Here is a 54430-nt window from a genome sequence, read left to right as displayed (position 1 = left end):
AGCCTCGTCGCCGATTTCCGCCAGCACGATCCCGAGCGGCGTTTCGCACTGGAGGCGGGGCACCTCGCCGATCACTACGAGCCGTCGTTCGATGCCACGGTCTATCGTTGCGCGCAGGAGGGCGTCACCAACGCGCTCAAGCACGGCAACGCCCGTTCGGTGCGTATCGCCGTGGGAGAGGAGGGGCGGGGTGGCGCGGGGGCGCTGCTGCGCATCGTCATCACTGACGACGGTCAGGGGCCGCCCGCCATTCCGGTGATGGGGCACGGCCTGTCCGGGATGAAGGAGCGGGTGCAGGCGCTCGGTGGCACCTGCCGGCTGGAGCGCGCGCCACAGGGGGGGGCGCGGCTTTTTGTGGAGCTTCCCATCCCGTTGGGGCATTCTGCCCCTGCGTCTTCGGTCTCCGCCGAGGGCAGGCGCATGCGTTCAGGTCCAGGGCATCCGGTATGACCAGCGTTCTCCTCATCGACGACCATCCCATCGTGCTGCAGGGCTGCCGGCACCTGCTGGAGGACGCGGGCGTCTCCGACCTGATGGAGGCCCAGACGGCGCTGGCCGGCTATCGCCTGTTCCGGCGCAAGCGGCCCGACGTGGTGATCGTGGACCTTGCGCTCAACGGCAGCGGCCTTGCCGGCCTTGCCCTGGTTCGCCGCCTGAGGGCGCAGGCGGCGCGCATGCCCATCCTCGTCTTCTCCATGCACGCGGACCCGGTGATCGCCAGCCGCGCGCTGGAGGCGGGCGCCACGGGCTATCTCCTCAAGGACACGTCGCCCAACGACCTGATCGAGGCCTTCGAGAAGGTGCGGCGCGGCCAGCCCTACATCAGCCATGACCTCGCCCTGGAGGTGGCCCTGCTGGGCACCCGCGGACGCAGCGGCGTCATGGCCGATCTCACCCCGCGCGAGCTGCAGGTGCTGGCCCTGCTCGCCGAGGGCAAGGCCTATGGCCAGATCGCCGACGAACTGGGCGTCAGCTACAAGACGGTGGCCAACACCTGCTCCCAGCTTAAGGCCAAGCTCGGCGCGACGAATCTCGCCGAACTGATCCACCGGGCCATCCAGTACGTGGCCGGCGCCCCGGCCGGACGGAAGAACTAGGTTCCGTTTCCGCCAAGCGCGCGGACGAGGGCAAGCAGCATCTCGTCCTTGCCGCGCGGCGCCATGGCGGAGAGGCCGAGCGGGCAGCCGTCCAGCGTCGCCAGCGGCAGCGAGATCTGGGGCGTCCCCGCGTGGCCGGACAGGCACAGAAGCTCGATGGCGCGGGCGCGGAAGGCTTCAAGATCGGCGAGCGGCGTGCCGCGCAGGGGTGCGATGCCGGGCGCGGTGGGCAGGAGGAGAATGCCGTCCTCACCCAGCAGCGCGTCGATGCGCGCCCGCACCTCGACCCGCAAGGCGCGCGCCTCTGCGACTTCCGCCGGATCGAGGGTGGCGGCGGCGGCGAAGCGCTCCTTCACCCCGGGGCCGAAGTCCGGCTGCGCCGCGCGCACCCAGTCGGCGTGCGCCGCCCAGGCGTCGGCCGATTGCAGGATGCGGAAGGCATTGCGCCAGTGCGGCAGGGCGCCATGGGCGACGTCCACCTCCTCCGCCGCCCCATAAAGCGCCGTGATCCGCGCCAGGGCCGGCGCCAGTGCGGCCGTTACCTTCGGCCCGGCCGCCTCGAACAGGTCCCGAGCCAACAGCAGCCGCGGCGCTGGCGTCGCCGCAGGTGCGCCCAGCAGCACGGCGCCGACCTTTGCGAACGTCTCCGCGTCGCGGGCGAACCAGCCCGCCGTGTCGTAGGAGGGCGCCAGCGGCACCGAGCCATCTAGGGGCACGCGCCCGTGGGTCGGCCGCAGGCCGATGAGGCCGCAATAGCTCGCCGGCAGCCGCACCGAGCCGCCGGTGTCGGAACCGATGGCGAAATCCACCAGCCCGCCGGCCGTCGCCGCCGCGGAGCCGGAGGAGGAGCCGCCGGGAATGCGCCCCGGCGCAGCGGGGTTGATGGGCGTGCCGTAATGGTGGTTCTCGCCGTTGAGGCTCCAGGCCATCTCGTCCGTATGGGTCTTGCCGACGAGGTGCGCGCCGGCGCCGCGCAGCAGGTCTACCACCGGCGCAGTCTCGTCCGGCACCCCGTGGCTCGCCAGCCACGCCGGACTTCCCGCCGCCGTGGGCACGCCGGCCACGTGGAACAGGTCCTTCAGCGCGAAGGTGAGGCCGTCGAGCGGCCCCGTTCCCGTGGGGGCAAGCTCGAAGTGGCCATGGGAGACGAAGGCGTCGAGCGTGTCATTCACCGGCATGAGCGATCCGTGGGCGGCGGGTGGCGAAAGAAGGTGGGGCGCAAGGCTTATCCGATCCGCGCGCCCGTGTCTTCGCGTGCTCCAGCGTCTTCGCGTGCCGAGCCCTGCAACCGGGACGGGGTTGGGCGTGTCGCCTGCTGCTGCTATCACCGGGCGGGCGCTCGAGGATCTTCAGCCATGTTCAACTGGAACGACCTGATCTTCTTCCTCGAACTGGCCCGGCAGGGCCGGCTGATGCCGGCGGCGCGACGGCTGAAGGTGGACCACACGACGGTCTCCCGCCGCATCAGCGAGCTGGAGAAGGATCTTTCCCTCAAGCTGTTCGACCGCAAGCCCGACGGCTTCGTGCTGACCGAGCCGGGCCATCGCCTGTTTGCCGTCGCCGAGCGCATCGAGCAGGAGGCGGTGGGGGTCGAGGAGACGCTGCAGGCGGCCCCCAGCGCGCCGCGCGGGCATGTGCGCGTTGCCTCCATGGAGGGCATCGGCGCCTTCTACCTCGCCGAGCGCTTCGCCGAACTGGCGGAGAAGGAGCCGGGGCTGGTGGTGGAGCTCGTCACCGAGCGCCATCTCATCAATCTCACCAAGCGCGAGGCGGATATCTCCATCTCCTTCGTGCCGCCGCAGGGCCAGCGCCTCGCCGTGCGCAAGATCGGCGCCTTCCGCCTCGCGCTCTATGCGGCGCCGGACTATGTGCGGCGCTTCGGCATGCCGAGGACGCGGGCGGAACTGCCCTCCCACACCTTCGTGGACTATGTGGAGGATCTCGTCGCCATCCAGCCGGTGCATTGGCTTTTGGATGTGCTGGAGCCGCTGAAGGTGTCGTTCCGCTCCACCTCCATGCACGCCCAGCAGAATGCGGTGGCGCGCGGCGCCGGCATCGGGCTGCTGCCCCTGTTCTCGGCCAAGAGCAATCCGCGCCTCATCCCCATCCTCACCGACGAGGTGGTGGTGATGCGCGACATCTATGTGAGCGTCCACGAGGACCTGGAATTCATGGGCCGCTTCCGCGCCGTGCTCCAGCACCTCGCTGAGGTGGTGCAGCGGGACGCGGCCTATCTGACGGAGTTCTGAGGGGGCGGGCGGCCGTCCGAACAGCCGTCGCCCTCCGGCTTGACCGGAGGGCCCATCCCTCCGCTTGAGCCATCACGCGAACACCGGGCCAATCACCACCATGGGTCCTCCGGTCAAGCCGGAGGACGACGGGCAGGAAGGACCGGCGTCGCAGTCGAGGTGGATCGCGGTGAGGGGATTTCCGCCCACGCGCCCCTACACCCGCTCCCCCGGCAAAAAGCCCAGCAGCCCCGTCCCCGGCGCGCAGTTCACGTACTCGAACTGGTGCGTGTCGCCCTCGGGCAGCACGAACACCTCGTGCCAGGTGCGCAGCTGGTTGGCCTTGCCGTATTTGCGATAGCGGGCGATGGCGGCGGAGAAGATTGCTTCGTGGGTGGGGTGGTGCTCGGCCCAGTTTTCCAGATGGCCGAGGGAGAGGAAGTAGCCGAGCGCATGGGTTTCCAGCACAGGCTCGCCGGCGGCATCGCAGGTTTGCTGGAAGCGCAGGGAGGCGCAGCCGGAGGCTTCGCCGTTTTCTTTCAGGAAGTCCATGCCCTTGAGCAGCGGCTCGCGCAGCTCGCGCATATAGTTGTCCGCCTGCTCGGGATCGCAGCGGCCCCAGAAGGCGGCGGAGCGGATGACCGCGAAGTTGTGCGGAATGTCGAGGCGCCAGCGCGAGCCCTTCGTCTCCCGCTCCACCGGCACGAGCGCGGCAACGGGGCTCTCAAGCGTGTCGGCGGCGGCGAGCGGGATGCGGTCGCGCATGGCGCCGTAATAGCCGCACCACGGGGTGGGATAGAGCGCCACGTCCGGCGCGGCGGAGAGGCCGCCGGCATAATCCTGCCAGTAGATGCTCTCCTGCCGCTCCACCGGCACGGTCATGCTCTCGCGGAAATAGCCGGTGGGCTCGGTGAGGCGGGCGGCGTCGTCCCACCAGCCGGCGACCGTGGGGTGGGCGAGGAAACGGTCGCGCTTTTCTTCGTCCAGCCAGTAGGCGGCGACGATGTGGGTATAAAGCCCGTTCTGGTCCACGAAGGCGGCATGGTCGCTGACGGTGGGGCCATCCGGCAGCGCCAGCGCCTTTTCGATCCAGCCGAAGAAGGGGGAGGCCTGCACCTCCTCCGCGCTCCGCCCCTGCACGCCATGGAAGGCGACGCAGAGCGCGCGGCAATTGTTGGCGAAGGCGGTGGACCAGCGCTGCACCACCGGCTCGAAGCCCTTCGGCTTGCGCAGGGGGTGGACGCGGTCATAGACGGGCATGGCCATGGGGTATCGTCCCGAAATTGTTGTTGGTTGTTCAGTGAACGCCGAAATACGCCTTGTGCAGCTCGCCATCCGCCGCGAGCGCGGCGCTGGTGCCGGAGGCGACGACGCGGCCCTGCGCCAGCACATAGCCGTCGTCCGCCACGTCCAGCGTCTGGCGCACGTTCTGCTCCACGAGGAGGATGGTGTAGCCCTCCTCCTTCAGCTGCCGCACGATGCGGAACACCTCCGAGACGAACAGCGGCGACAGGCCGAGGGAGGGCTCGTCGAACACGATCAGCTCGGGGTCCGTCATCAGCCCGCGGGCGATGGAGAGCATGGAGCGCTCGCCGCCGGAGAGGGTGCCGGCGAGCTGGTTGCGCCGTTCCCTCAGGCGCGGGAAGGTCTCGAACATCCGCTCCATGCGCGCGGCGAGGCGGTGGCGGTCCTTCTCCAGAAGGCCGCCGACCTTGAGGTTTTCCAGCACGCTCATGCGCGGCAGCACGCGGTTGCCTTCCGGCACGGTGGCGATGCCGAGGGCGGCGATGCGGTGGGTGGCGAGGTTGGTGATGGTGTCGCCGCCGAACGCCACCGATCCCCGCCGCACCGGCGTCAGCCCGAGGATGGAGCGGATGAGTGTGGATTTGCCCGCCCCGTTGGCACCGAGGATGCAGGTGATGCGGCCGGGCTTCGCCTCGATGGAAACGTCGTGGAGCACGTCCGCCCGGTCATAGCCGGTGGTGACGCCGGAGACGGAAAGGCGGCGGGAGGCTTCAGGACGGGAGGCTGCGGGCCGGCTCATTGGGCGCCTCCCAGATAAGCGGTCTGCACCTCGCGGTCGGCGATGAGGGCGTCGAACGGCCCCTCGAAGATCTTCTTGCCGAAGTTCAGCACCACGCAGCGGTCCGAGATGCGGCGGATCACGTCCATCTCATGCTCCACGAGGACGATGGCGAGGTCCGGCATCTCCTCCCGGAAGGCGAGGAGGTCGTCCATCAGAGCCCGCGTCTCCTCATGGGTCATGCCGGCGGAGGGCTCGTCCAGCAGCAGCAGGCGCGGCGCGCCGACGAGGGCGCGGCAGATCTCGATGCGCCGCCGGTCGATCATGGTGAAGCTGCCAGCCGGCTTGAACAGGTTCGCCGCGATCTGCGGATTGAAGCGGCGGGTGAGGGCGGTCGCCCGCTCGACCAGCTCGGACAGCTGGCGACGGAAGCGGCTGCGCAGCACGAGGGCGGAGAGGAGGCTGAGGTCGAGCCGCCCGAGTGCGCCCAGCGCGATGTTGTCGAACACCGTCTGGTCCAGCATCAGGCGCGAGCGCTGGAAGGTGCGGGCGACGCCGGCCCGCCCGATCTCCTGGGCCGAGCGGGCGAAGAGGTCCTGCGCCTCCAACTGCACGGCGCCGGCGGAGGGCTTGTAGAGGCCGGTGAGCACGTTGAAGAAGGTGGTCTTCCCCGAACCGTTGGGGCCGACGAGGCCGATGGTCTCGCCCTTCCCCACGCTGATGTCGAGGGCGTCGAGCGCGGTGAGGCCACCGAAGCGCATGGTGAGGCCGGAGCAGGCGAGCAGGGCACTCATCGCGCGCCTCCCTTCAGCAGTGCGGAGAAATCGCGCGCCGCGCGCGGCATGAGGCCAGAGGGGCGGAAGCGCAGGATGGCGATGACCAGCAGGGCGAAGATGACGAGGCGGAATTCCTGGATCGCCTGCAATTTCTCCGGAATGACGAGGATGACCACCGCGGCCACCACCGCGCCCCACAGATTGCCGAGCCCACCCAGCACGAGGATGGACAGCATGATGAGGCTGTCGCCGAAATTGGCGCTGTTGGGGTTCACGAAGCCGTTCATCATGCCGTAGAGCGCGCCGGCGACGCCGATCATCGCATTGCCGAGCAGGAAGGCGGTGGCCTTCCAGCGGGCGATGGAGAGGCCGAATACGCTGGCCGCCACTTCGTCCGAGCGCACCGCGTCGAGCGCCACGCCCACGAAGGAATTTTCCAGCCGCCGCACCAGGAAGAAGGCGAGGGCGAACAGGGCGCAGGAGGCGAGCGCATAGGGCAGATAGAAGGAGACGTCGTAAGGCCCGATCTCGGTGACGCGGCTGAAATCCAGGCCGAACACCGAGAAGGATTTCACCTTCATGCCCTGCGGGCCGCCCAGCACGTCGTTCACCTCCAGAAAGGCACGCAGCAACAGGCCGAAGGCGATGGTGACGAGGGCGGCATAATGGCCGCGCGTGCGCAGCACCGGCAGCAGCAGGACGAGCCCGAGCACCGCCGCCGCGAGCCCCGCGATGACGAGGACGAGGAGATGGGGGATTCCCGTGCTCCCCAGCAGCGCCGCCACATAGGCGCCCACGGCGAAAAAGGCCGCACCGGCGAAATTGGGCACGCCGGCGAATGCCATCTGCAGGGTGAGGCCCGCCGCGGCGGTGGCGAAGAGGGCGACCGTCGCCATCATCAGCAGGGTGTAGTGCTCCTCGCGCAGCACGGCGGCGATGGCGAGGATGCTGAGGGCGGCGGTGAGGTTCACGGTGCCGGGATGGGCGCGGCACAGGCCGGTGATGCGGCGCCCGGCGGGTACCTTCTCCGCGAGCGCGAAGACCGCGACGAAGGCGGCGAGCAGCGCGATCACCTGGCCCTGCTGTTCGGCATGGAGCAGGAAGCCGCCACCGGCGAACAGGAGGGCCACGGTGGCGGCCACGGCAAGGCGCGCAAGACCGCCGGTGCGGGCCGTCTCGGCTGGAACAGAGGGGGCAATTTCCGCCATGCTCATCTCACACCCGCTCGCTGGATTTCTCGGCGATGAGGCCGGTGGGGAAGAGGCCGATGAGGGCGATGATGACGGCGAAGGCCACCACGTCCTTGTAGGCGCTGGTGAAGGGCAGGACGACGGTGACGAGGGTCTGCACGCCCGCGAACAGGAAGCCGCCGATGATCGGCCCGATGAGGCTGCCGAGCCCGCCCACCACGGCGCAGGCGAAGCCGATGATGCCGAGCATCACGCCCATGTTGAAGTTGATCTCCCGGTAGTAGAGCCCGAGCATCAGCCCCGCGAGGCCGGCGAGCATGGATCCCAGCGCAAAGGTGCCGAGCACGGTGCGGTTGAAGCTGACGCCCGCGAGCTGCGCCACCTCCTCGTCCTGCGCCACCGCGCGGATGGAGAGGCCGAGGCGGGTGCGGGTGATGATGAGGTGGGTGCCGAGCACCACGGCGAGGCCAGCGAGGAGGATGATGACGCTGTCCACGCCCACGCTGAACGATCCCGCCTTCAGCACCCCGTCCGGCAGCAGGGCCGGGAAGGGCTTGGGATTGCCGCCGTTGGGCACGCCGAGGCGGATGGCCTCGCGCAGCACGGTGCCGGCCATCAGCGTCGCAAGCAGCACGTTGACGCCGGGCGCGTTCTTGAGCGGCAGCACCAGCAGCCGGCCGATGATGACGCCCGAGAGCGCGCCCGCCCCCAGCGCCGCGATGAGCCCCACCGCCAGCGCCAGCGGGCCGGAGAGGCTGACGAGCCCGGCCATCAGCCCCGCCGCCCCGAAGGCGGAGAAGGCGCCGACGCTCACCACGTCGCCGTGGGAGAATTTGATCACGTCCAGCACGCCGAAGAACAGCGAGAAGCCGACCGCGACGATGGCGTAGATGGTGCCGAGCATCAGCCCGTTGAACAGGTACTGGGCGAGAAGTCCGGGGTCCATGGCGGGTCTCTCAAGGGGGAGCATGGCCGGCGCGCTGCAAGAAGGGCGCCGGGACGTGTTCAGATTTTTCCCGGCCGTCATGCCCCGGCTTGTCCGGGGCATCCACCGGGCCGATATCACCGCATCCGCAGAGCAGACGCCGGCCCATGCGGTGAAGTGGATCCCCCGGACAAGCCGGGGGATGACGGTGCGGGACGACGGGGAGCGGCCGTTATCCCTGGGCGGAGGTCGCCGCGAGGCCCATCAGTTGCTCGCTGCCTTGCCCGGCAGCTTCTTGCTGCCCGTCGCATAGGCACTGTCGGGCCAGTAGACCCACTTGCCGTCCTGCGAGACATAGACGTTGGCTGAGACGATGTTCTGCCGGTGGTCGTCGAAATTGATCTCGCCCACCAGCGCCTTGTAGCCCTTGGTGGTGTTGAGGATGTCGCGCACCTTCTTGCGGTCCGGGCCGACCTTCTCGATGGCGTCCATGATGAGGTTGGCGGCGGAGAAGGCGAACGGGCCGTAGGCGTCCGGGTCCTCGCGGTAGCCGGCCTTGGCATAGGCGTCCATGAAGGCCTTGCCGTCGGCATACTTGGTCAGCGGCGCGCCGTTGTGGAAGGAGACGGTGCCCTCGGCGGCAGGGCCGGCGCCCTCGATGAAGCCGGCGCTCATGATGCCGGAGACGCCCGCAAGCTGCGCCGGAATGCCGAGCCGGTCCATCTGCGAACGCACGCGCACGCCGAGCGGGGTGAGGCCGCCGATGAACACCACGTCCGGCTTCAGCTCCTTCGCCTTGGTCAGCTCGGCGGTGAAGTCCTGCTGGTCCGGCGGCACCGGGAAGGTGGCGAGAATCTCGCCGCCCTGGGGCTTGAGGTTTTCGGCGAAATACTTGTTCTGGCCCTTGCCGTAGTCGGTGGTGTCGTGGATCACGACGAAGGTCTTGAAGCCCTGCTTGGTGAGGAACTCCGCGGCCATCTTGCCTTCATTGATCATCGTGCCATTGACGCGGTGGATTTCCTTGTAGTCGTTGCCGTAGGTGATCTCCGGCAGCACCGCGCCCCACACCACCACCGGCAGGCCGAAGCGGTTGTAGGTGTCCACCGTGGCGATGGCCACCGCCGAGCAGTAATGGGTGATGCCGGCGATGATCGACTTGTCGGAGGCCGCCTTGGTGGCTACCTGCACGCCCACGTTGGGCTTGCACTCGTCGTCGAAGGGCACCAGCTCGTAGGTGTATTTGGCGTCCGGCTTGGCATTGTGCAGGTCCACGGCGAGCGCCGCGGAATTGCGGCCGCCGAGGCCGGTGGCGGAATTGCCGCCGGTGAGCGGGCCGATGAAGGCGATCTTCACCGTGTCGCGCGCCAGCGCGGGCGCCGTAGCCAGCGACAGCGCCGCGAGGGCCATACCCGCAAGATTGAACAGCTTTCGAGCCGGGAGCTTTCGATCCGTTGCCATGTGATGATCCTCTGGAAGGGTTTGTTCTGTTGAGGTCGTGCGGCGCCGGTCGTTGCCGGCTCCGGTGGAAGGGAAAATTCAGGCCGCGCCGTCGGCGAAGAGCACGTCCGCCGCGGGGTCGAGCGCCCCGTCCTCGGCCGCGCGGGCGATGGCCGCGCCCTCGGAGAAATAGGCCGGCTCGCGGGCGGAGCGATCCACCTCCAGGTGGAACACGTCGAAGCGGTTGTAATAGCCCACCACGTCGTGGAACTGCTTGGGCTCCACGCAGCGGGCGGTGTCGATCTCGGCGTAGAGGATGCCCTCGTGCTCGCCCAGCACCTCGCCCACCACCTGCGAGGTGGGATCGAGCACCATGGAGATGCCGCGCGGGGAATTGTCCATCACGTCGAGGCTCGCCTTGCCCATGCTGCCCATGGCCTCGCGCATGGCGGCGTCGACGAAGCCGGAGGCGACGATGTTGAACACCTTGGCCTCGAAGGCATGGGCGCCGGCGCGGATCTCGATGGCGCGCTTCAGATCATAGGCGCCATCCTCCTCGGGGGGACGGGTCGGCCAGATCGGCGGATAGGAGGAGATGTGCACCTGCTCTCCTTGCGCCATCAGGGCATAGCGCGCGAGGGGATTGGTGTTCTCTCCGCAGATCAGCATGCCGACCCGGCCGATCTCTGTGGACGTGACGCGCAGGCCGCGCGCGTCGCCGTTCGCCCACACCAGCTTCTCGTAGAAGGTGGGGACGAGCTTCCGGTGGTGGTTGAGGATCGCGCCGTCCGGCCCGATCAGCACGTTGGAATTCCAGATGCAGCCGACGCTGGCGTCCGTGCCCTCGGTGAAGCCGAGGGAGACGTGGACGCCGTGCCGGCGCGCCGCCATGCGGATGGTGCGGATGGCGCCGTCCGAGAGCTTCTGCGCCTGCGCCACCAGCGCGCGGAAGAAGCCGTGATTGTAGATGGGCGCCTGCAGCGCCGCCCACACCGGAAAGCCGGGCAGGAAGGATTCCGGGAACACCACCAGCGACGCGCCGTTGCCGGCGGCCTCGGCGATGAGGTCGCAGGCCTTCTCGGCGGTCTTGTCCGCATCCAGGAAGACGGACGAGGCGTGGCAGGCGGCGGCCTTGAAGCGGGGATATTGGACGGTCATCGGGCTCTTCTGCCAACGGGACGGTGGGGTTCGCCGGCTCATGATGGCGAGGGCGAGCGTGCGCGGAAGGGCGCAAATGTGCAGGGGGGCTTGCGCATATTCCTATGGGGCAGGTGCAAGTGGGCTAACCGGGCCAGCGACGGGGCCGCTCTGCCTCGACAGGGCGCAATTGCCCGGCTTCGCGCCGCCTGTAGATGAGGCGCAGTGCGCAAATGGTGGCCTTCGGGCCGATCGCCGCCCGCTTTGCGCACCGCGCCTTGCACGATTTCCGATGGCGCGGCGACGTTCGGGAGCGGCCAAATTCCCCGGCGCGGCCAAGCGCCCCGCCTTCGCCCATTGCCTTGCGGGACGCGGCGAAGAATGATCCTCGCGAAAAATGCGTGCGTCGCCGGTCCGGGCTGTAACGTTCGGGCGGGCGCGTGCGAACTGACCTTCGGGAACGTGTAGATGGACGACCGCGAGCTGCGGTGGGCGCAATTGATGCGGAGCGCGCTTGCCGGCGAGGGCGCGGCCTATGAGCAATTGCTGCGCGAGCTGGCGCCGGCGCTGCGCACTGTGGTCCAGCGCCGCCTCGTCCGCCTCGGCGCGCCCACGGCGGAGACGGAGGACGTGGTGCAGGAGACGCTGCTGGCTGTGCATCTGAAGCGCCACACCTGGCGCACGGAGGATCCGCTCGGGCCCTGGCTATGGACCATCGCCCGCAACAAGATGGTGGACCATCTGCGCCGGCGGGGACGGCGGGTGGAGGTGCCGGTGGAGGACTTCGCCGAGTTCCTTCCGGCGCCTGAAGAACGGCCGGATACCGGGGCTGCGGACGTGGAGCGCCACCTCGCTTTGCTGCCGCAGAAGCAGCAGGCTGTGCTGCGCTCGGTGGCGGTAGAGGGCGCCTCCGTCGCCGAGACGGCGGAGCGGATGCGGATGACGCCGGGCGCGGTGCGGGTGGCGCTGCACCGGGCCTTTGCGAGCCTGTCGGCCCGCCTGCGGGAGGAGTGAAGGACAAACGTGAAGACGGATGACCTCATACGCGCGCTCGCCGCCGATGCGCGGCCGGTGCGCAGCCTTTGGAGCACGCTGGCGCTCGCGCTCGTCCTGGGCGTGGTGGCGTCGGCATGCGTGTTCGCGTGGCTGCTGGCGCCGCGCCCGCACCTGCTGGCCCTCATGACGGACTGGCGCCTCGTCTTCAAGTTCGCCGTGACGCTGTCGCTCGCCGCGTCGGCCGTGCTGCTGGGGATGCGCCTGTCGCAGCCCGGCGCGCCGGCGGCGTGGGCCGCACGGGCGCTGTGGGTGCCGGCCCTGGTGCTCGCGGCCGGTGTTGCGGCCGAACTTTTATTGACGCCCGCGAGCCAGTGGCGGCCCGAACTGGTCGGCCGCTACGCCATCTATTGCACGACCCTCATCCCCATGATCGCCGCCCCGGCCCTGGGCGCGCTCCTCCTCGCCCTGCGGCACGGCGCGCCGACCCGCCCGACGCTCGCCGGCGCTGCCGCGGGCCTCGCCGCGGGGGGCATCGGCGCCGCCCTCTACGCGCTCCATTGCGTGGACGATTCCCCGCTGTTCGTCCTCGCCTGGTACAGCATCGCGGTGGCGGTGGTGACGATGGTGGGCGCGCTGGTGGGTCGCCGGCTGCTGCGCTGGTAAGTGTTGCGTGTCCGCATCGGGCCGCTGCTTTCGGGCGATGGAGGCTGAACTGGCCACGCCGCACTGTTGCCCTTTGGTCGCTTGCGGGCTCCGTCTTTCGTCTGCCGTTCCGTCACGGCCTAGACCCGGCCACCGCGCTTCGCTACCCCTAATTGCAACTCTGGTCAGGGAGAGTTGCGGTCATGGCGGCAAAGGCGAAAACCGGCTTCAGCGGGCTCGATAAGAGCAAGACGCTGGCCGAGAACACGGTGAATGCGGGTCCGGTGGCGCTGGATTCGAATGTGACGTTTACATCCTCTTCGCCTTACGTAAACTATAGGGATAAGGTGTTTTCTGTTGAAATTTCAAATCGGACTGGGGAAGATCATCTGTCTATCAGTAACATAGGGGGTATAACTGTTGTCGGTGGGATGGATGACCAATTATACGCGAATATATATTATAATGGCCATTTGTTAGGTAATGTTTGGTCGAATGCGAACGGTTCTCTCCTCGTCGAACTGGCGTGGAACGCGACAGGAGATGGCATAGGAGCCCTTGCCCGCGCCATCAGCTATTCCTATTCCGGCGATGCGCCGCCGACCTCGGCGAGGGCGATCACGTACAAGGTCAACGATTCCTCCGACACGCTCAGCACTGCCACCATGCAGCTCAAGCTGAAGCCCGAGAACGACGCGCCCGTCTTCTCCGGCCTCGATGCCCAGTCGGTCCATGACGCACCACACGCCGCAGCGGGCGTCGTCATCGACGCCGACGTCCATGTGGCCAATCCCGATCTGACCGGCTTCAGAGGCGGCAAGCTCGCGGTCCATCTCGCCGGCGCGACGGCGACCGACCAGCTTTATCTGTCGGACGGGCATTTCAGCATCACTGGCAAGAAGCTCTATCTCGATGGCAAGCAGGTCGGCACGGTCTCGGCCGATGGACACAACGGGCACGACCTCGCCTTCACCTTCTCCGCCGCCATTTCCGATGCGCAGGCAAGCCAGCTCGCCGAGCAGGTCTCCTATCGCTCCACCGCCGCGTCCGCTCCGGACGGCGCGCGGGACGTGACCTTCACCGTCACGGACGCAGAGAAGAGTGCGACCAGCGCCCATACCGCCCTGGTTTTCCAGGCGGATGCGCCCATGCTCCTGTCCGCCAGCGTGGCCACACCCGATGCCTTCGCCGCCCTGAAGGCAGCTTTCCCCGGCGAGCCCGACGAACTCGGCCAGCTGTTCGGCACCCTGGAAGCGCGGGCAGCGGGGTTGCTGGAGGCGACGTCGGGTGGCCACGGACCGCATTCGGGGAACACCCTGTCCGGCCTCCATCTGCCCGTGGCGCTGGCCGATGCGCTCGATGCCATCGCAGGGACCGTCCCGGACCACGCGACCCACCCGGCGCCGCTGCAGGGCCTGTCCGATCACGCCGCCGCGCTGGCGGCGCATGTGCAGGAGGCGCTTCACCCGCTCCACGTCGGCCACGACGCGCTCATCTGAGCCGCCCCAGCGCTTGCCAGGGCAGGGGGCGCCGTGCCCATCTAGGGCGCGGCCATGGCGCAGGGAGCGGGCGATGACGGACGTTGGCGGCCGGGTGGGGACGCGAGCGGCGGGTGGCATCGATCGGCGCAGCGTGCTGAAGGGCGCGGCGGCGCTGGCGGTGGCCGGCGGCATGGGCGCACCCGCGAAGGCGGCATCCGGCGGGCTCATCGATGCGCACAGCCACAGCTGGGGCGGGGACATCGCGCGCTATCCCATGGTGCGCGGCCAGACGGCGAAGGACCGCGATCCGACGGACTACAGCATCGACACCCTGCTGGCGCGGGAGGCGCAGATCGGGGTCACGCGCGTGGTGCTGGTCCAGCATATCGGCTATTTCGGCTACGACAGCAGCTATCTCACCGATGCCGCAGCGGCTCACCCCGGCACCTTCGCCGTGGTGGGGGCGGTGGACGACAGCCGGCCCGACGCGATCGATCACATGGCCGAGGCAAAGGCGCGGGGCGTGAAGGGCTTCCGCCTGCGCGGCGTGAACACGGAGCGCTGGCTGACCTCGCCAGTGATGCATGCCCTCTGGTCCATCGCGGCGGCGGAAAATCTGGTGATTTGCCCGCTCCTGCGCGACAGTCCCGACATGAGCGACGACGCGCTGCTGCACATGGCCGAGTTGTGCCAGCGCTACCCGAAAACGTCTGTCTGCCTCGACCACATGGCGCATGTGATGCCGGGCGACGAGGTCCAACTGGGCCGGCTTGTGGACCTCGCCCAATTCCCGAATGTGACAGTGAAGATTTCCGGCTTGAACAAGTTTGACAAGCCACCTTACGTCCGGGTCATTCCGCAGTTCCTCGCGCTACTCGCCGCGTTCGGGCCGGAGCGGCTGATGTGGGGCAGCGACATGCCGGTGCTGGAGCGCGATCCGCCGAACACGCTGGCCACCGCCTTCGCCTTCGCCGCCACCTACGATTTCGCCCTCCGAAGCCCCATGCTGGACGACAAGCAGCGAGATTGGCTGCTGCGCGGTACAGCTGAACGGGTCTTTTTCGGAGGTTAGGGCGAGGTGCCTGCGCTCAGAAGTTGCGTGGCGAGGGAATAATTTAGTTTTACCCGACGGTATTCCCAATTTTTCCCTGGTATTTCGCCGCTTGTCGCAAGACGAAACGGGACGTTGGTTGCGCGGTGCTCGTCATCGCTGGTAGTCTTGCGACCTTCGGAAACGAACACACGCAGTACGGGATCAAGCTCGGATGGGGGGCGGGGGAGGCAGCAAGGCGCGGGGAGGCGCGGCCGGATCAGCCGGACGCGCGCACGCGGGTTTGCGCCTTGCGGTCGTGCCGCGCCTGCCCGTTATCCTGCGCCTGCTCTTCGCCATGCTGCTGCTGGTCAACGGCATCGCCGCCTTCGTGCAGGCGGGCAATGCCGCCGGACTCAGGTGGAATGCGGTGCAGGTCGAAGGGCTGGTTGCCGCCGGCCTCCTGTGCGAGCACGAAAGCGGGCAGGCCGGCCCTTCGGCTCCCGATCAATCCCCGTCGCATCCCTGTTGCGCGGATTGCATCGCCTGTCCCTGCGCGGACGGCATGCTGGCGCCGCCGCCTGCTGCCGTCGCGCTCATGGCCGCGGGCGGATTTCACCTCGCGCGTGCGGATCTTCCCGCCGCGCAGCTCGCCACACAGCTTCCCTTCAAGCGCGGGCCGCCGCCGCGCGCACCGCCCTTCCTCGTGAACGCCATCACGGCTGCCTGAACCCGCGCGCTCGCCCGCGCCTTCGGTTTCTCACGAGGATTCTTTCATGACCAGGCTTCACGGGGCCGTCAGCCTTTGCGCGCTGACCGGCCTTCTTCTCGCTGCGCATCCCCCGTCCGCCAGCGCCCATGGCATCGCGGGCGACCGCGTGTTCCCGGCGACGCTCACCTTCGACGATCCGGCCGTGGCCGACGAGCTCGCGCTGCCCACCGTGCAATATCTGAAGGATGGCGACGGGGTCAGCGGCACCGGCTATTCGTTCGAATATGCCAAGACCATCACCCCGTGGCTGGGCGTCTCCATCGGCAGCGGCTGGCTGCAGAACAGCCCCGGCCATTCGGGCTTCGACAATATCGAGACGACGCTGAAGGCGATGCTCCTCAACAATGCGGAGCACGAATTCATCTTCTCGGTGGGCCTCAGCATCGAGTGGGGCGGCACCGGCAATTCCAAGGTGGTGGACACCTACACCACCGTGTCTCCCAACCTCTATTTCGGCAAGGGCTTCGGCGACCTGCCGGACAGCCTCGCCTTGCTGCGGCCCTTCGCCATCACCGGCCAGCTCGGCTACGGCCTGCCCACCCAGCTTACAGACCCGCTGACCTTTGAATCCAACCCGCGCGTGGTCACCTGGGGCCTGTCGCTGCAATACAGCCTGCCCTACCTCAATCAGAACGTGCGCGAGATGACCGGGCAGCCGGATTTCATCAAGCAGCTCACCCCCATCATCGAAGCGAGCTTCCAGTCGCCGGTCTCCAACATCGGCGACGGCGCGCGCATCACGACGGGCACCATCAGTCCCGGCGTCATCTGGTCCAACGGGGCGGTGCAGGTGGGGCTTGAGGCGCTGATCCCCATCAATGTCCAGAGCGGCAGCCATGTGGGTGTGATCGGCCAGCTGCACTTCTTCCTGGACGACATCTTCCCGAACGGCATCGGCAAGCCTCTCTTTCCCTGAGATCCCCTTTTCGCGAGACCCATCATGAAGCGCATCGCAACCTTCGCCGCCGCAGCGGCCCTCGGCCTCCTGTCCGCCACCGCCGCCTTCGCCCACGCACATCTGGAAAAGGCGGTGCCGGGCGTCGGCACCACCGTATCTGCCGGCCCCAGCGAGATCCGCCTCGTCTTCAGCGAGGCGGTGGAGCCCCGCTTTTCCTCCATCGTCGTGACCCGGGCGGATGGCGCCGCCGTGGCCTCGGGCGCGTCGGCGGATGGCGCCGATCCCAAGGCGCTGGTGCTGAAGCTGGGGCAGTCGCTGCCGGCCGGCGCCTACAAGGTGCAGTGGAAGATCGTCTCCGTGGACACCCACAAGACCGAGGGTAGCTTCGGCTTCCAGGTCGGCAAATAGTGGACGTGTTTCCCGTCATCCTCGTCGCGCGGTTTGCCCACTTCGCGGCGGGGCTGGTGCTGCTGGGGGCGCCACTGTTCGTTTTTTATGCCGTGCCGGCGTGGGCCGGGGCGGCGGGCGCCGTGGCGTCGCGGGCGGCCGAGCGGAAGGTTTTTCGTGCGCTGCCGGTCGCGCTTGTCTCCGCCCTCATCTGGGCGGGGGCAGCGCTGGTGGACATCATCGGCACGCCGACGAGCCTCGCCGACCCGAGCCTCGTCTCCGGCTTCCTGACGGGAACCGGCTTCGGCCGGGCGATGACCTTCCGCATTGTCGTGCTCGTCCTTGCCGTGCTCGCCTGCCTTGTCCTGCGCGGACGCAGACGGCTGGCGGCGGTCGCCGGGGCGGGGGCGGTGCTGATGGCGAGCGAAAGCCTCCTCGGCCATCCCGGCGCAGCCGAAGGCGCGCGGGCGGTCGCGCTGGTGGCGGTGCACGCCGTCCACGGCTTGGGCGCGGCCGTGTGGATCGGCGGGTTGCTGCCGCTTATCGTTTTGCTGGACCAATGGGCCAGGGCGCCGGATGACGCGGGCAAGGCGCCGGGCGCCGTGTTGCGGCGCTTCTCTTGCGTCGGCATCGGGGCGGTGCTGATGGTGGGCCTCGGCGGCGGGCTCGCCGCGATCCTGCATATCGAGACGGCGGCCGCGCTGCCGGGGACGATCTACGGGCGCATGGTTTTGCTGAAGGCGACGGTGTTCGCCGGCCTCGTCTGCCTCGCCTTGCGCAACCGGCATATCGCCCTGCGCCTCGCCCGCTCGGACGCACGGGGCGCGGACCTTGCCCGCATCGCAGCGAATAGCCGGCTGGAAGTGGCGCTGGCGCTCGTCGCCGTCTTCCTCGCGGCGCTGCTGGGCATGAGCGACCCGCAGCTTTAAGGGCTGTCAGGACCGATTGCTTCTCTAAGCCATCTTCATCATCGGCACTGTCATGCCCCGGCTTGTCCGGGGCATCCACGCCGCAGTTTGCTGCATGTCTCCATCCTGAAAGCCGTCCTGGCCGCACGGTGGATCCCCCGGACGAGCCGGGGGATGACACTGGAGGAAGATGCTCACTCCGGCTCGGCGAGGCGATAGCCGACGCCGGTCTCGGTGCGGATGTAGCGGGGCTTTTCGGGATTGTCCTCCAGCTTCTGCCGGAGCTGGCGGACATAGACGCGCAGATATTGCAGGTCCTGGCTGCCGCCCCACACCTGCGAGAGCAGATAATGGTGAGTGAGCACCTTGCCCGCGTGCTGCACCAGCACGCGCAATATGGCGTATTCCTTGGGCGAGAGCTTCACCTCCCGGTCCTTCACCTTCACGATCCGCCGCACCAGGTCCACCGAGAGGTCGCCCACCACGAAGAGCGGCTTCTCGCCCTGCTGCTGGAGGCGGTGGCGCAAGGCGACGCGGATGCGGGCCACCAGTTCGTTCATGCCGAACGGCTTGGTGACGTAATCGTCCGCCCCCGCCTCCAGCGCTTCCACGATGCCGGGCTCGTCGGTGCGGCTGGAGAGGATGATGATGGGGCAGGTCACGCCCGCCTCGCGCCAGCGGCGCAGCAGGTCGCGGCCGGGAATGTCGGGCAGGCCGAGGTCGAGGATGACGAGATCGGGCGCGTCGGCGCCCATCATCGCCAGCGCCTCGGCGCCGGTGGCGGCGCTCTCAACGCCGTAGCCCTGGGTCGGCAGGCCGGTGGCAAGCAGGCGGCGGATGGCCGGCTCGTCATCCACCACCAGGAGCTTCACCGGCGCGCTCATGGCGCCGCCTCGAGCAGAGGGGCGAGCGCCTGCGCGGGCACGGCAATGGTGAAGACGGCGCCGGCACGATCGGCCCGGTTGGCCACCGCGATGGTGCCGCCCATGGCCTCGATGAAGCCGCGGCAGATGGCAAGGCCGAGGCCCGTGCCCGCCCGCACCTGATCCTGCTTGCGGGCGCGGAAGAACTTGTCGAACACCTTGTCCACGTCGTCCGCCGGAATGCCCGGCCCCTCGTCCAGCACCTGCAGCGTCACATGTCCGGTCTCGGCCCAGCCGTGGAGGGAGACGAGGGAGCCGGCGGGTGCGTATTTCGCGGCATTGTCGAGGAGGTTGAACAGCGCCTGCTCGAACAGCACCGGATCGACGTTGACCATGGGCAGGTCCGGCGCAAGGTCGATTTCCACCCGGTGGTCCTTCAGGATGGAGGCCGCGCGCCGCATGGCGCTGCCGACGATCTCGGCGAGGTCGTTGGGCATGGCATTGGGCACGATGGCGCCGGATTCCAGCCGCGTCATGTCGAGCAGATTGGCGATGAAGCGGTTCAGGCGCAGCGCCTCCTCCTCAATGGTCGCCAGCATCTCGCCGCGCTGGTCCTCGCTGAGGGCGGCGGCGAAGCTCTTCAGCGTGCCCGCCGCGCCGAGGATGGAGGCGAGCGGCGTCTTCAGATCATGCGAGATGGAGGTGAGAAGGGCCGAGCGCAGCCGGTCGGTCTCGGCATCCAGCCGCGCCTTTTCCACGTCGGAAACGAGGTTCGCCCGCTCCACGGCGAGGGCCGCCTGATCGGCGAGGGCGTCGAGCAGGCGGCGTTCCTCGGGCGAGAGGGGCGAGCCCTCCTTGTCCTTGTCGATGCCCACCACGCCCACCGCCCCGCGCCCGGTGTGCATGGGCAGGAACAGGCGGCGCGCGCCGGGCAGCGTATCGGCGCCGCGGCCGGCAGGGCGGTTGTTCTCATAGGTCCAGTTGGCGGCGGCGAGGTCGGCAGCGTCGATGGCGTCCTCCGGGGGGTAGCCGGCCTTCACAGTGAGCGCGCCGTCCTCCGGCAGCAGCATCACCACGCGCACTCTCAGCATGGAGGCGATCTGGAAGGCGGTGGCCCAGAGCAAATCGTCGAGGCTCACCGCGCTCGCGAGCTTCTTGGAGAAGAGATAGAGGTCTTCCGTGGTCTTCGCCCGCGCCCGCGCGGCCAGTGCCTGCCCGCGCACCCGCGCCGTGAGATTGCTGGCGATGGCCGCCACCACCAGGAAGAAGAACAGCGCGATCACGTTTTCCGGATCGGCGATGGTGAAGGTGTAGAGCGGCGGGATGAAGAAGAAATTGAACGCCAGCATGGCGGCGAGCGAGGTCGCCAGCGCCGGCCACAGGCCCGAGCGCACCGCGCTGACCAGCACGGCGGTGAGGAAGACGAGGGCGACGTTCTGCAGCCCCAGCAGCCGTTGCAGGGCGAGGCCGACGAGGGTCGCGGCGGCGACGAGCAGCGCGCCTTCCGCATAGGCCCGCACCTCCCGCCGCACCGGCACGGGCGCGGCGGGGCGCGTGTCCCCCGCGGCCGGCTGCCCGGCATCGCCGGCGATCACATGCACCGAGATGTTGCCGGAGCGGCGCACGAGGTCATGCACCACCGAGCCGTGCAGGATCTCGAACCAGCGGGAGCGGTCCGACTTGCCGATGACGATCTGGGTGACGTTGGCGGACCGCGCATAGGCCAGCACGTCGTCGGCGATGTGCGCGCCGCCGGGCACGGTGACGGCCTCGGCCCCCAGCCGCTCGGCGAGGCGCAGCACCTCGGCGATGCGGTCACGCTCGGCGTCGCCGAGCTGGAAGCTGCGCTGGGTTTCCACATAGAGCGCCACCCACGGCGCGCGCAGGCGGTCGGCGAGGCGCTTGGAATAGCGCACCAGTGCCGCGCAGCGCTTGTCCTCGCTGATGCAGACCAGCACCCGCTCCCCCGCCGCCCAAGGGCCGGAGATGGCATGGGCGCGCATGTGGCTGAGCAATTGCTCGTCCACGCGCTGGGCGGTGCGGCGCAGGGCCAGCTCGCGCAAGGCGGTGAGGTTGCCGGGGGAGAAGTAATTGTCCACCGCGCGCCGGGCGGTGTCGGGCACATAGACCTTGCCGTCGTGCAGGCGCTGGATGAGATCGGTGGGGGTGATGTCGATCACCTCGATCTCGTCGGCGCGGTCGATGATGGCGTCGGGCACCGTCTCGCGCACGCGGATGCGGGTGATCTGCGCCACCACGTCGTTCAGGCTCTCCACATGCTGGATGTTCAGCGTGGAATAGACGTCGATGCCGGCGGCGAGCAGTTCCTCCACGTCCATGTAGCGCTTAGCGTGGCGGCTGTCGGGGGCGTTGGTGTGGGCCAGCTCGTCCACCAGCACGAGGTCGGGCTTGCGGGCGAGGATGGCGTCGAGGTCCATCTCCTCCAGCATCCGGCCCTTGTAGGGGGCCTTGCGGCGGGGGACGATCTCGAAGCCCTCCACCAGCGCCTGTGTTTCCTTGCGGCCGTGGGTCTCCACCACGCCGATCACCACGTCGGCGCCGTCGTTCAGGCGGGTGCGGCCGGAGGCGAGCATCTCGTAGGTCTTCCCGACGCCGGGTGCGGCGCCGAGGAAGATCTTCAACTGGCCACGGCTCTCCCGCTGCGCCTCCTTCAGGAGGGCGTCCGGCGAGGGGCGGTTGTCGCTCTCGCGCTCTTCGGGCATTGCCGTCTCCCGGCCGGGCCGCTCCGGCCCCGCCTGTTCTATTTTGCGCCGGCGAAGCGGTCCAGCGCCAGATTGAGGGCGAGCACGTTCACCTTGGGCTCGCCGAGGAGGCCGAAGGTGGGCGCCTCGGTCTCGTGCGCCACCAGCCGGCGCAGCACGTCCTCGTTAAGGCCGCGCGCCTTGGCGATGCGCGGTACCTGGAACAGGGCGGCCTCCGGCGAGATGTCCGGATCGAGTCCGGAGGCGGAGGTGGTGACGAGATCGATAGGCACCGCCGCGCCGGGATTCTCGGCCTTCAGGGCCGCCATGTCGCCCTTCACCCGGTCCATGAGGGCGGGATTGGTGGGGCCGAGGTTCGAGCCCATGGAATTGGCGGCGTTGTAGGGCTGCGGCACGGTCTTGGAGGCATCCGCCGGGTCGGCGCCGGTGGTGGCGGAGGGCCGGCCGTGGAAGTAGCGGTCGGACGAGAAGTTCTGGCCAATGAGGGCGGAGCCGACCACGGTGCCGTTCTTCTCGATGAGGCTGCCATTGGCCTCAACGGGGAACAGCACCTGCGCGGCGCCGGTCATGGCGAGGGGGTAGGCGAGGCCGGTGATCCCCGTCAGCAGCACGAGAAGCACGAAGGCGGGGCGAAGAGTGTTGAGCATGATGGGCTCTCCTCAGACGAGGTGCAGGGCGGTGACGGCCACGTCGATCAGCTTGATGCCGGCGAACGGCACCACGATCCCGCCGAGGCCATAGATGAGCAGGTTCCGCTGGAGCAGCGCCGCCGCGCCGATGGGCCGGAACTTCACCCCCTTCAGCGCCAGCGGAATGAGGGCGATGATGATGAGCGCGTTGAAGATGATGGCCGAGAGGATGGCGCTCTGCGGCGACGCGAGCCCCATCACGTTCAGCGCGCCGAGCTGCGGGTAGAAGGCCACGAACATGGCCGGGATGATGGCGAAATACTTCGCCACGTCGTTGGCGATGGAGAAGGTGGTGAGCGATCCGCGCGTCATCAGCAGCGCCTTGCCGATCTCCACGATCTCGATGAGCTTGGTCGGGTCGCTGTCGAGATCCACCATGTTGCCGGCCTCGCGGGCGGCCACCGTGCCGGTGTTCATGGCGACCCCCACATCCGCCTGGGCGAGCGCCGGGGCGTCGTTGGTGCCGTCGCCGCACATGGCCACGAGCTTGCCCTTGGCCTGTTCGTCGCGGATGAGCTTCAGCTTCGCCTCGGGGGTGGCCTCGGCGAGGAAGTCGTCCACGCCCGCCTCGGCGGCGATGGCGGCGGCGGTCAGCGGGTTGTCGCCGGTGATCATCACCGTGCGGATGCCCATGCGGCGCAATTCGGCGAAGCGCTCGCGGATGCCGCCCTTCACGATGTCCTTCAGGTAGATGACGCCCAGCACCTTGCCGTCCCGTGCGACGGCGAGCGGGGTGCCGCCGGCCTTGCCGATCTCCTCGGCGATGGCCTGCACCTCGCGCAGCGTCTCCGGCGAGAGGGGACGGGTGCCCGCGCCGGACGCCTGGAGATCCTTGAGGATGGCGTCCACCGCGCCCTTGCGGATCACCGCGCCGTCCACATCCACGCCGCTCATGCGGGTCTGGGCGGTGAAGGGCACGAAATGGGCGTTGAGGGTGGCCATGTCGCGGCCGCGGATGGCGTATTTCTCCTTGGCCAGCACCACGATGGAGCGACCCTCGGGCGTCTCGTCGGCGAGGGAGGCGAGCTGCGCGGCATCCGCCAGCTCTTGCGGGCTCACGCCGCGCACGGGGCGGAATTCCGCCGCCTGCCGGTTGCCCAGGGTGATGGTGCCGGTCTTGTCGAGGAGCAGGGTGTCCACGTCGCCCGCCGCCTCCACGGCGCGGCCGGACATGGCGAGCACGTTGAAGCGCACCAGCCGGTCCATGCCGGCGATGCCGATGGCCGAGAGCAGCGCGCCGATGGTGGTGGGGATCAGCGTCACGAACAGCGCCACCAGCACGACCACGGAGATGGTGCCCCCCGCATAGGCGGCGAAGCTCGGGATGGAGGCGGTGGCGAAGACGAAGATCAGCGTCATGCCCGCGAGCAGGATGTTGAGGGCGATCTCGTTGGGCGTCTTCTGCCGCTCGGCGCCCTCCACGAGATGGATCATGCGATCGAGGAAGGTGGAGCCCGCCGCCGCCGTGATGCGCACCTTGATGTGGTCGGAGATGACCGTGGTGCCGCCGGTGACGGCCGAGCGGTCGCCGCCGCTCTCGCGGATCACCGGGGCGCTCTCGCCAGTGATGGCCGCCTCGTTCACCGAGGCGACGCCCTCCACCACCTCGCCGTCGGAGGGGATGACGTCGCCCGGCTCCACCAGCACCACGTCGCCGACCTTGAGGGAGGTGCCGGGCACCTCCTGCCAGTCAATGCCGGTGCCGGTGAGGAGCTTCGCCTGCGTCTGCGTGCGGGTGCGGCGGAGCGAATCCGCCTGCGCCTTGCCGCGCCCTTCCGCCACGGCTTCCGCGAAATTGGCGAACAGCACGGTGAACCACAGCCACAGGATGATCTGGAAGGAGAAGCCGAGGCCGCTCCCTCCCGTCGCGAGGTCACGCACGAAGAGGATTGTGGTGAGGAGGGCGACCACCTCCACCACGAACATCACCGGGTTCTTCACCATCGCGCGCGGATCGAGCTTCTTGAACGATGCGCCGATGGCCGGCACCAGGATGGCCGGGTCGAGGATGCTGCTGGAACGGGGCTTGGCCATGGATGGCTCCCGGAAATCAGGGTTTGCCGACAACGAGCGCCACCATCTGGACGGCGGCGACGAGGACGAAGGCGGCGAGGGTCAAAAGGAGGATGAGTTCGGAGGTGCGCAGGGCCGGAGCCCGCGCGGGTGGGGCGCGGCGTGCCATCTCAGCCCCCGAAGGTCTGGCCGGCTACGGCCGCCAGGTGCTCCACGATCGGCCCGAGCGCGAGCGCCGGGAAGAAGGTGAGGCCGCCGACGATGAGGATGACGCCCACCAGCAGCCCGACGAACAGCCCGCCATGGGTGGGGAAGGTGCCCGCCGAGGCCGGCACGGTCTTCTTCGCCGCCAGCGATCCCGCCAGCGCCATGGCCGGCACGATCATCATGAAGCGGCCGATGAACATGGAGACGGCAAGCGTCACATTGTAGAAGGGCGTGTTGCCGGAGAGGCCGGCGAAGGCCGAGCCGTTGTTCGCCGTCGCCGAGGTGAAGGCGTAGAGGATCTCGGAGAAGCCGTGCGGGCCGGGATTGCTGATGGCGGCCACCGTTCCCGGCAGCACCGTCGCGACCGCGGTCCAGCCGAGCATCATCAGGGGCAGGACGAGGATGGCGAGCATGGCCATCTTCACCTCCTTGGCCTCGATCTTCTTGCCGGCATATTCGGGCGTGCGGCCCACCATGAGGCCGGCCACGAACATGGCCACCACCACGAACAGCAGCATGCCGTAGAGGCCCGCGCCCACGCCGCCGACGATGATCTCGCCCAGCTCCATGTTGATGAGCGGGATCATGCCGCCGAGCGCCGTGAAGCTGTCGTGCATGGCGTTGACCGCGCCGCAGGAGGCGGCGGTGGTGATGACGGCGAACAGGGCGGACGCGACGATGCCGAAGCGCACCTCCTTGCCTTCCATGTTGCCACCCGTCAGCCCCAGCGCGTTCAGCCCCGGTGTGCCGGCCGCCTCCGCCCAGTAGGTGACGGCGACGCCCGCCACGAAGATGACGCCCATGGCGGCGAGGATCGCCCAGCCCTTGCGCACGTCGCCCACCATGCGGCCGAACACGTTCGTCAGGCCGGCGCCCAGCGCGAAGATGGAGAGCATCTGCACGAAGTTGGAGAGCGCGGTGGGGTTCTCGAACGGGTGGGCGGCATTGGCGTTGAAGAAGCCGCCGCCATTGGTGCCGAGCATCTTGATGGCCACCTGCGAGGCCACGGGGCCGACCGCGATGGTCTGCTTCGCGCCTTCCAGCGTGGTCGCGTCCACATAGGGGCCGAGCGTCTGCGGGATGCCCTGCCACACCAGGAACAGGGTGTAGGGGATGCAGAGCGGCAGCAGCACGTAGAGGGTGCAGCGGGTGACATCCACCCAGAAATTCCCCACCGTCTGCGCCGACGCGCGGGAGAAGCCGCGGATCAGCGCCACCGCCAACGCGATGCCGGTGGCGGCGGAGAGGAAGTTCTGGTGGGTCAGCCCCAGCATCTGCGCGAGATAGCTCAGCGTGCTCTCGCCGCCGTAGTTCTGCCAGTTGGTGTTGGTGAGGAAGCTGACGGCCGTGTTCAGCGACAGGTCCGGCGGCATCCCCGCCATCTCCTGCGGGTTCAGCGGCAGGAGGTCCTGCAGGCGCAGGATCGCATAGAGCATGAGGAAGCCGGCCACGTGGAACACCAGCATGGCGAGGGTGTAGCCGAGCCACGTCTGCTCACGCTTCGGGTCCACGCCGGCGAGGGCATAGAGGGCGCCTTCCACCGGGCGAAGGACGGGGGAGAGGAAGGTGCGCTCGCCCGCGAACACGCGGGTCATGTAGCCGCCAAGCAGCGGGGTGAGCGCAAGGATGATCGCGCAGAAGAGGGCGATCTGGATCCAGCCATTGAGGGTCATCGGGGCCTCCTCAGAACCGCTCGGGCTTCAGCAGCGCGAGGGTGAGGTAGAAGAGGAGGCCCAGCGTGATGAGGCCTCCCAGAGCAAAATCGAGGGTCATGGAGTTTTCCTTCGATACGGCGGCAAGTGCGGCCTGTATTCGGCCGGCGCTAGAGCCGCTCGCAGGCGTAGCCGTAGCCGATGGCCAGGGCGAAAAGACCGGCCGCCAAGGCGAGCATCAGAATGTCGAGCATGAGACCTGAGCCTCTAAAGGTGTCGGGCCGCGAAGACGCGGGAAGACCTGCGTTGCGGTCGGCCGCAGCGCATGGGAGCTTTCACACGGCGCCGCTCAGCGAGGGAAAGGTGTCACCTTGCGCATAAAGATTCGAGACGGGCCGCTCGGGGCCAGAATAAAAATCGCATAAAGAAAAGCGCGGGGCCGGAGCGCTTCCGGACACACAAAAAGGGCGCCCATTGGGGCGCCCCTCATGCCATCTCAGATCGGTGGGTCGGGCGCGCCGGAACGAGCGCGGCCCTACCGCGCGAACGCGGCCGCCGCAGCCACCACGTCCCCGTCGATGCCGTTGAAACCGTGGTAGGCCATGGCTTCGCAGGGGTTCCCCTCGCTCTGGCCGCCGTCCAGCCACACCACGCGCGCCTTGCCCTTCGCCCAGGCCAGGAAGGGCTCGACTCCCGCCGGCAGCGTCCGCTTGCAGCCGTCCTGCCGATGCTCGATCACGAGGGTCGGGGGCAGGGCGGCCGGCGATCCGAGGATGTTCGCCACGTTCTCGCGGTCGCCGGAGGCGTCGCTGAGAAATCCGGAGGTCAGCACCAGCTTCGCAGGGCGGGCACCTGCCGCGATGCCACGGGCGGCCCTTTGGGTGCCCCGGCTGGTGGCGATGAGGGTGACGGGGCCGTAGTGCGCCATCATCTCGACGGCTGCCGCCACGTTCACATCCCCCTCGGGTACAAGAACCGCAAGGCCTCGCGCGGCATAGGCGTTGCGGGTCCGCACCAGCTGGTTGCCGCCACGGGCGATGCTGCCGTCGGCGCCGACCCCGATATGGCCATCGCTACCGGCCAGCAGCACCACGGCCCCATGGGGCTTGGGCGGCATCAGCAGGGCCGCGTTGACCCCGTTCACGGACACGCCCGTGACCTTGATGTCGGACGCGTGCGCCGCGCCGCCACAAGACAGCACCACCAGAGCCGCCGCCAACAGTCGCCGCATCCCCATCCCCCGTTCCGGGCGATCGCCCGCTGCGCCCCGGATGCCAAAGCCTAGCTTCATGGCACCCGGAACGCTACCGAGGTAGGGATAATTGCCGTTACAGGTTGGTGCGGTCCAACGATCTCAATGGGCGTGGCCGAGATAGGCGGCGCGCACGGCGGCGTCGTTGCGCAGGGCTTCGGCCGGGCCCTTGGCGGCGACGCGGCCGTTTTCCAGCACATAGCCGAAGTCGGCCACCTCCAGCGCGGCGGCGGCGAACTGCTCCACCAGCAGCATGGTAATCTTCTGCTCCTTGAGCCGCGCGATGGTGGCGAACACCTCCGCCACGAGGCGCGGGGCGAGGCCCATGGAGGGCTCGTCCAGAAGCAGCACGCGCGGGTTCAGCATCAGCGCGCGGGCCATGGCGAGCATCTGTTGTTCGCCGCCGGAGAGGGTGCCGGCAAGCTGCGCGCGGCGCTCGGCAAGGCGCGGGAAGAGCGCGAACATGCGGTCGAGGTCGCCCTCCACGTCGCCGCGCTCCCGCGCCCCGGTGAGGCGGGGGAAGGCGCCGAGCAGAAGGTTGTCCTTCACGCTCTGGGTGGGGAACACGCGCCGCCCCTCGGGCGAGTGGGCGAGGCCCTTCTTGGTGATCTTGAAGGAGGGCTGGCCGGTGAGATCCTCCCCGGCGAGGCGCACCGTGCCCGATTCCGGCACGATCATGCCGGAGATGGCACGCAGCGTGGTGGTCTTGCCGGCGCCGTTGGAGCCGATGAGGGTGACGAGCCGGCCTTCCTCCACCTTCAGGGAGAGGCCGTGCAGCACCTTCACCTTGCCGTAGCCGGCGACGAGATCGTTCACTTCGAGCATGGCGATCTCCTCATTCCGCCGCAGCGGCGGCGCCGCCGAGATAGGCCTCGATGACGCGCTCGTTGGCCTGCACCTCGGCCGGCTTGCCCTCGGCGATCTTCTGGCCGAAATCGAGCACCGTCACCGTGTCGCACAGGCCCATCACCACATCCATGTGATGCTCGATGAGCACGATGGTGAGCCCCGCGTGGCGCACCTTCTTGATGATCTCCACGAGGTGCTTGATATCAGGCGCGGTGAGGCCGGCGGCGGGCTCGTCGAGCAGCAGCAATGCGGGGTCGAGCGCCAGCGCGCGGGCGATCTCCAGGAGGCGCTGCTTGCCGTAGGGCAGGTTGCGCGCCTCCTCGTTGGCGAGGTCCGCGAGGCCGACGAAGTGGAGGAGGCTCATGGCCCGCTCGCGCGCCGCCTTCTCCTCTCGCCGGATGCGCGGCAGGCCCAGCGCCACCTCGGCGAAGGTCGCCTGATAGGTGTGGTGGAGACCCACCAGCACGTTCTCGATCAGCGTCAGCTCGGCGAAGAGCTGGACGTTCTGGAAGGTGCGCGCGATGCCCTCGCTGGCGATGTCGGAGGAGGTCTTGCCGGTCATCGCCTGCCCCTTGAACCGGACGGCACCGGCGGTGGGCACGTAGATGCCGGTGAGCACGTTCATCATGGTGCTCTTGCCCGAGCCGTTCGGGCCGATGAGGCCATGGATGCTGCCGGGCTTCACCTCGATGGACACCTGATCCAGCGCCCTCAGGCCGCCGAACTGCATCACCACATTGTCCACGTGGAGCAGCACGCCGGAATGGCCTTCGTGCGAGGCGGTGACGGCCTTGCCGTGGGTATCGGCATGGATGACCGCGTGGGCCTGCACGAGGCTCGGCCAGAGCTGGGCGGCAGCGCGCTTGAGGAAGCCGACGATGCCCTCCGGCAGGTAATAGACCACGAACAGGATCATCACGCCGAACACGGCGAGCTTGTAGTCCGTGATCTTCTGCAGCAGCAGCGAGAAGGCGAAGAAGGCGAGGCACAGCACCACGGGGATGGCGTTGCGCACCCGGTTCTCCGGGTCTTTCACGAAGGCCCGCGCGCCAGCGATGACGGCGATGAGCGCGATGGTGCCGGCGATGTAGCGGAACAATTCGATGTCGGAGAGGAGGTTCGGCAGGAACACGATGATGACCGCACCGAGGATGGGCCCCAGCCGCGACTTGCGCCCGCCCACCGTGACCGCCAGCAGGAACTGCACGGACAGCTCGAAGCCGAAATTGTTCGGCGCGATATACTGCTCCGAATAGGCGAACAGCGCCCCCGCGAGCCCGGCGAGGCCGGCGGAGACCACGAAGGCCAGCACCTTGTGCTTGTAGACCGACACGCCCATGCAGTCCGACGCGATGGGGCTGTCGCGCAGCGCCTCGAACGCCCGGCCGAGGTGGGAGGCGAGGATGCGGTTGATGACGATGAGGGTCAGCACCAGCGCGATGGCGGCGATGTAGTAATATTCCACTTCCTTCATGCGCTTGAGCGACATGTCGAACAGCGGAATGGTGTCGCCCAGCGAGCGCAGGTCGATGAAGAGCGGCGTCGTCAGCTTGATGCCGAGCGGCCCGTTGGTGAGGTCCGTCATCTCGTTGATGAGGATCTGCACGATGGTGCCGAAGGCCAGCGTCACCATGGCGAGATAGGGGCCGGTGACGCGCAGCGCCGGCAGCGCCAGCACCACACCGAACAGCGAGGCGACGACGATCGCCAGCGGCAGCGCCGGCCAGAAGCCGATGCCGAAATGCATGGCGAGGCAGCCGGCCGTGTAGGCGCCGATGCCGAACAGCGCGGCATGGCCGATGGACACCTCGCCCGTATAGCCGAACACCACGTCGAGCCCGAGCAGCAGGATCGAGAAGATGGCGATGGTGACGAGCAGGTGCAGGTAATAGGGGCTCGTCACCACGAAGGGCAGCACGACGAGCACCGCGAGGCCGAGGAGCGACCCCGTGGAGGAGAGGAGGCGGCGCGCGAGCATGGGGCTCAGACCTTCTTGATGGTGGCGCGGCCGAACAGGCCCGAGGGCTTCAGCGAGAGCACCAGCAGCAGCAGGACGAGGCCGGGCACGTCCTTGTATCCGGTGGAGATGTAGTAGCCGGTGAGCGTCTCGGTGATGCCGAGGATGAGGCCGCCGACGATGACGCCCATGCCGCTCGACAGGCCGCCGATGATGGCCACCGCGAACGCCTTCAGCCCCAGCACCGCGCCCATGGTGGCGCCGGTGAGGGTGACGGGGGCGATGAGCACGCCGGCGAAGGCCGCGGTCATGGAGGAGAGCGCGTAGGAGAAGGTGATGACGCGCCGCGTGTCGATGCCCATCAGGCCCGCCGCGTCGCGGTCATTGGCCGTGGCCACCACGGCCTTGCCGAAGATGGACCGCCGGTTGAAGATTTCCACCGCCAGCATGATGGCGAGGGCGCCGATGACGATGGCGATCTCCATGGGCTGGATGCGCACCGGCCCGATGGTGAGGGCAGCCTCGGGCAGCGGGGAGGGGAAGCGCAGCGCATCGCGGCCCCAGATGTTCTCGGCGAGATTGCGGAAGATGATGCCCAGCGCGATGGTCGCCATGATCCAGCCGGCTTCGGACTTCGCCTTCACCGCCTGCCGCACGCCGAGCCATTCCACCACCGCGCCCTGCGCGAGGCCGAAGGCGAAGACGATGGGCAGCATGAGCAGATAGGCCCAGAGCGTGCCGAGCGCCTGGCCGATGAGGAAATTGATGGTGGTGAGGCCCACCAGAGCCCCCAGCATCAGGGCCTCGCCCTGGCCGAAGTTCAGGGTTTTCGAGGTGGCGAAGGTGAGCTGGTAGCTGAAGGCGATGACGCCGTAGATCATGCCCACGGCGATGCCGCTCACGATGAGCTGCGACAGGATGTTCATGACGGTCTCCGGAAGGGGGCGCGGCCCCCGCGTCGGGGCAGGGTTCCGGGCAAACCGGCCGCCGCGCTCGTTGGCGCGGCGATCCGAATGGTGTGTGGGCGAGTGGGGAGGGGTGGCGGTCGGGGGTGACGAAGCCGACCCTCCACCCAGTGCCGTCATGCCCCGGCTTGGCCGGAAGTCGGCTGTTGCCGATTTCCGTCTCTGGCGTCGGAACCCGGCAACAGCCGGGTTCCGGGGCATCCACTGCGCCGCTTGGCCGGCTCCATCCGGTCCGGCAGCGCCCCCGGCCTATCCGTGGATTCCCCGGACAAGCCGGGGAATGACGGTGCGGTGGGGCGCCACCCGGAACCCGAGCCCTCGCCTCAGTTCTTGGTCTTCACCCGCACCGCCTTGTCGCCGGCGATGTCTTCGGGGTGGGCGGCCACCACGCGGCCGTCCTTGACGAGGCCGAACACCGGGATGTTCGAGGTGATGGCCTCGTGGTCGGTGGCGGAGAAGGGCTTGTCGTAGACGGTCACGACGCCCTCGACCTTGGTGTTGAGGTTTTCCAGCGCCTCGCGGACCTTGCGGCCGTCGGTGGAGCCCGCCTGCTTGATGGCGGCGGCGAGCAGCAGCACCGAGTCATAGCCCTGCGCGGCCGAGACCGGCGAGGGCATGCGGTCGATCTTGTAGGCGGCCTGGTAGGCCTCGATGAACGCCTTGCGCTTGGGGGTATCCGGCAGCTGGATGAAGGTCTGCGGCATCATCGCGCCGTTGCCGTTGGCACCGGCGGTGTCGATGAAGTTGGCCATGGACAGCGTCCACGAGCCGATCATCGGCACCTTCCAGCCGAGCTTGGCCATGCCGTTGGCGATCTGCGCCAGCTCGGGGCCGATGGCGTAGGTCAGCACCACGTCGGCGCCGGCTTCCTTGGCGCGCAGCAGCTGCGCGGTCATGTCGGTGTCGCCGATGTTGAACTTCTCTTCGGCGACCGGCTTCACGCCCATGGTGGCGAGCGCCTTCACCAGATCGGCGCGGCCAAGCTGGCCGTAATTGGTGCTATCGGCGAGGATGGCCGGCTTCTTGAAGCCCTGCCGCTTCACCGCTTCCTCGGCGATCATGGCGCTCTGGATGGCGTCATTGGCGGAGGTGCGGAAGATGTAGTTGTTCTTGTTGTCCGGCGGCACGAACTGCTTGGAGATCAGGGTGCCGGTGGCCACGTTGTTGATGACCGGAATCTCGGCTTCCTGATAGAAGCGCTGGGAGGCGAGGGCGACGCCGGTGTTGATGTAGCCGAGGGTAGCGACCACGCCTTCCTTGTTGATCAGCTCCTGGGCGATCTGCACGCCCACCTCGTTCTTCGCCTCGTCGTCGCGCTCGACGAGCTGGAGGGGACGGCCCAGCACGCCGCCGGCCTTGTTGACCTCTTCCACGGCGAGCTTCACGCCATCGCGCATGCTGACGCCCATGGAAGACGAGCCGCCGGTGAAGGGGCCGGTGAGGCCGATCTTGATGGGGTCGGCGGCGTAAGCTGCGCCGGAAACGGCAAGCCCGAAAACGGCAACGCCTGCGGCCAAAGCCGCGACCATGCTCCTCAGTCGCATCTTCTACTCCCTGTGTTCCCGATTATTCGGTTATTATACTTTGGTAGTACCCGCCCGCTCGTTGGCGGCGCGGCTCTCAATCGTTTAAGCGAATTGAGCGGGGTGCGCCACCATAACCTAGCGGAATGTTGGGTGCGGCCTTTGCTGCTGCCGTTTTTGCAGGCAGCCGCGCCCTCGCGATACGGATGTCGCGTGATTTCGGACCACGCATTTTTGAAGCAATGAGCAAGATGTGATCGGGCGATACGCCGTCCGGCGCGGTCTTCCCGCAGTTGCTCTCAGGCTTTCGCGCTTGCGAAGGATTCGTTGACGCGGGGTCCGGCCGCCGCCTATGGTCGGACCGACGGTTCCCGCAAGGGATCAAAAGGGAACGCGGTGCTCCGGTCTTGCCGGAAATGCCGTGGCTGCCCCCGCAACTGTAAGTGGCGAGTCCTCTGCCATCAGCCACTGGGTCGCACGACCTGGGAAGGCGGCAGCAAGGGCGATGACCCGCGAGCCAGGAGACCTGCCGTCAGCCGTGGTCATGCGCGAGCACGTCGGGCGGGGTTCTCCTGATGGCGGTTTTTCCGGCCTGCCGCGGCCGGGATGCCTCGTTCGCGGTGACGGACCACCCGTGCCGTCGAGTTTCCTCATGCCGTCCGCCGTTCACTCCCGATCTCGCCGCGCCCTGCCGGCCGCGGCCTTGCTCACGCTCGCCTGTGTCCCGCTTGCCTGCGTTCCCCCCGCCCGTGCCCAGACGGCGGACGACCAGAATGCCGGCGATCTACCCACCATCGTCGTCAGCGCCACCGGCATCCCCACACCCGAAACCGAGGTGGCGAGTTCCGTCAGCATCGTCACGGAGCAGGACATCGCCCGCAACCAGCAGCGCACCCTGCCGGACGTGCTGCAATCCCTACCCGGCCTCAACGTGGTGCAGACGGGCGGTCCGGGCGGCACCACCTCGGTGTTCATCCGGGGCACCAATTCCAACCATGTGAAGGTGCTGATCGACGGCATCGACGCTGGCAACCCGGCCGCTACCAACGGCGCCTTCGATTTCGGCAAGCTGCTCGCCTCCGATCTCGAACGGGTGGAGGTGCTGCGCGGCCCGCAGTCCGGCCTTTATGGCTCGGACGCCATCGGCGGCGTCATCTCCATCACCACCAAGAAGGGGGAGGGGCCGCCCAAGGTGACGGCCTATGTGGAGGGCGGCGCGCTCGGCACCTTCAACCAGTATGCGAGCCTCACCGGCTCCACCGAAAAGCTCGCCTATTCGTTCAACGTCACCCACTTCTCCTCCACCGATATTCCGGTGACGCCGCAGACCGTCGGCCCGCCCATCTGGCCGCGCAATCCCAACGCCTACGACAACTGGACCTATTCCACCCGGCTGGACTGGCAGGCCACCGAGACGTTCGCGGTGAATTTCGTCGCGCGCTACATCGACACCAGCCTCGCCTTCACGCCGGATACTTATCCCCCGCCCACCTACGAAGGCCTTCCGGCGGCGCTACGGTCCACGGCCTATACGGGCATGTTCTTCACCAAGGGGGAGGGCGTGTGGACCGCGCTGGACGGCGCCCTCGTCACGACCTTCGGCGCCAGCGAGATGACCTCGTCGAGCCCCACGGTGGGGCCGAATCCGGACGTGAACGGCACCTATGACGGCGACCGGCAGGTCTATTATGTCCGCTCCAACTATCTGGTGGCGCCGGGCCAGAACCTGCTGGTGGGCGCCGAGCGGCGGAACGAGGCCATGACCTCCTCCACCGCCTATACCGCTGTGGATGCCTCCACCGGCGACACGGGCGTCTACGCCGAGTATCAGGGCAACCTCTGGAACCGGCTCTTCTTCGCCGCCAACGTGCGCTACGACGCGGACGACAGCTTCGGCGACCACACCACCTTCCGTCTCGCCCCGGCGCTGCTGTTCGACGAGACGGGCACCAAGCTGAAGGCGAGCTACGGCACCGGCTTCAAGGCGCCGACCCTCTACCAGCTCTATGCGCCCTATTACGGCAATGCGAGCCTCCAGCCGGAGGAGAGCGAGGGCTGGGATGCGGGCTTCGAGCAGAAGGCGTTCGGCGAGCGCGTGCTGTTCGGGGTGACATACTTCCACAACAACATCACCAACCTCATCAGCTACGATCCGGTGACGTACCAGAACGTCAACATCTCCAGCGCCGTGTCGCAGGGTGTGGAGGCGTTCGTGGCGGTGAAGGTGACGGACCGCATCGATGCGCGGGTGGACTACACCTACACCAACGTCGTGGGCTATGTGCCGCCCGGCCAGCCCTTCGGCGCCGCCTGCGCGCCCATCGATGCCACCTCCTGCTATCCCCTGCGCCGGCCCAACAACAAGGTGAGCCTGACGCTGGGCTGGCGGCCGACCGACGAACTCGATCTGGCGGCAAGCCTCGTCTATGCGTCCTCCTGGTGGGACATCGTGCGCCTCACCTCGAACTACATCGACCAGCCCGGCTACACGGTGGTGAATCTGGCGGCGAACTACCGGCTCAATGCCGCCACCACCGTGTTCGGGCGCATCGACAATCTGTTCAACCAGACCTACGAAAACCCCAACGGCTTCCTCGCCCCCGGCTTCGGCGCCTATGGCGGGGTGAAGCTCACGTGGTGAGGCGCGCATGGTGAGGGTTCGGTGAAAGGCGCGGCGGCCGGACTGATGCTCGCGGCTCTTCTGGCCTGCGCCCCGGCGCGGGCGGAAGAGACGCACGTCCGGCCCCGCGTCGTCTCCTTGAACCTCTGCTCGGACGAGCTGGCCCTGCGGCTCGCCGATCCCGGGCAGGTGCTCTCCGTCACCCATCTGGCGCGCGATCCGCTCTCGTCCAACGTGGCGGACCTTGCGCGCGGCGTGCCCGTCAATCGCGGGCTGGCGGAGGAGGTGGTGCCGCTGAAGCCGGACCTCGTGCTGGCCGGCGCCTACACCGCCCGCAACGCCACCGCCATGCTGCGCCGCCTCGGCTTCGAGGTGGTGGAACTGACCGATCCCGAAACCCTCGAAGAGGCCTACGCCCAGATTCGCATGGTGGCGGCGCGCCTCGGCGTGCCGGAGCGGGGCGAGGCCATGGTGGGGCAGATGCAGGCGGCGTTCGTGCGTCTGCCGCCGGTCGCGGGACCGCGCCCGACCGCCGTGGTGCTGCGCCCCAACGGCTTCACCACGGGCCGCGGCTCGCTGGCCGACGAACTGATGGCGAAAGCCGGCCTCGCCAACCTCGCGAGCCGCCTCCCCACGGATAAGATGGGCCAATTGGCGCTGGAGGAGATCGTCCGCGCCGCGCCCGATCTCGTGGTGGTGAATGCCGATGAGGCGGCGCCGCCCTCGCTGGCGGACGCGCTGCTGCATCATCCGGCGCTTGCGCCCTTCAAGGGCCGCACGCTGGCCCTGCCGCTCAGGCTGTGGACCTGCGCCGGGCCGGACCTCGCCGAGGCGGCGGCGCTGCTCGCGGCGGCGCGGGCGCGCCTCTCCGGGCCGGAAGCAGCGCGGCCCTCCGGCCTGCATCACGCAGCCGCCGAGGGGGCGCGCTGATGCCCTCGCGCGCGGTCCTTGCCCTCGGCCTCCTGGTCGCGGTGTTGTTCTGCGCCTCGGTGGCGGTGGGCTATGCCCCGCTCGACCTTGGCGGGGCGTTCGGCGATCTCCTCGCCGGCCGGCCGAGTGTTGCGGCGCTGGTGCTCTCGGAACTGCGCCTGCCGCGCGCCATCCTCGGCGCGGCGGTGGGCTTCAGCCTCGGCCTCACCGGGGCGGCGTTGCAGGGGCTGATGCGCAATCCCCTCGCCGATCCCGGCGTCGTCGGCGTCTCCGGCGCGGCGGCGCTGGGGGCAGTCATCGCCTTCTATTTCGGCTTCTCCACTTCCTTCGCGCTCGCCTTGCCGCTGGGCGGACTGATGGGCGCGGCGGCGGCCACCGCCGTGCTCCTCGCCCTCGCGGCACGGGGGGCGGGGACGGTGATGCTGATCCTCGCCGGCGTCGCCCTCTCCAGCCTCGCTGGCGCGCTCACGGCGCTGGCGCTGAACCTGGCGCCCAGCCCCTATGCGGCGCTGGAGCTGGTGTTCTGGCTCATGGGCTCGCTGGCCGACCGCAGCCTCGTGCACGTGGCGCTGGCGCTGCCCTTCATGGCAGTCGGCTGGGTTCTGGTGCTCCGGACCGGACCGGCGCTCGATGCGCTGACACTGGGGGAAGATGCCGCCGAAAGCCTCGGCTTCCCCTTGCGCCGGGTGCGCCTGCTGGTCATCGGCGGCACGGCGGCGGCGGTGGGGGCGAGCGTGGCGGTGGCGGGGGCCATCGGCTTCGTCGGGCTCGTGGTGCCGCATCTGGTGCGCCCGCTGGTGGGCCACCGGCCGGGCCGGCTTCTGGCCGCGAGCGGGCTCGCCGGCGCGGCGCTGACCCTTGGCGCGGATATCGTGGTGCGCCTTGTGCCCACGCGGCCAGAGTTGCAGCTCGGCGTGGTGACAGCGCTCATCGGCGCGCCCTTCTTTCTGTTCCTCCTCGCGCGTTTACGGGGGATGGAGGCATGAGGCTCGCCGCCCGTTCCGTCACTGTCGCGCGCGGCGCCGCAACGCTTGTGCGCGACCTCAGTCTGGAGGTCGAGGGCGGCACCTTCCTCGGCCTCCTCGGCCCCAATGGCGCCGGCAAGACCAGCCTGATGCGCGTGCTGGCCGGCCTTGAGGCGCCAGCCTCCGGCCATGTGCTCTATGACGGCCGCAGCGCTGGCGACATCGGCCGGCGCGGGCTCGGCCGGACCATCGCCTATCTCCCGCAGGATGGCCGCATCCACTGGCCCTTGCCGGTGGAGGAGGTGGTGGCGCTGGGGCGCCTGCCCCACGGCACGGCGGCGGTGGACGCGGCCGCGCGGCGGGCCATGGCGGCGGCCGGGGTGGAAGGCCTCGCCCGGCGCTCGGCGGATACCCTTTCCGGCGGCGAGCGGGCGCGGGTGCTGCTCGCCCGCGCGCTGGCGGTGGAGGCGCCCATCCTCCTCGCCGACGAGCCCTCCGCCGCGCTCGATCCGCTCCACCAGCTGGAAGTGATGGCCCTGCTGCGCGCCACCGCCCGGCGGGGCGCGGTGGTGGTGGCGGTGCTGCACGACCTGACGCTGGCCGGCCGCTTCTGCGATCGCCTCGCGCTGATGAAGGACGGCCGGCTCCTTGTGGAGGGAACGGCGGCGCAGGTGCTGGACGATGCCCATCTGGCTGAGGCCTTCGGGGTGGACGCCGTGCGCCTCACCCATGCGGGCGAGACGGTGGTGCTGCCATGGGCGCGGCGGGATTAGAGCCGGGCCTCAGCCCACCCCGTGGGCCATGATGAGCACGCTGATCATCACCACGGCGATGAGGCAGAAGAGCCCGATCAGCCCGTAGATCATCACCTTGTCCGAATAATCGGGCGCAGGCGGCAGGTTCTGGGTGGGCCGCCGCACCGGCGCGGCGGGACGGGGGCGCGGCGGGACGGGGGCGGGGGCGATGACGGGTTCGGCGGGGCGAGCAGGCTCGGCCACGGCTGCCGCCATTGCCACGGGGGCTGTCACCGCCACGGGCGCAGGGGCGGAGACGGCCATCGCCAAAGGGGCGGGCGCCGGGGCTGCCACCGTCACCGGTGCAGGCACCGCCGGGGCTATTGCCACGGGGGCAATGACGGGGGCCGAGACGGGCGCGGGCGCCGCGCGCGCCGGCAGGAGGCGCGCGCGCTTCGGCGGCGCCGGCGCCTTGTTCCCGTCCCCGGCCATGCGCGCATCCGCCGTGAAGCGGGCGTTGGCGACCACGAAGATGGCGGCGGCGGGCGGAACCAGCACGAACAGCGCTTCCGCATTGGCCGCTACCCAGCCGGACCAGAGCGGATCGCTGACGATGAGGCTGCCCGCGATCCAGCCAAGGAAGGCCGTGCCGATGAAGGTGAGGGCGGGAATGTGCTTCATCGCCTCGGCCATCACGAAGCTGCCGAAGAAGATGAGCGGCACGGACAGAAGCACGCCACCCACCAGATAGGAGAGATGGCCTTCCGAGACGGCGGCGAGGGCCACCACATTGTCGAGGCTCATGATGGCGTCGGCGATGAGGATGACCAGCGCCGCCCCCAGCAGCCCGCCCCCCTGTCCCAGGGAGGGGTCCAACTCCACCTCCCGCTCGCCCTCGCGCCGGCGCCGGTATTCCCCCACCAGCAGATTGATGGAGATGACCGCCAGCAGCAGCCCGCCGCCGATCTTCAGCAGAGGGATGGCCATCAGCGTGCCGGCGAGGGCCGCGATGACAAGCCGGAAGAAGACAGCCCCCGCCGCCCCGAGCACCACCGCCTTGCGCACCTGCGCCACCGGCAGGCTGCGGCAGGCAAGCGCGATGAGCAATGCGTTGTCGCCGCTCAGCAGCAGGTCGATGAGGAAGATCTTCAGGCTCGTGCCGAACCAGGAAAGGTCAGCGCCGAGGTCCATGGCCGGATGTCCTTCTCGAATGCGTCGGGGCGGGGCCGGTCACGGCTTCTGGGTGCTGGCTGCGGGCGTGCCTTTGGCCGGTCCGCCCGTGCCATCGGCGAGGGTCGGCCCGCGCGTCAGGGCGCCGAGAAAGTCGGCGTCGGGCGAGAGCAGCAGCATGGGCGAGGCGCCCGCCAGCGTCTGCTTGTAGGTCTGCTGGGTGCGCAGGAAGGTGTAGAAGGCGGGGCTGTGGTCATAGGCCTCGCCGAGGATCTGCGAGGCCTTGGCGTCGGCCTCGCCGCGCGCGATCTTGGACTTCTGCTGTGCCTCCGCGAGGATCACGGTGCGCTGGCGGTCGGCGCGGGCCTGGATCTCCTGCGCCCACTCGAAGCCCTGCGCGCGCAGTTCCTTGGCCTCGCGCTGGCGCTCGGACTTCATGCGGTCGTAGATGGCCTGGCTGGTCTCGGCGGGCAGGTCGGCGCGCAAGAGGCGCACGTCCACCACGTCCACGCCCAGCGCCCGGCTGCGCTCGATCACTTCGTTGCGGATCTTGTCGATGATGCGGTCGCGCTCCGTGGAGAGAAGGTCCACGAGCTTGGCCTGTCCCAGCTCCCGTCGCACCGCCGAATTGACGATCTGCGCGATCCGCGACTGACCCTGCTCGATGCCGCCCACCGCCTGGTAGAAGGCGAGCGGATCGTTGATGCGGAAGCGGGTGTAGGTGCTCGCCTCGATGCGCTTCTGGTCGCCGAGGATGATCTGCTCGGCGGGCGGCTCCAGCGAAATCAGGCGGCGCTCGAAAGTGATCACCGTGTCGATGAACGGCGCCTTGAAATAAAGCCCCGGCTTGTCATCGACGGCGATGGGCATGCCGAGGCGCACCACCAGCGCGCGCTGGGTCTGCTGCACGGTGAAGGCGAAGGAGGAGGCGAAGGCGACGAGGAGGATGCCCACCCCCAGCGCGATGAACCCGGCGCGCTTCATTTGGCGCCTCCCGCGCTGGCCTGATCCGCGACGGGCGGGGCGGGGAGGGCGGCGGCGCGCTTGTCCGCCTCGGTGAGGGGCAGGTAGGGCACGATGCTGCTGCCGTGGGCCGATAGGTCCACGATGACCCGGCCGGAATGCTTCAGCACCTCGTCCACGCCTTCCAGATAGAGGCGGCGCAGGGTCACGTCCTTGTGCCGCTCATAGGCGGCCTCCACGGCGAGGAAGCTCTGCGCCTCGCCCTTGGCGAGGTCCACCGCCTGCTCGCCGTAGGCCTGCGCCTCCTGCACGATGCGCTCCGCCTCGCCGCGGGCGCGGGGCAGGATGTCGTTGCGGTAGGCCTCGGCCTCGTTGCGGGCGCGCTCCTGGTCGGCCCGGGCGCGCTGCACGTCGTTGAAGGCGTCGATGACGGCGGCGGGCGGATCGATGCGCAGCAACTGCACCTGCGTGATGACGATGCCGGCCTGATATTTGTCCAGCAGGCGCTGGAGCACGACTTCCGTCTGCTGGGCGATCTGCTGGCGCTTGTCGGAGAGCGCCGCCTGAATGGGGTTCTGGCCGATGACTTCGCGCAGGGCGCTCTCGGCGGTGACGCGCAGGGTGCCTTCTGCATCGGCGACGTTGAACAGGAACTGGCCGGCGTCGCGGATGCGCCAGAACACCACGCAGTCCACCTCGACGATGTTCTCGTCGCCGGTGAGCATCTGGCTGCGCTCGCGCCGTCCGTCGCGGGAGCCGAGGACCATCTGGTTGATCTGGGTGGTCTTGGGCAGGAGAATGGTCTCGATGGGATAGGGCCAGTGGTAGTGGACGCCCGAGGGCTCCGTCGCCACCCACTGGCCGAAGCGCAGCACGATGCCTTGCTCGTCCGGCTGCACCCGGTAGAAGCCGCTCGCCGCCCACAGCACCGCGATGAGCCCCACCGCCACCAGCGCCCCGCGCCGCCCGAAATGGGGCAGGCGCAGCATCTCCGACACCTGCTCCCGCGCCAGCCCCTCGAAGGGCTGCGGGCGCGCCGGTTCGGGCACGGCCACAGGCGGCGGGGGCGCTTCTTCGGTGGGCGGGACGGCTTCAATATTCGCCATTCAGGCTGACCTCAGGTCAGGTAATATTTGATATTACCTAAAGTAATGGGCGGCGCAGGCCCAATGGATGGCGACGGACCATAGAAGATTTCAATCTCCATTCGCAATTGCTCCGGTCGGTCGCGAGGTGCGGCATCTCGCGACCCCCGCGCGAGAGCGAGGATGGAGAAGATTGTTATTAAATCACAATGCTTTGTCCGGAGCTGGCCCGTCATCCCGGGCGCTGTGAAGCGCGGCTTCCGTTCCGCGAGGTGATCCACCGGGAGGAGCCGGCAACCGCCGCGCCGCAAGACTTCCGCAGCGGCACTGCGGTGACAACGCGCACCCCGCAAGGTTCCGTCGCGCGCGCGAAGCAGATAGCAAGGGACGCCTGTCTTCGCGCGCGCTTGCTCTTCCTTGTGCGCACGGCCTTCCGCAGGCGCCACGCCGACCTCACAGCAAGCGGAAATCGACACCATGGCCAGCGTCTGCACCAATGGGGTGGACACCGGGTTCGTCGCCCTCGGCACCGGCAAGGTCGCCGTCCTCGGCGTCGTCCAGGGCATCACCGAGCTTCTGCCCATCTCCTCCACGGCGCACATGCGCCTCGTGCCGGCGGTGCTCGGCTGGCCCGATCCCGGCTCCGCCTTCTCGGCGGCCATGCAGCTCGCCGCCTTGTTCGCGGTGGTGACCTATTTCTGGAGCGACCTGCGCGCGCTCGCGTGCGGCACGATCTCGTCGGTGCGGACGGGGGATTTCAGCGCCCATGCGCCCAAGACCGTGCTCGGCATCATCCTCGGCACCATCCCCATCGTCATCGCCGGCGTGCTCTTGAAGAGCAAGCTGAACGCCTGCGGCTCCTCCTTCCGCGAATTGTGGGTCATCGGCGCGGCGAGCCTCGTCATGGGCCTCTTGCTGGGCATCGCCGAAATGACCAGCCGCCACACCCGCACCTTCGCGCAGATCAAGCTGCCGGACGCTCTGGTGGTGGGCCTTGCGCAGGTGGGCGCGCTCATTCCCGGCGTGTCGCGCTCGGGCTCGACGCTGACGGCGGCCATGTTCCTCGGCCTGCGCCGGGAGGATGCCGCCCGCTTCTCCTTCCTGCTCGGCCTGCCGGCCATCTTCGCGGCGGGCGTGAAGGAACTCTTGGAGCTGCACCATGCCGGCCTCGACATGCAGGGCTGGGAAGTGCTCGGCGTCGGCCTCGTCACCGCCTCGCTCTCCGCCTTCGTCGCCATCTGGACGCTGATGCGGGTGATGGAGCGGCTCTCGTCCTGGCCCTTTGTGTTCTACCGCATCGGCATGGGCGTGTTCCTGCTGGTGGCCGTGTGGCGGGGCGTGCTCTCCTGAGCGCTCGACAGGCGGCGCGCCTTGCGTAACCCTGCGGCAGGATCGCAGGGCATGACGATCGAGGGGGCGCGATGACGGGGGCTGAGGTTTCTGACCATGGCGGCCTGCGCCGGACGGTGCTGGTGGTGGCGCTGGCGAACCTCGCCTATTTCGGCGTGGAGTTCGCGGTGGCGCTGGCCATCGGCTCGGTCTCGTTGTTCGCGGACAGCGTGGACTTTCTGGAAGACGCCAGCGTCAACCTCCTGATCTTCGTCGCCCTCGCGTGGTCGGCACGGGCGCGGGCGAAGGTGGGCATGGCGCTGGCGCTGATCCTGCTCATTCCCGGCCTCGCGACGGTGTGGACCGCCTGGGACAAGTTCCTCGATCCGGTGGCGCCGCAGCCCCTCGCCTTGTCCCTCACCGGCCTCGGCGCGCTGGCGGTGAACCTCACCTGCGCCTTCCTGCTTGCCCGCTACCGGAACCATCGCGGCAGCCTGACGAAGGCCGCTTTCCTCTCCGCCCGCAACGACGCCTTCGCCAATGTGGCGATCATCGTGGCCGGTGCCGTCACCGCCTTCCTGTGGCGCTCGGCGTGGCCGGACCTCATCGTCGGCCTCGCCATCGCCGCCCTCAACCTCGATGCCGCCCGCGAAGTGTGGGAAGCCGCCCGCGGGGAGCATCGCGCCGAGCCGTGAGGGGGCTCAGCCGTCGATGATGTGTGGCACGAAGCGGGAGAGGTTGGCGGTGATGGGCGAGGCATCCTCGCGGATACCCATGCCGCAGGCGGTGTCGCCGACGATCCAGCTGCCGATCACCGCATGGCCGTACGCCGATTCGAAGAGCGGCGCGGCCGCCTGCACCACATGGCCTTCCGCCCCGTAGCGGCCGGGCGTCGTTTCCACTCGGCCGCCGCGCACCAGCGTCACGTTCTCGCCCTCGCGCGAGAACAGCGGCTTCACCACGTGATCGCCCAGCGCCTCGGCGCGGGGATCGCCCGCGAAATAGGCCGGCAGCAGGTTGGGGTGGCCGGGGAACATCTCCCACAGCAGGGGCAGGATCGCCTTGGTGGAGAGCAGCGCCTTCCACGGCGGCTCGATATACGAGCAGCGGGCGCCGGCGAGGTGGACGGCGAAGGCCTCGTCGAACATCCATTCCCACGGATAGAGCTTGAACATCCGCGAGATGACGAGGTTGTCGAGATCGATGAAGCGCCCGCGCGCATCGACGCCGATGTCGGCCATGTTGATGAGCTGCACCCGGTTGCCGGCCTGCTGCGCGCAATCGGCGAGATAGGTCAGCGTGCCGCCATCCTCCACGTCGTCCAGCATCCCGGCGAGGTGCAGGCGCGGCCCGGTGCCCATGGCGGCGAACTGCGCCACGAGGCGTTCGTGCACCGAATTGAACTGGTCTGCGGCGGCCGGAACGATGCCGAGGCTGCGCGCCTCCTCGAGCCAGATCCACTGGAAGACGGCGGCCTCATAGAGGCCGGTGGGGGTATCGGCGTTGTACTCCAACAGCTTGGCCGGCCCCGTGCCGTCATAGGCGAGGTCGAAGCGGCCGTAGAGCGTGGGTTCGGCGGCGCGCCACGAGGCCGCCACCAGATCGCGATGGGCCTCCGGCACGCCGAGGCGCGCCATGACCTGCGGATCCGCCACCGCGCGTTCGGCGAGGGCGAGGCACATCTGGTGGAGGTCGCGGCTCGGGTCCTCGATGGCGCCCTCGATCTCCGCGAGGCTGAACGAGAACATGGCGCTCTCGTCCCAATAGGGCGCGCCGTACATGTCGGCGAAGTGGAAGCCGAGGCGCGTGGCCGTCGCGCGCCAGTCCGGGCGCGGGGAGATGGAATGGCGCCGCATCAGGAGCCGCCGCCTTTTCCCCCGCCGCCCTTGCCTCCGCTGCCATGGGCGCCGAACCCGCCGCGTCCCCCCGCGCCGATGCCCTTGCCCCCGCCAACCGTCGTCGGGCCGAGGGCCATGCCGCCGCCGGCACCGACGCCAGCGAAGGCGGGGAGCTGCCGGTAGGAGGTGGGGTCTTGCAACGAGCGATAGAGGGCCGTGCCGAGATTCGCCTGGCGGCCAGGCGCGGCCAGGCTGAGAAGAAAGCCGGTCATGAGCGGCGCCATCACCAGGGCGACGGTGCCGTCGGGCCGCGGCACCAGGTTGAAATCGCAGGCGCTGTCGGTGGCGCGCTCGCACTCGGCGCGGGAGGTGAAGCGCGGCGCGCTCCGCGCATGGGCGCGCTGCGCCTCGACATAGGCGGCTTCGCAGGTCTGCGCCGGCACGTCGTCGGCGACGCACTGGCGCACTGCGTCCACGTGATTGCCCTCATAGATAACGGCGGCGGTTTCGTCGGGGCCATTGCAGGCGTAGAAGGTCAGCACCGTCCCGCCGAGAAGCAGGCCGAGGCTGATCTGAGCAGACCGCTTCATCGCGCTCCGTCCCTCCCAAATCCCCGCAACGCAGGTCGCCCGCACGCAGGACCCCTGGCGCGGGCGGAGGCGGAACCTAAGGTTGTCTCCCCCCAACGTAAAGCGGATTCGGATGACGCTGCGTCCGCCACGCCGGCGAAATCGACTGCATGGTGAGCGGGATCTGGACCGTATCCGACGGCGTTGTCACGCTGCCGCTGTGTCATGCCGTGATGGCAGGACGATTCGGCCGCTTTTCCGCGCAGGGAACGACGAGTTTCGGGGGGCAGCCGATGGTCGCGGGTGATGGGGTGGGGCAGGGCGGTGGCGGAGAGGCGGTCCATCCGGGGCCGTCGCGCCGCGCTATGCTGGGGCTCGATGCGCTCAATTTCTTCCTGGCGGACGTGCGCGACGGGCTCGGGCCCTATCTCGCCATCTATCTCCTCGCCGTGCGCGGGCCGGAGCAGGGCTGGACGGAGGCCACCGTTGGCTTCGTGATGACCATCGCCGGCCTCACCGGGCTCCTCGCCCAGACCCCGGCCGGCGCGCTCATCGACAGCAGCCGCAACAAGCCGGCCATCGTGATCGCCGGCGCGCTTGCCGTGACGATCGCCTGCCTGTCGCTGCCCTTCCTCTCGAACTTCTATCTGGTGGCGGGCAGCCAGTCGCTGGCGGCCATGGCGGGGGCCATCTTCCCGCCCGCGCTCTCGGGCATCACGCTGGGCCTCGTGGGGCAGAAGGCGTTTGCGCGGCGCATCGGGCGCAACGAGGCGTTCAACCATCTCGGCAATGCGGTGTCCGCCGCCATCGCCGCCGGCACGGCGGTGCTGTTCGGTCCCATCGTGGTGTTCTGGCTCATGGCCGTGCTGGCCGCGTGCAGCATCGGCGCCATGCTGGTGGTGCCGCGCCGGGAGATCGACGACACGCTGGCCCGCGGCCTCGCCCACGATGCCGCCCACCATGAACATCCCTCGGGCCTCAAGACGCTCCTGTCGAGCCGGCCGCTGCTGATCTTCGCGCTCACCTGCTTCCTCTTTCACCTTTCCAACGCGGCCATGCTGCCCACCACCGGCCAGTTGCTGACCTATGTGGTGGGCAAGGAGCAGGCGACCTCGCTCATCGCGCTCTGCATCGTGGCGGCGCAGTGCGTGATGGTGCCCATGGCCATCATGGTGGGCGCGAAGGCGGATGCGTGGGGGCGCAAGCCCATCTTCCTCGTCGCCTTCGCCGTGCTGGCGCTGCGCGGCGCGCTCTACACGCTGTCCAGCAACCCGTTCTGGCTGTTCGCCGTGCAGTGCCTCGATGGCGTGGGCGCGGGCATCTTCGGCGCGCTCTTCCCGGTGGTGGTGGCCGACCTCACGCGCGGCACCGGGCGCTTCAATGTCAGCCAGGGGGCGGTGGCCACGGCGCAGGGGCTGGGGGCGGCGTTTTCGGCCTCCATCGCCGGCGTGACCATCGTCGCCGCCGGTTACAGCGCCGCCTTCCTGACACTGGCCGCCATCGCGGCGGCGGGCTTCCTGCTCTATCTCTTCGCCATGTCGGAGACGGGGCCGGCCGCTGCCGAGGCGCCCGCCGCGCCGCCACCGGGCAGCGCGACCGTATCGCCATAGAGCGCTTCGGCCTCGATCTTCAGCCCGCCGCGAAAGACGAAGATTTCGCATGCGCGGCGGGTGGTGTCCCCGAGGGTCGCCTCGTAATGCACCACCATGCGCTGGCCCGGCTCATCGCAGATGGCGGCGAGGAGGCGGAATTCCAGCCGCTCGATGCGCCCCAGCGCCGCCCGCCAATAGGCTTCGATGGCCGGGCGGCCTTCCAGCGTTGCGCTCCCGGTCATCTGCAGGGCGATGGGGCTGCGGAAGCGCGCATCGTCGGTGAAGGCGGAGAGCACCGCCTCCACGTCGCGCCGGTTCCAGGCGGCGATCCAGGCCTGCGCGTGGGCGTGCATCTGCTCGCGCGTAAGGGTCACGTCGGGGGCCTCTGGATGGGTCACGGCGCCGGTGTCTCCTCCGCCGCATGGCAACAGACGCAGATCTTGTTGCCGTCGCGGTCGCGGAAATAGGCGCCGTAATAGTTTGGGTGATAGTGCGGCCGAAGCCCCGGCCCGCCTTCATCCGTGCCGCCGGCGGCCAGCGCCAAGCGGTGGATGTCGTCCACGCTCGCCCGGTCCGGCGCGAGCAGGGCGACCATGGCGCCGTTGCCGGGCGCGGCGGGGCCGCCGTCGAAGGGAAGGCACAGCAGGAACAGGGGAAAGCGCCCCTCCGCCGGCTGCCATCCGGCCTTCCCGTCGGCGGCATCGAAGAAGCGCAGGCGCCAGCCGAGGCGCGCCATCAGCGGATCGTAGAAGGCCTTCGCGGCAACGATGTCGTTCGTGCCGATATTCACGTGGGAAATCATGCGGGCCTCACCATGGGGTTCCGTCCTTGCGGGTGAAGGACCAGCCGGCGGCGGAAAACTGCGCCACCAGATCGTCCTCGGGATAGGTGCCGGCATCATGGGGATCCCGGTCGCCGATCTCCAGATAGCGGACCTCTTCCGCGCTTTTATTGACGAGATGATGGGCGAGGCCGTTCGCCGGAAAGCCGATGCACATGCCGGGGCCGAGCAGGAACTCGCCCTCGTCGGTGCGCAAGGTCGGCGTGCCGGCGAGGATATAGACGAACTCCTCCGACAGGCTGTGCCGGTGCAGCAGCGCGGACTGTGCGCCGGGCGCCAGCGTGGTGAGGTTCACGCCGAAGCGCGAGAGGCCGAAGGCGTCGCCCAACTGCCGCTTCTCCCGCCCCGCCATGCGCGCGGCGAAGGGCGCGGGATAGTTGGAGGGCTTGGTGCGGGGCGGCACGTCCTCGGCTGCGAGCGGCGTGCGGGCGGGGCCTGTCATGGGGTGGTCCTCAGACAATGATCGGGCTGGAAGCTAGCGGATGTTTGGGCTGAAATGGGTGAGAAGTTCTCACCTGTTTGGTTCGTCCGGGAAGCGCTCATGTCCTCCAACCTGCCGTCGCTACGCGGCCTCGCGGCCCTTGATGCGCTGGCGCGGCACAAAAGGCAGGGGGCGGCCGCCGAGGCGCTGGGCATCTCGCGCTCCGCGCTCTCCCACCGCATCGCGGATCTGGAGGCGGAACTGGGCGCGCGGCTCGTAACCCGCTCCGGCCGGGTCTGCGTGCTGACGGACGAGGGCACCGCGCTCCTCGCCGCCATGGGCGATGCCATCGGCCGGATCGAGGCGGCGGTGGCGCCCCTCCAGAGGCGCGCCCGGCAGATCCGGCTCTCCACCGTGAACACGCTGGCCGCCAACTGGCTGCTGCCGCGCCTGCCGCGTTTCCAGCGCGCCCATCCCGACATCGAGATCGCGGTGCTGACCACGCAGCGCGTGGTGGATCTCGACGGGGAGGATGTGGACTGCGCCATCCGCAACGGCATGGGCGACTGGCCCGGCATAGAGGCGCGGCTTCTCTTCCGCGAGACGCTGGTGCCCGCCGCCGCGCCCGGCCTGGCGCTGGGCCGGCCGTCCGACTGGCCGGTGATCCGCGCCCGCGCCCGCTTCCGCGACTGGCCGCTGTGGTGGCAACAGACGCGGCAGAAGGGCGAGGCTCCGGCCGGCGGCATGGTGGTGGAGAACCGGGCGCAGGCGCTGGAGGCGGCGCTGGCCGGGGCCGGCGTCGTGCTCACTGATGCGCGTTACCTGGACGCCCATCTCGCCGCCGGGAGACTGCGGGTGCTGGGGCCGCTGATGGAGCTTGAGAGCGGTTTCCATTTCATCCGCAGCCGATCGCCGCGCAATCCGCGCAACATCGATGCCCTCGCGCGCTGGCTGGAAGCGGAGGGCCAGGCGGCGCCGCAGGCCGGGTGGCCGCTGGGCACTGCCGACTGAGAGCGGGGCGCGGCACCCTGCGATGCCGCGCCGCCAATCATCCCGCGAAGCCGGCGCCGGCCGGCAGGGGATCGAAGCGCACGAGCCGGCTGTCGGCGACGCCGGCCTGCCGGTGCGCCATGGCCTCGCGGTAGCGCGGATCGCGCAGCATCTGCACGAACGCGCCGGGGCTGGGATATTCGGCGATGAAGGCGATGTCCCAATGGGTCTCCGGCGGCCCGACGAGGGACAGCTCGAAGCCGCCGCGCCACACGATGCGCCCGCCCATCTCCGCGAGCACCGGCGCGCTGAGGCGGCTGTAGGCGTCATAGGCCTCGGCGCCGGTGGTGATGCGCCCGTCCGCATAGGCCACGCGCGGGCGCAGGCGGATGAGGTTCAGCAGGTGCACCGGGCCGGGCCGGTCGTTGGCGGCGAAGGCAGCGAACGTCTCGCGGGTGAAGCTGGTGTGTCCCTCCATGGTCAGCCCTCCGCAGATGCGGTCCACAGGCCCGGATAGGCAGGCGCGCGGCGGGCGATCCAGGCATCGAGCCCCTCGCGCAGGTCGGCGGTGGGGGCCATGCGGGCGAACTGCTCGGCCTCCACCAGCAGGCCCTCGGCGATGGGCAGGTTGATGCCGCGCGTCACCGCCGTGAGGATGGTGGAAACGGCGAGCGGGGAGTGGACGAGGATTCGCTCCAGGAGGTCGCGGGCGCGGGGCAGCAGCTCGTCGTGGGGCACCACGGCGTTCACCAGCCCCAGCTCCAGCGCGCGCGCAGGCGTGAAGGTCTCGCCGGTGAGCAGCAGCTCCATCGCCCGCTTGCGGCCGGCGAGGCGCGGCAGGCGCTGGGTGCCGCCGAAGGTGGGCGGCATGCCGAGGCGGATCTCGGGCTTGGCGAACACCGCGCGATCGCTGGCGATGGCCAGCGGCGCCGCCTCCGTCACCTCGCAGCCGCCGCCATAGGCGAGGCCATTGACCGCCACCACCAGCGGCTTGCGGAAGGCTTCCACCCGCGCCGTCAGCCTTTGGCCGCGCGCCACGAAATCGCGCAACGCGGCCTCCGGGCTCTGCGCCACCGAGCGGGAGAATTCGGGAATGTCGCCGCCCGCAGAGAAGGCGCGTCCGGTGCCGGTGAGGATGACGCCGCGGATGCCGTCGTCGCCCTCGATTTCGTCGAGGTGGCGCAGCAGCGTCTCGATGGTGGCGTAGCTCAGTGCGTTGAGCTTTTCCGGGCGGTTGAGGGTGAGGGTGGCGATGGCGCCTTCGACCGTCTTCAGCACAAGGTCCGTCTCGTTCGCTGTCATGAATGATCTCCCCGTTCGATGAGGAGCCGACCCTGCACGCAGCGGCCGGTTGAGTATACTCACTGTACGGTATACCTTGCGGCCATGCCCAAGCCCTCCGGTACCCGCCCCACCGACACGCGCGGAAAGATCGTCCAGGCCGCCTCGAAGCTGTTCTATGCGGAGGGCATCGGCCGCGTGAGCATGGATGCGGTGGCGGAGAAGGCGGGCGTCACCAAGCGGACGCTCTACTATCATTTCGACAGCAAGGACGACCTCGTCGCGGCCTATCTCGACGCCCGCGACCAGCCCAACCTGAAACAGATGGCGGCATGGTTCGCCGCCGCCGAGGGCGGGGCGGACGCGAAGCTCGCGGCCATCTTCGCGGCCCTCGCCAAGAGCGCGCGGCATCCCAAGTGGAAGGGCTGCGGCTTCCTGCGCACCACGGCGGAACTGGCCGCGCTGCCCGGACACCCGGCGGTGAAGATCGGCGCGCGCCACAAGGCGGCCTTCGCCACGTGGCTGGCGGGCGAACTGGAGGCCGCCGGCTTCGCCGCGCCCACGGCGCTGGCGCGGCAGATCCTGCTGCTGCTGGATGGTGCCTTCTCCGCCTCGCTGGTGCATCGCGATGCGAGCTGGTTCGAGGAGGCGGGCGCCGCCGCCGGCGCCCTGGTGCGCGCCCATCCGCGCGGGATGAGCGCGGTATCGTGATGCACTGAACGCTTGCAAGTGGCGCCCCGGCGGCCATGGTGGGCGCCTTCATCGCGGGAGACGGCAGTGGACTACGTGAAATTCGGCGCGACCGGCCTTGAGGTCTCGAAGCTGTGCCTCGGCTGCATGACGTTCGGCGAGCCCAACCGCGGCTCCCACGCCTGGACCCTGAAGGAGGAGGAGAGCCGTCCGCTCATCCGGCAGGCCCTCGACCTCGGCATCAATTTCCTCGACACCGCCAACGTCTATTCGGACGGCACGTCGGAAGAGATCGTCGGCCGCGCGCTGAAGGATTTTGTGCGGCGCGAGGAGGTGGTGCTCGCCACCAAGGTGTTCAACCGCATGCGTCCCGGCCCCAATGGCGCGGGCCTCTCGCGGAAGGCGATCATGGCCGAGATCGATGCCAGCCTGCGCCGGCTCGGCACGGACTATGTGGACCTCTACCAGATCCACCGCTTCGACCACGCCACCCCCATCGAGGAGACGCTGGAGGCGCTGCACGATGTGGTGAAGGCGGGCAAGGCGCGCTACATCGGCGCCTCCTCCATGCCGGCATGGCGCTTCGCCAAGGCGATCTACATCTCGCGCCTCAACGGCTGGACGCGCTTCGTGAGCATGCAGAACCACATGAACCTCCTCTATCGCGAGGAGGAGCGCGAGATGCTGCCCCTGTGCATCGAGGAAGGCGTGGCCGTCATCCCGTGGAGCCCGCTGGCGCGCGGCCGGCTGGCGCGGGCGTGGGACGAGGCGACCTATCGCCTGGAGAGCGACGAATTCGGCAAGACGCTCTATGTGGCGGGCGACCGGGAGGTGGTGGACGCGGTGGGCGCCATCGCCGCCGCGCGGGGCGTGCCGCGCGCGCAGGTGGCGCTTGCCTGGATGCTGCAGAAGAAGGGCGTCACCGCGCCCATCATCGGCGCCTCGAAGCCGGGCCATCTCACGGACGCGGTGGCGGCCCTCTCGCTGGCGCTGACGGCGGAGGAGATCGCCGCGCTGGAGGCGCCCTACGTGCCGCACCGCGTGGCCGGCTTTACGGACTGAGCCGCCGCGCCCGCCGTGGCGAAAAGATCACGTTTCGTCGATCTGTGGGCGGCGACCCCGCCCGCAGCAAAGCCGCCGCTTTCCTGTCGAAATTCCGCCCGGCACCCGGAGCATCACGATCAAGCGGGCATATTGGCCCGATCGTGTTTCTGGACCAGACCCATGAAGGGCATCGCCTTCGGCATCATCCTCACCCTTGTCGCCGCGCTGATGAGCGTGGGTGTCACCCTAGTGTTCGGCGGCAGCGGCGGCTTGAACTTCCTGCTCGCGCTCGGCTTCACGCTGGTGGCCCTCGCCATGGACGTTCCGACCGTCGCCTGACGCCGGCCGGCGACGCGAGTCCGCGCGGCGTCAGCCCGCCCGCGCTGCGGCAGATTCCGCGCGCGGCGTGTGCGATGCGCGGGCAAACCCTGTGAGCAGCACCGCCACCTCCGCCGGCGCCTGAAGGGTCGGCACATGCGCGCAATCGTGGATCTCGTGGAATGTGCCGTTGGGCACGAGGTCGGCGAGTTCGCGCGCCATGGCCGTCGGCGTCGCCGCATCGAAGGTGCCGGCGCAGGCGAACACCGGCACGGCGAGATCGCGCGCGGCGTCCCTCAGGTCGAGGGTCGCGAGAAGGCCGCAGGCTTCGCCGAACGCCTCCGGATCGGTGGCGACGAAAGCGGCGCGCCGCTCCGCCAGCGTCTCCGGCACCCGTGCCGCCATGGCGGCGGGGAACAGGCGCAGCATGGCCGTCTGGGCGATGGATTCCAGCCCCTCCGCACCGGCCTTCGCGGCCATGAAGCGGAAGGCGCCGCGCCCCTCCTCGGTGAAGCGCGCGCCGCAGCCGGCCAGAAACAGGCCGCTCGACAGGTGCGGATGGCGCAGCGCCGTGGCGAGGGCGAGGAACGAGCCGTAGCCGTTGCCGAACAGGATGGGCGTCTCGCCGGGGCAGGCCTCCGCCACCGCCGCCGCCACCGCATCCGCCTGCCCCTCAAGCCCGCCTTCCACACGCGGCGAGCCGCCGAAGCCCGGCAGATCCAGCAGCACCAGCCGGAAGCGGTCGGACAGCAGCGGCACCATGGGTTCCAGGCTGCCGCGATCGGACAGGAGCGAGTGCAGGAAGACGATGCTGGGACCGGTGCCGGTGATGTGCGCGGAGAGGCCGGCGGCGCTTGTATTGGCGGTGAGCATCAGTGCACTCCCAGATGTTGGGCCATGAGGGCGGGGTCGTCGGCGAGAACCTGTGGCGGTCCGCGCCAGACCACCTCTCCCGAAGACAGGACGACGCAGGTGTCGGCGAGCCGCAGCGCCAGCGGCAGATTGTGCTCCACGAGCAGGATGGAGAGCCCCGCCTGCTTCAGCGCGGCGATGGCATCCGCAACCTCGGCGACGATCTGCGGGGCAAGGCCTTCCGCCGGCTCGTCCAGCAGCAGCACGCGGGGATTGGTGACGAGCGCGCGGGCGATGGCCAGCATCTGCTGCTCGCCGCCGGACATGGAGCCCGCGAGCTGCCGGCGCCGCTCCTTCAGGCGCGGAAACAGCGTCTCCACCGAGGCGATGTCGAACACCCGCGCCGCCTTGTGGCGCGGCGGCCGGTAGGCGATGGTGAGGTGTTCCTGCACGGTGAGGGACGGGAAGATGCGCCGCCCCTGCGGCACCAGCCCGACGCCCAGCCGGCAGATGGCCTCCGGCTTGCGGTTCTCCAGCGACGTGCCGAACAGATCGATGCGGCCCTGCCGGGCATCGAGCAGCCCGGCGATGGCGGAGAGGGTCGTGGACTTGCCCGCGCCGTTGCGGCCGAGCAGGGCGGTGACCGCGCCTTCCGCGCAGGCGATGTCCAGCCCGCGCACGGCGCAGATCTCGCCGTGATAGACGTGGAGATTGGACAGGGTGAGGGCTTCAGGCACCGAGATACACCTCCCGTGTGCGGGGATCGGCGGCGATGTCGGCGCGCGATCCGGTGGTGACCACCCGGCCGTGGTGGAGCAGGGTGATGCGCTCGGCGAAGGCGAGGGCGACATCCATGTCGTGCTCGATGAGCACCACGGTCATCTCCTCCGGCAAATTGGCGAGGAGGTCCTGCACCATCACCCGTTCGTCGCGGGAGAGGCCGGCGAGGGGCTCGTCCAGCAGCAGCACGCGCGGGGCGAGGGCCAGCGCCATGGCGATCTCCAGCCGCCGCCGGTCGCCATAGGCGGTCTGGGACACGGGCCGGTCGGCGAGGTCGGCGAGCTTCACCCGGTCGAGGATGGCGAGGGCTTCCGCCCTGAGCGACGCGTCCGCGTTGAAGGGGGCCCAGGCGCGCCACTTCTCGCGGCGGAGGCCGTTGAGCGCCAGCATCACGTTCCGGCAGATGGTCTCGTGCGGGAACAGCGTGAGGATCTGGTAGGTGCGGGCGAGGCCGAAGCCGGTGCGCTTGCGCGGCGGCAGTCCCACCAGCTCCGATCCGAACAGGCGGATGGAGCCGCCGGTGGGCGTGAGATCGCCGCAGATCAGGTTGAACAGCGTGGTCTTGCCCGCGCCGTTGGGGCCGAGCAGCAGATGCCGCTCGCCGGGCATGATGTCGAGGCTGACATCGGCGACGGCCGGCAGGCCGCCGAACTGCTTGGTCAGGCCGTCGATGCGAAGGGCCGGCTCAGCCATCGGCGCGCTCCCTCGGCACGAGTTTCGGGGCGGGGGCGGGTTTGTGCCGCTTCAGCCACGCGGTGAGGCGGTTGAAACCGGGCACGATGCCGTCCGGCATCACGA

The 54430-nt window shown here is 69.1% G+C and carries 55 protein-coding genes, 1 pseudogene and 1 riboswitch (2 of these 57 only partly in view); of the genes and pseudogenes, 22 read left to right on the top strand and 34 right to left on the bottom strand.

Going from position 1 to position 54430, the window contains the following annotated elements; genetic code table 11:
* Together ACT54R_RS02820 and ACT54R_RS02815 are read left to right on the top strand one after the other, a co-directional pair.
* Positions 1-450, top strand: the final stretch of a protein-coding gene (locus ACT54R_RS02820) for an ATP-binding protein (protein WP_476323340.1). Its footprint begins 1047 nt before the window's first position; only the last 450 of its 1497 coding nucleotides appear in the window; the start codon falls outside the window, past its left edge; it ends in the stop codon at positions 448-450.
* Positions 447-1097 carry a response regulator gene (locus tag ACT54R_RS02815; protein WP_476323337.1) on the top strand — a complete coding sequence of 217 codons (651 nt, stop codon included), beginning with the start codon at positions 447-449 and terminating at the stop codon, positions 1095-1097. Before ACT54R_RS02820 ends, ACT54R_RS02815 begins: the two co-directional genes overlap by 4 nt.
* Here the strand turns inward: ACT54R_RS02815 and ACT54R_RS02810 are convergent.
* Positions 1094-2275: an amidase gene (locus tag ACT54R_RS02810; protein WP_476323334.1), complete on the bottom strand. Its 1182-nt coding sequence runs from the start codon at positions 2273-2275 to the stop codon at positions 1094-1096. The two genes, ACT54R_RS02815 and ACT54R_RS02810, sit on opposite strands and share 4 nt — an antisense overlap.
* Positions 2276-2452: 177 nt before the next feature.
* Between ACT54R_RS02810 and ACT54R_RS02805 the strand changes: the two genes are divergently transcribed.
* Positions 2453-3346 (top strand): LysR family transcriptional regulator, encoded by an 894-nt coding sequence (locus tag ACT54R_RS02805; RefSeq protein WP_168460877.1) that lies wholly within the window; start codon positions 2453-2455, stop codon positions 3344-3346.
* Positions 3347-3541: 195 nt separating this feature from the next.
* Here ACT54R_RS02805 and ACT54R_RS02800 read toward each other — a convergent pair whose 3' ends face one another.
* The 7 genes from ACT54R_RS02800 to ACT54R_RS02770 form a co-directional block, all read right to left on the bottom strand.
* Positions 3542-4591, bottom strand: coding sequence for a phenylacetaldoxime dehydratase family protein (locus tag ACT54R_RS02800; protein WP_476323330.1), 1050 nt, complete (start codon positions 4589-4591; stop codon positions 3542-3544).
* A gap of 31 nt (positions 4592-4622) precedes the next feature.
* Positions 4623-5369: an ABC transporter ATP-binding protein gene (locus ACT54R_RS02795; protein ID WP_476323327.1), complete on the bottom strand. Its 747-nt coding sequence runs from the start codon at positions 5367-5369 to the stop codon at positions 4623-4625.
* On the bottom strand, positions 5366-6142 hold the full coding sequence (locus ACT54R_RS02790; protein ID WP_476323324.1) for an ABC transporter ATP-binding protein: 777 nt from the start codon (positions 6140-6142) through the stop codon (positions 5366-5368). The genes ACT54R_RS02795 and ACT54R_RS02790 overlap by 4 nt, the downstream gene beginning before the upstream one ends.
* Positions 6139-7332, bottom strand: coding sequence for a branched-chain amino acid ABC transporter permease (locus ACT54R_RS02785; RefSeq protein WP_476323321.1), 1194 nt, complete (start codon positions 7330-7332; stop codon positions 6139-6141). The genes ACT54R_RS02790 and ACT54R_RS02785 overlap by 4 nt, the downstream gene beginning before the upstream one ends.
* 7 nt (positions 7333-7339) lie before the next feature.
* Positions 7340-8260 carry a branched-chain amino acid ABC transporter permease gene (locus ACT54R_RS02780; RefSeq protein WP_476323318.1) on the bottom strand — a complete coding sequence of 307 codons (921 nt, stop codon included), beginning with the start codon at positions 8258-8260 and terminating at the stop codon, positions 7340-7342.
* Positions 8261-8503: 243 nt separating this feature from the next.
* Positions 8504-9697, bottom strand: coding sequence for a branched-chain amino acid ABC transporter substrate-binding protein (locus ACT54R_RS02775; protein ID WP_476323315.1), 1194 nt, complete (start codon positions 9695-9697; stop codon positions 8504-8506).
* Between the two features lie 78 nt (positions 9698-9775).
* Entirely contained in the window at positions 9776-10834 is a 1059-nt protein-coding gene (locus tag ACT54R_RS02770) for a carbon-nitrogen hydrolase family protein (protein ID WP_476323312.1), read from the bottom strand.
* A 447-nt stretch (positions 10835-11281) separates the two neighbouring features.
* On the opposite strand from ACT54R_RS02770, the gene ACT54R_RS02765 reads away from it, so the two are divergent.
* From ACT54R_RS02765 to ACT54R_RS02730, 8 genes are all read left to right on the top strand, one after another.
* Positions 11282-11827 (top strand): sigma-70 family RNA polymerase sigma factor, encoded by a 546-nt coding sequence (locus ACT54R_RS02765; RefSeq protein WP_476323309.1) that lies wholly within the window; start codon positions 11282-11284, stop codon positions 11825-11827.
* A gap of 9 nt (positions 11828-11836) precedes the next feature.
* On the top strand, positions 11837-12472 hold the full coding sequence (locus tag ACT54R_RS02760) for an NrsF family protein (protein WP_476323306.1): 636 nt from the start codon (positions 11837-11839) through the stop codon (positions 12470-12472).
* Between the two features lie 182 nt (positions 12473-12654).
* Positions 12655-13950, top strand: a complete 1296-nt coding sequence (locus tag ACT54R_RS02755) for a hypothetical protein (RefSeq protein ID WP_476323303.1) — start codon at positions 12655-12657, stop codon at positions 13948-13950.
* A 73-nt stretch (positions 13951-14023) separates the two neighbouring features.
* Positions 14024-15004 carry an amidohydrolase family protein gene (locus ACT54R_RS02750; RefSeq protein WP_476323301.1) on the top strand — a complete coding sequence of 327 codons (981 nt, stop codon included), beginning with the start codon at positions 14024-14026 and terminating at the stop codon, positions 15002-15004.
* A 262-nt stretch (positions 15005-15266) separates the two neighbouring features.
* Positions 15267-15692: a hypothetical protein gene (locus ACT54R_RS02745; RefSeq protein WP_476323298.1), complete on the top strand. Its 426-nt coding sequence runs from the start codon at positions 15267-15269 to the stop codon at positions 15690-15692.
* Between the two features lie 46 nt (positions 15693-15738).
* Positions 15739-16650: a hypothetical protein gene (locus tag ACT54R_RS02740; protein WP_476323295.1), complete on the top strand. Its 912-nt coding sequence runs from the start codon at positions 15739-15741 to the stop codon at positions 16648-16650.
* Positions 16651-16674: 24 nt separating this feature from the next.
* Positions 16675-17040, top strand: coding sequence for a copper homeostasis periplasmic binding protein CopC (gene copC / locus ACT54R_RS02735; protein WP_476323292.1), 366 nt, complete (start codon positions 16675-16677; stop codon positions 17038-17040).
* A complete protein-coding gene (locus tag ACT54R_RS02730) occupies positions 17040-17948 on the top strand; it encodes a CopD family protein (protein ID WP_476323289.1) in 909 nt (302 codons plus the stop codon). The genes copC and ACT54R_RS02730 overlap by 1 nt, the downstream gene beginning before the upstream one ends.
* 173 nt (positions 17949-18121) lie before the next feature.
* Here ACT54R_RS02730 and ACT54R_RS02725 read toward each other — a convergent pair whose 3' ends face one another.
* From ACT54R_RS02725 to ACT54R_RS02670, 12 genes are all read right to left on the bottom strand, one after another.
* Entirely contained in the window at positions 18122-18811 is a 690-nt protein-coding gene (locus ACT54R_RS02725) for a response regulator transcription factor (protein WP_476323286.1), read from the bottom strand.
* The gene (locus ACT54R_RS02720) at positions 18808-21513 is read right to left on the bottom strand and encodes a DUF4118 domain-containing protein (protein WP_476323283.1); all 2706 of its coding nucleotides are present in this window, start codon (positions 21511-21513) and stop codon (positions 18808-18810) included. The genes ACT54R_RS02725 and ACT54R_RS02720 overlap by 4 nt, the downstream gene beginning before the upstream one ends.
* 38 nt (positions 21514-21551) lie before the next feature.
* Positions 21552-22160 (bottom strand): K(+)-transporting ATPase subunit C, encoded by a 609-nt coding sequence (locus tag ACT54R_RS02715; RefSeq protein ID WP_476323280.1) that lies wholly within the window; start codon positions 22158-22160, stop codon positions 21552-21554.
* A 12-nt stretch (positions 22161-22172) separates the two neighbouring features.
* A complete protein-coding gene (kdpB, locus tag ACT54R_RS02710; protein ID WP_476323277.1) occupies positions 22173-24236 on the bottom strand; it encodes a potassium-transporting ATPase subunit KdpB in 2064 nt (687 codons plus the stop codon).
* Positions 24237-24252: 16 nt separating this feature from the next.
* A complete protein-coding gene (locus ACT54R_RS02705) occupies positions 24253-24384 on the bottom strand; it encodes a hypothetical protein (RefSeq protein ID WP_476323275.1) in 132 nt (43 codons plus the stop codon).
* A 1-nt stretch (position 24385) separates the two neighbouring features.
* On the bottom strand, positions 24386-26095 hold the full coding sequence (gene kdpA / locus ACT54R_RS02700) for a potassium-transporting ATPase subunit KdpA (RefSeq protein WP_476323272.1): 1710 nt from the start codon (positions 26093-26095) through the stop codon (positions 24386-24388).
* A gap of 10 nt (positions 26096-26105) precedes the next feature.
* A complete protein-coding gene (locus ACT54R_RS02695) occupies positions 26106-26195 on the bottom strand; it encodes a K(+)-transporting ATPase subunit F (RefSeq protein WP_394028108.1) in 90 nt (29 codons plus the stop codon).
* A 414-nt stretch (positions 26196-26609) separates the two neighbouring features.
* Positions 26610-27305, bottom strand: a complete 696-nt coding sequence (locus ACT54R_RS02690) for an alpha/beta hydrolase (RefSeq protein ID WP_476323268.1) — start codon at positions 27303-27305, stop codon at positions 26610-26612.
* Between the two features lie 123 nt (positions 27306-27428).
* Positions 27429-28151 carry an ABC transporter ATP-binding protein gene (locus ACT54R_RS02685; protein ID WP_476323265.1) on the bottom strand — a complete coding sequence of 241 codons (723 nt, stop codon included), beginning with the start codon at positions 28149-28151 and terminating at the stop codon, positions 27429-27431.
* 10 nt (positions 28152-28161) lie between these two features.
* Complete coding sequence (locus ACT54R_RS02680; protein ID WP_476323262.1) at positions 28162-30153, bottom strand: branched-chain amino acid ABC transporter ATP-binding protein/permease; 1992 nt, start codon at positions 30151-30153, stop codon at positions 28162-28164.
* 5 nt (positions 30154-30158) lie between these two features.
* A complete protein-coding gene (locus ACT54R_RS02675) occupies positions 30159-31058 on the bottom strand; it encodes a branched-chain amino acid ABC transporter permease (protein WP_168460822.1) in 900 nt (299 codons plus the stop codon).
* A 362-nt stretch (positions 31059-31420) separates the two neighbouring features.
* Positions 31421-32641: an ABC transporter substrate-binding protein gene (locus ACT54R_RS02670; RefSeq protein WP_476323258.1), complete on the bottom strand. Its 1221-nt coding sequence runs from the start codon at positions 32639-32641 to the stop codon at positions 31421-31423.
* 327 nt (positions 32642-32968) lie between these two features.
* Positions 32969-33168: riboswitch (cobalamin riboswitch) on the top strand.
* 104 nt (positions 33169-33272) lie between these two features.
* On the opposite strand from ACT54R_RS02670, the gene ACT54R_RS02665 reads away from it, so the two are divergent.
* Genes ACT54R_RS02665 through ACT54R_RS02650 form a run of 4 tightly spaced genes read left to right on the top strand, consistent with a single transcriptional unit; the run spans position 33273 to position 37908 of the window.
* Positions 33273-35261: a TonB-dependent receptor plug domain-containing protein gene (locus ACT54R_RS02665; RefSeq protein WP_476323255.1), complete on the top strand. Its 1989-nt coding sequence runs from the start codon at positions 33273-33275 to the stop codon at positions 35259-35261.
* 45 nt (positions 35262-35306) lie between these two features.
* Positions 35307-36170 (top strand): ABC transporter substrate-binding protein, encoded by an 864-nt coding sequence (locus ACT54R_RS02660; RefSeq protein WP_476323252.1) that lies wholly within the window; start codon positions 35307-35309, stop codon positions 36168-36170.
* The gene (locus tag ACT54R_RS02655) at positions 36170-37156 is read left to right on the top strand and encodes a FecCD family ABC transporter permease (protein ID WP_476323249.1); all 987 of its coding nucleotides are present in this window, start codon (positions 36170-36172) and stop codon (positions 37154-37156) included. The genes ACT54R_RS02660 and ACT54R_RS02655 overlap by 1 nt, the downstream gene beginning before the upstream one ends.
* Positions 37153-37908 carry an ABC transporter ATP-binding protein gene (locus ACT54R_RS02650; RefSeq protein WP_476323246.1) on the top strand — a complete coding sequence of 252 codons (756 nt, stop codon included), beginning with the start codon at positions 37153-37155 and terminating at the stop codon, positions 37906-37908. Before ACT54R_RS02655 ends, ACT54R_RS02650 begins: the two co-directional genes overlap by 4 nt.
* A 9-nt stretch (positions 37909-37917) precedes the next feature.
* On the opposite strand, the gene ACT54R_RS02645 is transcribed toward ACT54R_RS02650, so the two are convergent.
* Genes ACT54R_RS02645 through hflK form a run of 3 tightly spaced genes read right to left on the bottom strand, consistent with a single transcriptional unit; the run spans position 37918 to position 41108 of the window.
* Positions 37918-39060 (bottom strand): YjbE family putative metal transport protein, encoded by a 1143-nt coding sequence (locus tag ACT54R_RS02645; RefSeq protein ID WP_476323243.1) that lies wholly within the window; start codon positions 39058-39060, stop codon positions 37918-37920.
* Positions 39061-39099: 39 nt separating this feature from the next.
* Positions 39100-40023, bottom strand: a complete 924-nt coding sequence (gene hflC / locus ACT54R_RS02640) for a protease modulator HflC (protein WP_476323240.1) — start codon at positions 40021-40023, stop codon at positions 39100-39102.
* Positions 40020-41108, bottom strand: a complete 1089-nt coding sequence (hflK, locus tag ACT54R_RS02635) for an FtsH protease activity modulator HflK (RefSeq protein ID WP_168460803.1) — start codon at positions 41106-41108, stop codon at positions 40020-40022. The genes hflC and hflK overlap by 4 nt, the downstream gene beginning before the upstream one ends.
* Positions 41109-41564: 456 nt before the next feature.
* Between hflK and uppP the strand changes: the two genes are divergently transcribed.
* Together uppP and ACT54R_RS02625 are read left to right on the top strand one after the other, a co-directional pair.
* Entirely contained in the window at positions 41565-42437 is an 873-nt protein-coding gene (uppP, locus tag ACT54R_RS02630) for an undecaprenyl-diphosphatase UppP (protein ID WP_476323236.1), read from the top strand.
* 71 nt (positions 42438-42508) lie between these two features.
* A complete protein-coding gene (locus ACT54R_RS02625) occupies positions 42509-43111 on the top strand; it encodes a cation efflux transmembrane domain-containing protein (protein ID WP_476323233.1) in 603 nt (200 codons plus the stop codon).
* Positions 43112-43117: 6 nt separating this feature from the next.
* On the opposite strand, the gene ACT54R_RS02620 is transcribed toward ACT54R_RS02625, so the two are convergent.
* Together ACT54R_RS02620 and ACT54R_RS02615 are read right to left on the bottom strand one after the other, a co-directional pair.
* The gene (locus ACT54R_RS02620; RefSeq protein ID WP_476323230.1) at positions 43118-44272 is read right to left on the bottom strand and encodes a glutathionylspermidine synthase family protein; all 1155 of its coding nucleotides are present in this window, start codon (positions 44270-44272) and stop codon (positions 43118-43120) included.
* A complete protein-coding gene (locus tag ACT54R_RS02615; RefSeq protein WP_476323227.1) occupies positions 44272-44844 on the bottom strand; it encodes a DUF1190 domain-containing protein in 573 nt (190 codons plus the stop codon). The genes ACT54R_RS02620 and ACT54R_RS02615 overlap by 1 nt, the downstream gene beginning before the upstream one ends.
* Before the next feature lie 272 nt (positions 44845-45116).
* Here ACT54R_RS02615 and ACT54R_RS02610 point away from each other — a divergent pair, with 272 nt between their 5' ends.
* Complete coding sequence (locus ACT54R_RS02610) at positions 45117-46433, top strand: MFS transporter (protein WP_476323224.1); 1317 nt, start codon at positions 45117-45119, stop codon at positions 46431-46433.
* On the opposite strand, the gene ACT54R_RS02605 is transcribed toward ACT54R_RS02610, so the two are convergent.
* Genes ACT54R_RS02605 through ACT54R_RS02595 form a run of 3 tightly spaced genes read right to left on the bottom strand, consistent with a single transcriptional unit; the run spans position 46346 to position 47698 of the window.
* Complete coding sequence (locus tag ACT54R_RS02605) at positions 46346-46813, bottom strand: nuclear transport factor 2 family protein (RefSeq protein WP_476323221.1); 468 nt, start codon at positions 46811-46813, stop codon at positions 46346-46348. The genes ACT54R_RS02610 and ACT54R_RS02605 overlap by 88 nt on opposite strands.
* Positions 46810-47217 carry a VOC family protein gene (locus tag ACT54R_RS02600; protein WP_476323218.1) on the bottom strand — a complete coding sequence of 136 codons (408 nt, stop codon included), beginning with the start codon at positions 47215-47217 and terminating at the stop codon, positions 46810-46812. Before ACT54R_RS02600 ends, ACT54R_RS02605 begins: the two co-directional genes overlap by 4 nt.
* A gap of 7 nt (positions 47218-47224) precedes the next feature.
* Positions 47225-47698: a cupin domain-containing protein gene (locus ACT54R_RS02595; RefSeq protein ID WP_476323215.1), complete on the bottom strand. Its 474-nt coding sequence runs from the start codon at positions 47696-47698 to the stop codon at positions 47225-47227.
* Between the two features lie 99 nt (positions 47699-47797).
* Between ACT54R_RS02595 and ACT54R_RS02590 the strand changes: the two genes are divergently transcribed.
* Entirely contained in the window at positions 47798-48688 is an 891-nt protein-coding gene (locus ACT54R_RS02590; protein WP_476323212.1) for a LysR substrate-binding domain-containing protein, read from the top strand.
* A gap of 37 nt (positions 48689-48725) precedes the next feature.
* On the opposite strand, the gene ACT54R_RS02585 is transcribed toward ACT54R_RS02590, so the two are convergent.
* A complete protein-coding gene (locus tag ACT54R_RS02585) occupies positions 48726-49145 on the bottom strand; it encodes a DUF1330 domain-containing protein (RefSeq protein WP_476323209.1) in 420 nt (139 codons plus the stop codon).
* 2 nt (positions 49146-49147) lie between these two features.
* Positions 49148-49969 (bottom strand): crotonase/enoyl-CoA hydratase family protein, encoded by an 822-nt coding sequence (locus ACT54R_RS02580; RefSeq protein WP_476323206.1) that lies wholly within the window; start codon positions 49967-49969, stop codon positions 49148-49150.
* 84 nt (positions 49970-50053) lie between these two features.
* On the opposite strand from ACT54R_RS02580, the gene ACT54R_RS02575 reads away from it, so the two are divergent.
* The 3 genes from ACT54R_RS02575 (at position 50054) to ACT54R_RS02565 (ending at position 52021) form a co-directional block, all read left to right on the top strand.
* Positions 50054-50659 (top strand): TetR/AcrR family transcriptional regulator, encoded by a 606-nt coding sequence (locus ACT54R_RS02575; protein ID WP_476323203.1) that lies wholly within the window; start codon positions 50054-50056, stop codon positions 50657-50659.
* 66 nt (positions 50660-50725) lie between these two features.
* The gene (locus ACT54R_RS02570) at positions 50726-51700 is read left to right on the top strand and encodes an aldo/keto reductase (RefSeq protein WP_168460775.1); all 975 of its coding nucleotides are present in this window, start codon (positions 50726-50728) and stop codon (positions 51698-51700) included.
* A 162-nt stretch (positions 51701-51862) separates the two neighbouring features.
* Entirely contained in the window at positions 51863-52021 is a 159-nt protein-coding gene (locus ACT54R_RS02565; protein WP_168460773.1) for a hypothetical protein, read from the top strand.
* 30 nt (positions 52022-52051) lie between these two features.
* On the opposite strand, the gene ACT54R_RS02560 is transcribed toward ACT54R_RS02565, so the two are convergent.
* From ACT54R_RS02560 to ACT54R_RS02545, 4 genes and pseudogenes are all read right to left on the bottom strand, one after another.
* Positions 52052-52873, bottom strand: a complete 822-nt coding sequence (locus ACT54R_RS02560) for an alpha/beta fold hydrolase (RefSeq protein ID WP_476323198.1) — start codon at positions 52871-52873, stop codon at positions 52052-52054.
* Positions 52873-53589 carry an ABC transporter ATP-binding protein gene (locus ACT54R_RS02555; protein WP_476323195.1) on the bottom strand — a complete coding sequence of 239 codons (717 nt, stop codon included), beginning with the start codon at positions 53587-53589 and terminating at the stop codon, positions 52873-52875. The genes ACT54R_RS02560 and ACT54R_RS02555 overlap by 1 nt, the downstream gene beginning before the upstream one ends.
* Positions 53582-54253: pseudogene (locus tag ACT54R_RS02550) on the bottom strand (ABC transporter ATP-binding protein); the annotation flags it as partial. The gene ACT54R_RS02555 and the pseudogene ACT54R_RS02550, both read right to left, overlap by 8 nt.
* 64 nt (positions 54254-54317) lie before the next feature.
* A protein-coding gene (locus tag ACT54R_RS02545; protein ID WP_476323192.1) for a branched-chain amino acid ABC transporter permease crosses the window boundary here: on the bottom strand, positions 54318-54430 show its 3' portion. 874 nt of this gene lie beyond the right edge of the window; 113 of the gene's 987 nt are visible here — the last part of the coding sequence; the start codon falls outside the window, past its right edge — the gene reads right to left on this strand; its stop codon occupies positions 54318-54320.

Source organism: Xanthobacter sp. DMC47 (genome assembly GCF_056313845.1).
The sequence above is the reverse complement of the archived record's forward strand: the minus strand, read 5'-3'. Positions and strand labels throughout refer to the sequence as shown.

Excerpts from the sequence above, each read along its gene's own strand:
- ACT54R_RS02720 (WP_476323283.1), bottom strand. The coding sequence starts at position 21,513 with ATGCCCGAAGAGCGCGAGAGCGACAACCGCCCCTCGCCGGACGCCCTC.
- ACT54R_RS02770 (WP_476323312.1), bottom strand. The coding sequence starts at position 10,834 with ATGACCGTCCAATATCCCCGCTTCAAGGCCGCCGCCTGCCACGCCTCG.
- ACT54R_RS02590 (WP_476323212.1), top strand. The coding sequence starts at position 47,798 with ATGTCCTCCAACCTGCCGTCGCTACGCGGCCTCGCGGCCCTTGATGCG.
- ACT54R_RS02815 (WP_476323337.1), top strand. The coding sequence starts at position 447 with ATGACCAGCGTTCTCCTCATCGACGACCATCCCATCGTGCTGCAGGGC.
- hflK (WP_168460803.1), bottom strand. The coding sequence starts at position 41,108 with ATGGCGAATATTGAAGCCGTCCCGCCCACCGAAGAAGCGCCCCCGCCG.
- ACT54R_RS02715 (WP_476323280.1), bottom strand. The coding sequence starts at position 22,160 with ATGCTCAACACTCTTCGCCCCGCCTTCGTGCTTCTCGTGCTGCTGACG.
- ACT54R_RS02670 (WP_476323258.1), bottom strand. The coding sequence starts at position 32,641 with ATGCGACTGAGGAGCATGGTCGCGGCTTTGGCCGCAGGCGTTGCCGTT.
- kdpA (WP_476323272.1), bottom strand. The coding sequence starts at position 26,095 with ATGACCCTCAATGGCTGGATCCAGATCGCCCTCTTCTGCGCGATCATC.
- ACT54R_RS02620 (WP_476323230.1), bottom strand. The coding sequence starts at position 44,272 with ATGCGGCGCCATTCCATCTCCCCGCGCCCGGACTGGCGCGCGACGGCC.
- ACT54R_RS02680 (WP_476323262.1), bottom strand. The coding sequence starts at position 30,153 with ATGCTCGCGCGCCGCCTCCTCTCCTCCACGGGGTCGCTCCTCGGCCTC.
- ACT54R_RS02625 (WP_476323233.1), top strand. The coding sequence starts at position 42,509 with ATGACGGGGGCTGAGGTTTCTGACCATGGCGGCCTGCGCCGGACGGTG.
- hflC (WP_476323240.1), bottom strand. The coding sequence starts at position 40,023 with ATGAAGCGCGCCGGGTTCATCGCGCTGGGGGTGGGCATCCTCCTCGTC.
- ACT54R_RS02810 (WP_476323334.1), bottom strand. The coding sequence starts at position 2,275 with ATGCCGGTGAATGACACGCTCGACGCCTTCGTCTCCCATGGCCACTTC.
- ACT54R_RS02675 (WP_168460822.1), bottom strand. The coding sequence starts at position 31,058 with ATGAACATCCTGTCGCAGCTCATCGTGAGCGGCATCGCCGTGGGCATG.
- ACT54R_RS02575 (WP_476323203.1), top strand. The coding sequence starts at position 50,054 with ATGCCCAAGCCCTCCGGTACCCGCCCCACCGACACGCGCGGAAAGATC.
- ACT54R_RS02755 (WP_476323303.1), top strand. The coding sequence starts at position 12,655 with ATGGCGGCAAAGGCGAAAACCGGCTTCAGCGGGCTCGATAAGAGCAAG.
- copC (WP_476323292.1), top strand. The coding sequence starts at position 16,675 with ATGAAGCGCATCGCAACCTTCGCCGCCGCAGCGGCCCTCGGCCTCCTG.
- ACT54R_RS02795 (WP_476323327.1), bottom strand. The coding sequence starts at position 5,369 with ATGAGCCGGCCCGCAGCCTCCCGTCCTGAAGCCTCCCGCCGCCTTTCC.
- uppP (WP_476323236.1), top strand. The coding sequence starts at position 41,565 with ATGGCCAGCGTCTGCACCAATGGGGTGGACACCGGGTTCGTCGCCCTC.
- ACT54R_RS02645 (WP_476323243.1), bottom strand. The coding sequence starts at position 39,060 with ATGGACCTCGGCGCTGACCTTTCCTGGTTCGGCACGAGCCTGAAGATC.
- ACT54R_RS02560 (WP_476323198.1), bottom strand. The coding sequence starts at position 52,873 with ATGCTCACCGCCAATACAAGCGCCGCCGGCCTCTCCGCGCACATCACC.
- ACT54R_RS02565 (WP_168460773.1), top strand. The coding sequence starts at position 51,863 with ATGAAGGGCATCGCCTTCGGCATCATCCTCACCCTTGTCGCCGCGCTG.
- ACT54R_RS02690 (WP_476323268.1), bottom strand. The coding sequence starts at position 27,305 with ATGCGGCGACTGTTGGCGGCGGCTCTGGTGGTGCTGTCTTGTGGCGGC.
- ACT54R_RS02665 (WP_476323255.1), top strand. The coding sequence starts at position 33,273 with ATGCCGTCCGCCGTTCACTCCCGATCTCGCCGCGCCCTGCCGGCCGCG.
- ACT54R_RS02750 (WP_476323301.1), top strand. The coding sequence starts at position 14,024 with ATGACGGACGTTGGCGGCCGGGTGGGGACGCGAGCGGCGGGTGGCATC.
- kdpB (WP_476323277.1), bottom strand. The coding sequence starts at position 24,236 with ATGGCCAAGCCCCGTTCCAGCAGCATCCTCGACCCGGCCATCCTGGTG.
- ACT54R_RS02765 (WP_476323309.1), top strand. The coding sequence starts at position 11,282 with ATGGACGACCGCGAGCTGCGGTGGGCGCAATTGATGCGGAGCGCGCTT.
- ACT54R_RS02740 (WP_476323295.1), top strand. The coding sequence starts at position 15,739 with ATGACCAGGCTTCACGGGGCCGTCAGCCTTTGCGCGCTGACCGGCCTT.
- ACT54R_RS02775 (WP_476323315.1), bottom strand. The coding sequence starts at position 9,697 with ATGGCAACGGATCGAAAGCTCCCGGCTCGAAAGCTGTTCAATCTTGCG.
- ACT54R_RS02610 (WP_476323224.1), top strand. The coding sequence starts at position 45,117 with ATGGTCGCGGGTGATGGGGTGGGGCAGGGCGGTGGCGGAGAGGCGGTC.
- ACT54R_RS02580 (WP_476323206.1), bottom strand. The coding sequence starts at position 49,969 with ATGACAGCGAACGAGACGGACCTTGTGCTGAAGACGGTCGAAGGCGCC.
- ACT54R_RS02705 (WP_476323275.1), bottom strand. The coding sequence starts at position 24,384 with ATGGCACGCCGCGCCCCACCCGCGCGGGCTCCGGCCCTGCGCACCTCC.
- ACT54R_RS02615 (WP_476323227.1), bottom strand. The coding sequence starts at position 44,844 with ATGAAGCGGTCTGCTCAGATCAGCCTCGGCCTGCTTCTCGGCGGGACG.
- ACT54R_RS02785 (WP_476323321.1), bottom strand. The coding sequence starts at position 7,332 with ATGGCGGAAATTGCCCCCTCTGTTCCAGCCGAGACGGCCCGCACCGGC.
- ACT54R_RS02790 (WP_476323324.1), bottom strand. The coding sequence starts at position 6,142 with ATGAGTGCCCTGCTCGCCTGCTCCGGCCTCACCATGCGCTTCGGTGGC.
- ACT54R_RS02695 (WP_394028108.1), bottom strand. The coding sequence starts at position 26,195 with ATGACCCTCGATTTTGCTCTGGGAGGCCTCATCACGCTGGGCCTCCTC.
- ACT54R_RS02660 (WP_476323252.1), top strand. The coding sequence starts at position 35,307 with ATGCTCGCGGCTCTTCTGGCCTGCGCCCCGGCGCGGGCGGAAGAGACG.
- ACT54R_RS02800 (WP_476323330.1), bottom strand. The coding sequence starts at position 4,591 with ATGGCCATGCCCGTCTATGACCGCGTCCACCCCCTGCGCAAGCCGAAG.
- ACT54R_RS02655 (WP_476323249.1), top strand. The coding sequence starts at position 36,170 with ATGCCCTCGCGCGCGGTCCTTGCCCTCGGCCTCCTGGTCGCGGTGTTG.
- ACT54R_RS02650 (WP_476323246.1), top strand. The coding sequence starts at position 37,153 with ATGAGGCTCGCCGCCCGTTCCGTCACTGTCGCGCGCGGCGCCGCAACG.
- ACT54R_RS02600 (WP_476323218.1), bottom strand. The coding sequence starts at position 47,217 with ATGATTTCCCACGTGAATATCGGCACGAACGACATCGTTGCCGCGAAG.
- ACT54R_RS02595 (WP_476323215.1), bottom strand. The coding sequence starts at position 47,698 with ATGACAGGCCCCGCCCGCACGCCGCTCGCAGCCGAGGACGTGCCGCCC.
- ACT54R_RS02805 (WP_168460877.1), top strand. The coding sequence starts at position 2,453 with ATGTTCAACTGGAACGACCTGATCTTCTTCCTCGAACTGGCCCGGCAG.
- ACT54R_RS02780 (WP_476323318.1), bottom strand. The coding sequence starts at position 8,260 with ATGGACCCCGGACTTCTCGCCCAGTACCTGTTCAACGGGCTGATGCTC.
- ACT54R_RS02725 (WP_476323286.1), bottom strand. The coding sequence starts at position 18,811 with ATGAGCGCGCCGGTGAAGCTCCTGGTGGTGGATGACGAGCCGGCCATC.
- ACT54R_RS02685 (WP_476323265.1), bottom strand. The coding sequence starts at position 28,151 with ATGCTCGAAGTGAACGATCTCGTCGCCGGCTACGGCAAGGTGAAGGTG.
- ACT54R_RS02585 (WP_476323209.1), bottom strand. The coding sequence starts at position 49,145 with ATGGAGGGACACACCAGCTTCACCCGCGAGACGTTCGCTGCCTTCGCC.